The following is a 57,256-nucleotide window of genomic DNA, read 5'->3' as shown; positions in this document are numbered from 1 at the left end:
GCCGTAGCTCTCCCCCGCCACCCGGACGGTCGCGCGGAAGGTCTTCTGGTGGTCGGGGCCGCTCTCGTCCACGTGGTACTCGGGCACACCGAGCATCTCGGCGGCGGTGAGTTCCTGGAGGGAGGTCTTCCAGTCCAGACCGGCGCCCAGGCCGGAGGCGGTGGCGATCAGCGGGTCGAACAGCCGGTGCACGAACTCCGAGGCCACGTCCAGGCCGCGGTCCAGGTACACGGCGCCGATGATCGCCTCCAGGGTGTCCGCGAGGATCGACGACTTGTCGCGACCCCCGGTGCCCTCCTCGCCCCGGCCGAGGCGGATGTACTCGCCGATGCCCAGCCCCCGGGCGACGTCGGCCAGGGCCCGCATGTTGACGACGGCGGCACGCAGCTTGGCGAGCTGCCCCTCCGGAAGGTCGGGGTGCTTGCGGAAGAGGGTGTCGGTGACCACCAGGCCGAGCACGGAGTCGCCGAGGAACTCCAGGCGCTCGTTGGTGGGCAGCCCGCCCTTCTCGTAGGCGTAGGAGCGGTGGGTCAGGGCCCGGAGCAGGATCTTGGCGTCCACCTCGACCCCGATCGCGCGCTGGAAGGACCTGGTCTCGGAGACGGAGAGTTGACTGGCCACGCGGGTTCGCTTCCCGGTTGGGCGCGCCGACGGACGGCGCGCGAAGGTGGAGGTGATCCCCGACCCGACCAGGACGCTCGAAAACGAGGTGATCGTCGCGGGAGCGTGCTCCCCCGGCGGCCACCACGATCTCGGGAGCCCCTGTGGGACCGGGACCACCGGTGTCGGACACCACGGGCCGCGGTGTCTCCGGGGCCCGTGGGGTTCACTCTACAAAGCCCTGGGGACACAGGCCCACGGTACGGCCGTTCCCGGACAGCACTTCGGGGCGGAGCCCTCTGAGGGTTCCGCCCCGATGATGTCCGGGTGTACGGGATCGGGCACGGGGCCCGAAGCCTGGCACGTCCGGGTTAGGCCGGGTTGGTGACCTGGCGGTTGTTGTAGGTGCCGCAGGTCGGGCACGCGATGTGGGGCTGCTTCGGGTCACGGCAGCGCGGGCAGTTGACCAGCACCGGGCGCGACGCCTTCCACTGGGAACGGCGGGTCCGGGTGTTGCTCCGCGACATCTTCCGCTTCGGGACGGCCACTTCAATCCTCCTGGGTCACCCCCGCGTGCGCGGGAGGTCGCTTATCTGGTCACCCCGCGCGCTGTGGCGGGGAGGGTGTGTCCCGGTCGTCGGCGGCCCCTGCGGGTACCGCGCGCGATCGGATCACTGACTCACTGCTGGTCGGGCTTCTCCGCGATGTCGCGGAGCGCTTCCCAACGCGGGTCGACACCGTCGCCGTGACCGTGATCGGGTCCGGCGTCGGCGAGTTTGACACCGCACTCGGCGCACAGGCCGGGGCAGTCCGGGCCGCACAGCGGTGAGAGTGGGAGCGCGAGCACGACGGCGTCTCGGACCACCGGTTCGAGGTCGAGCAGATCGCCCTCTAGATAGTAGTCCTCATCGTCGTCGCCCGCGTCCTCGTCGCTTCCGACGCTCACTTCGTCGTCGGCGGCGTAGCGGTACATCTCCTGGAAGTTCGCCTCCAGCTCCTCGGAGAGGGGGTCGAGGCAGCGGGAGCACTCCGCCGTGAGGCCGCCGGTGACGGTCCCGGTGACGAGAACGCCCTCCATCACCGCCTCCAGGCGAAGGTCCAGCTCGATCTCCTGGCCCTTGGGCACGCTGGCCATCGCCGTCTCGAGCGCCTCGGGGACGGTCACGATTCGGTTGACGGTACGCATCGAACCCGGCTGGCGGCCCAGCTGGCGGGTGTCGACCACGTACGGGTCGCGGGCATCTAGACGAGACAGGGTGATCGCGCTTTCAGGAGAGTTCCGGGTGCCGGGCACACAGCCGCCGACATGGTGGGCGTCGGGCTGACGCGGTGGTGCTGACCGGCCAGAGCGCACGCCGAGGACCGGCGACGCCCATGGTCGAACCCAGATTCTACCTACCATGTCCCCGACCACCCAAATCAGGCCCCCGAAGCCGCCCCCGGGGCGGGGTGCGGGGGCTATTCGCGCTCGCGCTCGGCGTACTTCTCGCGGAGGCGCCCCTGGACGTACGGGGTGACCAGGCTGGAGACGTCTCCCCTGTGCTGGGCGATCTCGCGGACCAGGCTGGACGACAGGAAGGAGTACTGCGGGTTGGCCGTCATGAAGACGGTCTCCACACCGGAGAGCCGGTAGTTCATCTGCGCGATCTGGAGTTCGTAGTCGAAGTCGCTGACCGAGCGCAGGCTGCGCACGATGGTCTCGACCCCGTTCTCCCGGCAGAAGTCGACGAGGAGCCCGTCGAACTCGGTGACCCGGACGTTGTCGAACTCGGCGGTGCCCTCGGTGAGCATGTCGAGCTTCTCGGGGACGGTGAAGAGCCCACGCTTGTTGACGTTGTTGAGTACGGCGGCGATGACCTCGTCGTACTGCTTGGCTGCTCGCCCGATGATGTCGATGTGTCCGTAGGTGACCGGGTCGAAGGAGCCCGGACAGACGACTCGGCGCACGGTGGATCGCCCCTCTCAGGTACTACTCACGGGTACAGCGATCGTAGGGGCTCCTATCCGCCCGATTTCGGGCAACTCCCACTTAGTGGTCCCCCGTGTCCGCTTTCACACGACCCGGCAACGGACCTCTCCTCCGCCGGGTCGTGTGAACCTTCCCCCGGAAAGCGCCGAAAAACGTCCCTTTCACCCGGTATCTACCCGGTGACGCGGGCGTACCAGAGGATCGCCTCGCCGTACTTGCGGCTGCGGTCCCGCTCGACGCCCTCGGGCCAGAGGGGTTCGGGACCGCGCTTGGACCGCTCCACCACGAGCACCGCGTCCTCGGCCAACCACCCCTGCTCGACCAGGGCCGACAACACCGAGGCCACCTCCTCGTCGGTGACCGCGTACGGGGGGTCGGCCACCACCAGGTCGTAGGGGGCATCGGTGTTGCCGCGCGCCAGCACCCGTTCCACCCGGTCGGCCGCGAGCCGCGCCCCGGGGAGCCGGAGTGTGGCGATGTTCTCCCTCACCACCCGGGCCGCCCTGGCGTCCGCCTCGACGAGCAGCGCGTGCGCGGCGCCGCGCGACAGGGCCTCCAGGCCGATCGCCCCGGACCCCGCGTAGAGGTCCATCACACGGAGTCCGTCAAGCGAGCCGAGGTCGGACTGGACGGAGGCGAACAGGGCCTCGCGGGCGCGGTCGCTGGTGGGTCGGGTGGTGCGGCCGTCGGGGGCGCAGATGCGCCGTCCGCCCGCCGCCCCGGCGATGATGCGGGTCATGGCCCCACGGTAGTGCGCTCCGGGGCACGCCGGCGCGGGGCGTCAGGTCTTGTCGAGGTACTCGGCGCGCTCCTCCGGCAGCAGGGCCTCCAGGGCCCGCGCCAGCGGCGGGTGCCCGGTCAGACCGGGGTCCCGCTCCACCAGGCGGGTGGCCTCCTCACGCGCCTCACCGATGAGTTCCTCGTCCTTGACCAGCGTGAGCATCCGCAGACTCGAACGGGAGCCGGACTGGGCGTCGCCGAGCACGTCGCCCTCCCGGCGCATCTCCAGGTCGGCGCGGGACAGCTCGAACCCGTCCGTGGTCGAGGCCACGGCGGCCAGGCGCTCGCGAGCGGGGCTGCCCTCCTCGGCCTCGGTGACCAGCAGGCACAGCCCCGGCAGGGTCCCCCGACCGACCCGTCCGCGCAGCTGGTGCAACTGCGAGATCCCGAACCGGTCGGCGTCCATGATCGCCATGACCGTGGCGTTGGGCACGTCCACACCGACCTCGATGACGGTCGTGGAGACGACCACGTCGGTCTGGCCGGAGGTCAGGCGGCGCATCACGGCGTCCTTGTCGTCCGGGGCCATCCGCCCGTGCAGCGCCTCCACCCGCACGTCCGCCAGCGGCCCCTCCCGGAGGCGGGTCAGCACGTCCAGCACCGCCAGCGGGGGCCGGGCGCCCGCAGGCGCGTCCTCGGGCGGGGTGTCGACCTCGTCACCGGCCTCCGTGCCGCCGGAACCGTCCCCGATCCGGGGGCAGACCACGAAGGCCTGCCGCCCCCGGCCCACCTCCTCACGGACGCGTTCCCAGGCACGGGTGAGGAAGTGCGGCTTCTCGTGGGCGGGGACCACGTGGGTGGAGATCGGCGCGCGCCCCTGGGGCAGCTGAGTGAGGGCCACCACGTCCAGGTCGCCGTAGACGGTCATCGCGACGGTCCTCGGGATGGGTGTGGCGGTCATCACCAGCACGTGGGGGCGACCGTCCCTGGCCTTCTCCCGCAGGGCGTCGCGCTGCTCCACACCGAAGCGGTGCTGCTCGTCCACGACGACCAGGCCCAGGTCGGCGAAGGAGACGTGTTCCTGGAGCAGGGCGTGGGTGCCGACGACGATCCCCGCCTGGCCCGACGCGGCCTCCAGCAGGGCCTCGCGCCGGGCGGCGGTGTTCATGGACCCGGTGAGCAGGGCGACACGGGTGGCGGTGTCGGCGCCGTCGATCTGCCCGGCCCGGCCGAGCGCCCCGAGCATCGCGCCGATGGACCGGTGGTGCTGCTGGGCCAGGACCTCGGTGGGAGCGAGCATGACCGCCTGGCCACCGGAGTCGACCACCCGCAGCATGGCGCGCAGTGCCACCAGGGTCTTGCCCGCGCCGACGTCGCCCTGGAGCAGGCAGTGCATGGGGTGGGTGGCGTCGAGTCGCTCGGCCAGCCGTTCGCCCACCTCCCGCTGGCCGTCGGTGAGTGTGAACGGCAGCTGGGCGTCGAAGGCGTCCAGGAGACCTCCGTCCGCGCCTGGCCGGGGACGGGCGGGCAGCTCCTGCGCCTGCTGGCGCCGCTGGGCCAGGGCGAGCTGGAGCACGAAGGCCTCGTCCCACTTCAGACGGCGCCGTGCGGCCGCGACCTCGGACCACTCGGCGGGCCGGTGCACGCGCACCAGGGCCTCGTGGACACCCAGCAGCCCCCTGCTCTCGCGCAGTTCCGGGGGGAGGGGGTCGGGGAGGTCCACCGCGTAGTCGAGGGCCACCCCGACCGACCGGGCGATGGTGGCGGAGTCCAGCCCCTTGACCGCCGGGTAGACGGGGATGAGCTCGTTGGCGTAGGCGCGGGCCGCCTCGCCCTCCAGGCCCTCGTCGTCCAACAGCACGTACTCGGGGTGGTCGAGCTGGCGGCGACCCTTGAAGGTGGAGACCCGGCCGGAGAACATGGCCAGCCGCCCGGGGACGAGGGTGTTCTGGTGGTGGGAGCCCCGGTTGAAGAAGGTCAGGTGGAGGCGGCCGGTGCCGTCCGTGACGGTGGCCTCCAACATGTCCATGCGGCGCCGCCCCTGGCGGGCGGGGATGGTGCGCCGCCGGGCGTCCAGGACCTTGGCCTGCACGGTGACGTCCTCGCCCTCCCGCAACAGCGCGAGGTCGGTGAGTTCGCCCCGGCGGTCATAGCGGCGCGGATAGTAGCGCAGCAGGTCGCCGAGGGTGTGCAGGTCGAGTTTGTCGGCGAGTGCCTTCGCCGTCCTGCCGCCGAGCGGTCCTTTGCGCAGCGGCTCGTCCCAGGTGCTCACTGTGGTTCCCGTCCCGGTTGCGTGGGGTCGACCGTCACTGTCACCGTAGACCTCCGGTGCGACGACCGGCGTCAGGCTGAGCATGGGCAACGGAACGTTGCACCCGGGGTATACTCGTCAGAGTTCATCGCGTTTTCGCCATGCCCGCGTGGCTGATCTCGATGCTCCGGTGGGTGTGTGCGGCCTCGGCCGCGCCTCTTCTCGCCGTTGCGCGTACGGACGCCCGCCAGTGGTCTGATTCCACCTTCGGGCATGTCCCTCGTGTACTCTTCCACGGTTGGTGTCCTCGCCAACCTGCCCACCCGGCCTCCTCCGGCCGGATGACCTCTCGCGTGCGGCGACGTGCGCGATCCCGAGCACTTGAATGGAGTTACCGTGGCTTCCGTCTGCGACGTCTGCGGCAAGGGACCAGGGTTCGGTAACAGTGTTTCCCACTCGCACCGTCGCACCCGCCGCCGCTGGAACCCCAACATCCAGACCGTTCGCACCCGCGTGGGCGGCACGCCCAAGCGCGTGAACGCGTGCACCTCGTGCATCAAGGCTGGCAAGGTGACCCGCTAGGGTCCCTCCCACCCGTAGTCCTCGAAGGGCCCTCCGACTCCGTCGGGGGGCCTTCGTGCTGCTCGGGGCGGGGTGTGCGGAGCGAGCGGCGGGCTGAAGGAAAGCTCCCGGGCCGCCGGTCTACAGGTCGCACACGTGCCCGTTCAGGGAGCACCGGACCGGGCTCTGGGAGGCACCGATCGCGTCGAAGGTGAGCGTGGCCGACTCCCCGGGCTCCAGGTGGCCCTCGGTCCCGGACTGGCGGGCGAGGATGCCGTCCTCCAGCGGTTCCCAGTCGGCGTCGTGCACCTCGGTGACGTCGGCGCTGCGGAAGGCGAGCGCCAGCTCCCACGCGTCCAGTCGGGTCCGGGAGGTGTTGGTGACGGTCACCCTCCCGGTGAAACCGACCGACGTCACGTCCATGACCTGGTAGGAGACGGCGGTGGGCTCCGACCCGCCCTGGGTCTGCGGGCCGCCCGCGCCCTCCCCCGACGAGGCTCCGCCGTGATCCGGCCGCGGGGAGGCGTCCTGGGTGGGGGCGGCGTCGTCGGGCCCGGGGGCCTGCGTCGCGCCGGGCGGTCCGCCGAACTGGAGGTAGATCTGGGTGGTGCTGTAGCCGAACAGGAGCAGCCCCAGGATCACCCCGGAGACGACGAGGACGTTGAGCAGCCTCGGCGGTTCGACCCGTTTGGGGACCGTGCTCTCCAGGAGTCCACCGATCCTCCGCAGCGCGCCGGCGTTCTCCGGTTCGCTGCGGTGTGCTCCACGACGATGGCCGTGCCGCCTAGCCATGCCGCCCCATGTGCCGCCTTCCGACGTTGTTCCGCTGGCCGTGCCCGCCCCGGGCCGACGGCCGTGCCGACCGGGGGTCTCGCCTCGGGTGGACCGCCACGGGTCCGCGCCCCGCGTGGGCGGGTTCTCGCCCGGAGGCCGACGCTGACCGCGATGGCAAAGCCTAGCGTGATCACCAAACAGGACAAATCCAAAACGGGGTCAGTCCCGCCGGAAATGATCCCACCCACCGTGTTCGACCGCGTTCCCGTCGACCGTGACGGCGGAGCGCGTGCCGGTCTCCGGGGTCTCGCCCACGGTCCCCACGCGATGCCAGTGCTCCGGGAGCACGGCCTCGGGCGGGAAGACCGCCGCGAGCGCGTGGTCCTCACCGCCGCCCACCATCAGGCGGCGGGCGGCGTCCACAGCCTTCCCCGTGGGAGCCCCGAGTACACGGACGGCTTCGAGGAGTTCCGGCTCGGGGCGCAGCGCCTCGGCCTCCAGCCGGACGCTCACGCCGCTGGCCCGGCAGACGTGCCCCAGGTCCTGGGCCAGTCCGTCACTGACGTCGAGCATGGCGGTCGCCCCGAGCCGGGCCGCCTCCGGCCCCGCGGCGTAGGGCGGGCTCGGGCGCCGGTGCTCGGACAGGCACAGCGCCGGCCCGTCCAACCCCCGCTCCAGCAGGGCGAGTCCGGCGGCGGACAGGCCCAGGTGTCCCGTGTAGGCGACGACGTCACCGGGCCGGGCCCCGTCGCGGCGGACCGGAGCCCGTCCTTCGAGGTCGCCCAGGGCCGTGACCGCGATCGTGAGGGTCCGCGACCCCACCGTGTCCCCGCCGACCACCGCGCCGCCGGCCAGCGCGCACTCGTCGCGCACACCGGCGGTGAACTCCTCGGCCCACGCCACCGGGAGTTCGGGGGGCGCGGCGAAACCGATGAGCAGTCCCGTGGGGCGAGCGCCCATGGCCGCCACGTCGGCGTAGTTCTGCGCCACCGCGCGGTGCCCGACGTCGCGGGCGCTGGACCAGTCCCTTCGGAAGTGGCGGCCCTCGACCAGGAGGTCCGTGGTCGCGACCGTACGCCCGTCGGGCGCGGCCACGACCGCGGCGTCGTCGCCGGGTCCGAGGATTACGTCGTCCGTCCTGGGGAATTGGCTCGTCACGCGCGTGATGAGAGCGAACTCGCCAAGACCCCCAATGGTGCTCAACACACAGATCAGGGTACGGTGACGCTCCGGCGCAGTGGTCTAGACCCCGTGGTCAGGCCCCCACGTTCGTCACCCGTCCGTCATCGGCTGTGCCCTCCGGCCGGGCCGCGTCCGTTCGGCGCCCCCGGCTCGGCACGAAGGAGAAGTCATCATGGTGCAGGCATACATCCTGATCCAGACCGAGGTGGGCCAGTCCGCCGAGGTCGCCGAGCGTGTGCGCGGGATCGCGGGGGTCGACCAGGCCAACGACGTCACGGGTCCCTACGATGTGATCGTGCAGGCGCGAGCCGAGGACATGGACTCCCTGGGGTCCCTGGTGGTCGCGCGCATCCAGCGCCTGGACGGTATCGCCCGTACCCTTACCTGTCCCATCGTCAACATCTGAGGTCGACCGAGTCGACGGAGCGAGGTTGCCCGTGCCCAAGCGCTACTTCGGAGCGGCCCTGGCCGTGGTCCTGGTGACGGCCGGATGCGGAGGGCAGACCGTGCAGATGCAGCCGCCCGAGACGGACGGCGTGACGACGGAGGCCTGTGCGGCCCTGGTCGCCGACCTGCCCGACACCCTGCTCGACGCGCGGCGCGCGACGGTCCAGCCCGAGTCGCAGGTGATGGCGGCCTGGGGCGACCCGCCCATCGGCCTGCGGTGCGGCGTGCCCCGCCCCTCCTCCCTGGAGATGGACTCGGTCCTGGAGGAGGTCAACGGTGTGGCGTGGCTCCCCCAGCCCGAGGACGCCCCCACCATGTACACGGCGGTCGAACGCGAGGCGTACGTCGAACTGACCGTGCCGCCCTCCTACGGAGCGCCCGCCCCGGCGCTCTCCACACTGAGCGACCTGATCGCCGAGCACCTGGAGGAGCGGGCCGACAGCCCGCGGTGACCGCGCGGGCGGCGTCCGCACTCGTACGGGGCCGGGGCGGTGTGCGCCTGCCGGCCCCGCTTCGGTGTGTCGGTGGGACGTCCGGACTCGTGTCGCCGGGACCCTACTCCCCGCCGTCCTCGTCCTCGCGGGCCTCGTCGGCACCCTCGGTGTCGGTGTCCTCGTTGTCGGTGTCGGAGCCGGACTCGTCGCTGTCCGCGCCCTGGAGGGACTCGGCGTCCGGCCCGTCCTCGGCCAGTTCGGCCTCGATCTCGGCCGCGGTGAACGAGATGGAGCCGGAGCAGGCGGCCCCGGGCTCGGGGACGTCCCCGCCGCGCTCGTAGAACTGGACGTAGCGGGCCAGGTTCTCGTCGTCGGCCCGGTCGGCGGTGATCTGGCGGCCCCAGCTGGAGGCCACGATCGGGGCGGGCATGTCACCCTCGTAGGGGCTGATGACCAGGTAGTCGCCGGGGTTGTAGAAGCCCTGGAGCGCCTCGATCTGGTCCTCGGCGAGGTCGGGCTCGTAGGTGATCCAGACCGCGCCGTGCTCCAGGGAGTGGACCGCGAACTCCGACATCAGCGGCTCGGTGTACACGCCGCAGTTCTGCCATCTGTTCCAGTGCTGGCCGCCGACCGGCGGGGACTGGGCGTAGTCCACGCGCTGCCCGTCCGGCACGTGGTTGTACTCGTCGATGGCGTACTCCTGTACGCCGTCGATGTTGCGGGAGCGGAACTCCATGAAGACCGCGGTTCCCAGGAGACCCAGGACCGCCGCGGAGGCTACGCTGATCCCGGCGATCTTGAGGATCTTGGCGCGGCGTTCCTTCTTGCGCTGCTCTTCCCGCAGGGCGGCGGCGCGAGCGCGACGCTCCTCCGCCTTCGTCTTCTTGGCCACTGGGTCTCCTGGGCTGGATGTGGTCGAATGGGACTTTCCTATCCTCTACTTTGGCATCAGAGTGGTGCGATTTGACCAGGGTGGTTCTGATGGGGCATGTGACCGGGGCAGACTCCGACCGTTCCGACGAGGGGTCGTACGAGGACGAGTCGGCCGCGCCCGACGCGGTTCCGGAGGACGGCGGCGGTGCCGAGGCGCCCTCCGCCCCCGGCCGCTCCGTGCCGCTCTGGTTGACCGTGACACTGGTCATCCTGGCCCTGGCCGGGGGTCTGCTCGTGGGGCGCCCGTCGTACCCGCTGGACACCAGCGCCGACGCCGGTTTCCTGCGCGACATGAGCACGCACCACGCCCAGGCCGTGGACATGTCGCTGGTCATCATGGAGAAGACCGACGACGTCGAGATGCTGACCATCTCCACGGACATGGCGCGGACCCAGCAGGCGCAGATCGGCATGATGCAGGGCTGGCTGAGCGCGTGGGGGCTCAACGCGCGCGCCTCCGAACCTCCGATGACCTGGATGGCCGACCACGACCACGGCGGCGGTGAGGGCGAGGTGCCCGAGACCATGCCGGGGTGGGCCTCCGAGGAGGAGCTCGTGCGGCTGGCCGACGCCGAGGGTCAGGAGGCGGAGGTCCTGTTCCTGGAGCTGATGATCGCCCACCACCTCGGCGGGATCGAGATGGCCGAGGCCGAGGTGGAGCTGGGCGACGAGGAGCTGGTCACCACCTTCGCCCAGGGAATGGTCGACGCCCAGCAGTCCGAGGTGGACAACATGGAGCGCATGCTGGAGTCGCGCCGGTAGTCCCCCTCCCCTGAACCAGCTCCGACCGGCCGGCACGTCGGAGCGGACCCACCAGCGACAGCACGGCGGCGCGCCCTCGTACCGGGGGCGCGCCGCCGTCGTTCGTCGGGGCGCGGCCCCGACGTGTCCGGTCTCTCAGGGGGGTACCCCGAAGTACGACAGCAAGTAGCACTACAGTTCGTAGTACTACCGGCGGTCGGTAACTGAGAGGCTGGCATGGAAGCTCTAGACCTGGCGAGGTGGCAGTTCGGTGTCACCACGATCTACCACTTCCTCTTCGTCCCCCTGACGATCGGGCTCTCGTTCATCGTGGCCGTGCTCCAGACCTTCTGGTACCGCACCGGAAGACACGAGTACCTCCAGGCCACCCAGTTCTTCGGCAAGCTGTTCCTGATCAACTTCGCCATGGGCGTGGTCACCGGGATCGTGCAGGAGTTCCAGTTCGGCATGAACTGGAGCGAGTACTCGCGCTTCGTCGGCGACGTCTTCGGAGCGCCCCTGGCCATGGAGGCCCTGCTCGCCTTCTTCCTGGAGTCCACCTTCATCGGGCTGTGGATCTTCGGCTGGCACCGACTGCCGCGCGGCGTCCACCTGGCCTGCATCTGGGTGGTCGCCGTCGGCACCAACCTGTCGGCGTACTTCATCCTGGCCGCCAACGCCTGGATGCGCCGCCCGGTCGGCTACGAGGTCAACCCGGAGAACGGCCGCGCCGAGCTCAACGACATCTGGGCCGTGCTCAGCAACGACCAGGCCTGGTCCACCTACCTGCACACCGTCTCGGCCGCCTTCGTCACGGCGGGTCTCTTCGTGGTGGCCGTCAGCGCGTTCAAGCTGTGGCGCAACACCCGGCACGGCGACACCGGCGAGGCCGGAGTCACCCCGCCCCGACGGGACCTCGCGCTCTTCCGCTCCACCCTCAGGGTCGGACTGGTCTTCACCCTGCTGGCCGGGGCGCTCACGTTCGTCTCCGGCGACCACCAGGCCAAGCTCGCCGCCGAGTACGAACCCATGAAGCTCGCCGCCGCCGAGGCCCTGTGGGAGACGGAGGAGGGCGCTCCCTTCTCCACCTTCGCGGTCGGCGACACCGAGGCCCGGTACAACCCGATCGACGTCGGCGTCCCCAACATCCTCAGCTTCCTGGCCACCGGGCACTTCGACGGCGAGGTGCACGGGATGAACAACCTCCAGGAGGCCTACGAGGAGTACTACGGACCGGGGGACTACATCCCCAACGTGTTCGTCGTCTACTGGGCCTTCCGCCTCATGATGGGCTTCGGGATCTTCGGGGTGGCCGTGGCCGCCCTGGGGCTGTGGCTCACCCGCGGGCGGAAGCGGCTGCCCAGGACCCGGTGGTTCTACTACGCCGCGATCGCCGCGCTGCCCGCCGCCCTGCTCGCCAACATCTTCGGATGGGTGCTCACCGAGATGGGGCGCCAGCCCTGGACCGTCCACGGCGAACTGCTCACCGCGAACAGCGTCTCCCCCGGAGTCAGCCTCGGGACGGTCGCCATGAGCCTGGGCGTCTTCACCGCCGTGTACGGGCTGCTGTTCGTCATCGAGGTCGGCCTGCTCTGGAAGTACGTCAAGAAGGGCCCCTCACACCTGGTCCCGGATCTGGAGAACGACGAGGACGAGTCCCAGATCCCCCACTTCAGCTACTAGGAGCCAACGACCATGGAACTGGCCGTCATCTGGTTCGTCGCCATCGCGGTCCTGTGGATCGGGTACTTCGTCCTGGAGGGATTCGACTTCGGGGTGGGCACCCTGCTGCCCTTCATGGGCAGGCGCAACTCCGTCGACCGGCGCGTCGCCATCAACTCCATCGGCCCGGTCTGGGACGCCAACGAGGTGTGGCTGCTCACCGCGGGCGGCGCCATGTTCGCCGCCTTCCCCGCCTGGTACGCGTCCCTGTTCAGCGGGTTCTACGTGCCCCTGTTCCTCATCCTCATCGCGCTCATCCTGCGCGGCGTGGCCTTCGAGTACCGGGGCAAGCGCGACGACCCGCGCTGGCAGGACTGGTGGGACCGGGCGATCTTCTTCGGCAGCTCCGTTCCCGCGTTCCTGTGGGGCGTGGCCTTCGCCAACATCGTGCGGGGGGTGGCGATGGACTCCGACCACATCGTCACCGCCTCCCTGCTGGACCTGCTCAACCCGTACGCCCTGCTAGGCGGGGTCACGACGCTGTCCCTGTTCACCCTGCACGGGGCCGTCTTCCTGACCCTGAAGACGGACGGCCCGGTCCGCGTCCGCGCCCACCGCGCCGCCCTGCTGACCGCGTGCGTCGCGGTCCCGGCCGGGGCGGGGTTCCTGCTGTGGACCCAGCTCGCGTACGGCAAGCCGTGGACGCTCCCGCTCGTACTGGTCGCCGTCCTGGCCCTGGCGGCGGGGGTCGCGGCGGCCTGGTTCCGCCGTGAGGGCTGGTCGTTCGCGGCCACCGCGGTGACCATCCTGGCCGCCGTGACCGCGCTGTTCGGGTCGTTGTTCCCGAACGTGCTCCCCTCCACCACCGACCCGGCGTTCAGCCTCACCGTCCACAACGCCTCCTCCGCCGACTACACGCTCACCGTGATGTCGTGGGTCGCCCTGGTGTTCCTCCCGCTGGTGATCGGCTACCAGGCCTGGAGCTACTGGGTGTTCCGCAAGCGGGTGACCGGCGACCAGGTCAGCCTGTCGACACCCCCGGCCGAGCGGAAACCGGAACGGGTCTCCTGAATCGGCCACCCCCGCCTCCCGCACCACCCGGGGAGGCGGGGGGTGCCGCGCCACCCGGAACCGGCGCTGGATACTGGGACGCGGACCGCACCGTGCCCCGTGTCCGCCCCGACACATCCGCCGCACCGGCCGGTCCGCCCGGCCGGGCTCCGACGCCACGAGGTTCACGCACATGAAACCGCTCGATCCGCGCCTGGTCCGCACCGCGGGCGCGGTCCGAACCCACCTGGCCGTCACCGTCGCCAGCGGCGTGCTGATCACCGGCCTCATCCTCACGCAGGCCTGGCTGCTTTCCCGGGTCATCACCGGAGCGTGGGCCGGTCAGGGCATGGACGTCCTCGGCTGGATGATCGCCGCCGTGGCCGGGGTCGCGATCGCCCGCGCCCTGCTCTCCTACCTCGCCGAGGCCTCCGCCCTGCACAGCGCCGCCCGCACCAAGTCGCAGCTGCGCCGCAGGCTCGTCGCCCACGTGACCGGCCGGGGCCGCGTGTGGCTCGCCGAGGGAGGCGACCGCGAGGACGGGTCGCCGAGGGCCGGTGAGCTGGTGACCCTGGCCACCCGCGGTCTGGACGCCCTCGACGAGTACTTTTCCCGCTACCTGCCCCAGCTGGTGCTGGCCTGCATCGTGCCGGTCGCGGTGCTGGCCGTGGTCTTCTGGGCGGACTGGATCTCCGGGATCGTCATCCTGGTGACCCTGCCGCTCATCCCGGTCTTCATGGCCCTGATCGGCATGCACACGCAGCAGCGGACCGAACGCCAGTGGCGGCTCCTGAGCAGGTTGGGCGGGCACTTCCTCGACGTGGTGGAGGGGCTGCCCACCCTGGCGGTGTTCCGCCGGGCCAAGGCGCAGGCCGCCATCATCCGCAAGGTCGGCGAGGACCACCGGGCCGCCACCATGGGGACCCTGCGGATCGCGTTCCTGTCCGCGTTCGCCCTGGAACTCCTGGCGACCCTCGCGGTCGCGCTGGTCGCCGTCGAGGTCGGGCTGCGTCTGTTGGGCGGGCACATGGACTACCAGACCGCCCTTCTGGTGCTGATCCTGGCGCCCGAGGCCTATCTTCCGCTGCGTGAGGTGGGCGCCCGGTTCCACGCGAGCATGGAGGGCGTGGCCGCCGCCGACCAGGTGTTCACCGAACTCGACCGCCGACGAGGGTCGCCGCCTCCGGACGGGGACGGTGAGGAGCGGCCGACCCCCACCCCGACCGGCTCGCCCGCGCCCGCCGCCTCGGGCGACATCCGCTTCGAGGGGGTGGGGCTGCTCTACCCCGGCCGGGACGTCCCCGCCCTGTCCGGGCTGGACCTGACCGTCCGCTCCGGTGAACACCTGCTGCTCACCGGCCCGAGCGGTAGCGGCAAGACCACCCTGCTCTCGCTCCTGCTACGGCTCACCGAACCCACCTCGGGACGGATCAGCGTCCGGGCCCCCGGCGGCGGGTGGACCCCGATGGACCGGGTCCCCGCCGACGACTGGCGGCTGGGCCTCGCCTGGGTCCCTCAGCACCCGTACCTGTTCGACGTGTCCGTCGCCGACAACATCCGGCTGGGCGCCCCCGACGCCGACATGGAACGCGTGCGGGAGGCCGCCCGCATGGCCGAGGCCGACGCGTTCGTGTCCGCGCTCCCCGAGGGGTACGGGACCCGGCTGGGCGAGCGGGGCGCGCGCCTGTCCGCCGGACAGCGCCAGCGGATCGCCCTGGCCCGGGCGCTGTGCCGGGACGCGCCGCTGGTCCTGCTGGACGAGCCCACCGCGCACCTCGACCCCGAGAACGCCAGGGCGGTACGCACCGCCATGGCCCGCCTGCTGGAGGGACGCACCGCCGTGATCGTCGCGCATGACACCGGATGGGCCGAGTCCGCGCTCGGCGCGCACCTTCGGACCGCCGCGCTTCCCCTGCTCACCGGGGAGGCCCGCCGATGAGCACCGGGACGGCCCCGCCGGAGGTCAGTGAGCGGGAACGGCGCCGGGACCCGCTGCGCCGGATGATCGGTCTGGCCCGGCCCCGGAGCGCGCGGTTCGCCCTGGGCGTGCTGCTCGGCGCCGCCGCCACCGGTTCGGGCGTGGCGCTGCTGGGAGTGGCCGCGTGGATGCTGGCCACCGCCGCGAACCACCCCTCCATCACCGCCCTCAGCGTGGCCGTGGTCGCCACCCGGGCGCTCGGAGTGAGTAAGGGGGTGACGCGCTACCTGGAGCGGCTGGTCACGCACGACGCCGCGTTCCGCACCCTCGCCGAGGTGCGGGTCCGGGTGTACGAGCGGCTGGCGCGGACCGAACCGTTCGGTCGGTTCCGCTCTGGCGACCTGGTCTCGCGCCTGGTCAACGACACCGAGGCCACCCTCGACCTGCTGGTGCGCGGCCTCACCCCGCCGTTGGTGTCGGTGGTCACCGGTGGGGCCACGGTGCTGTTCCTGACCGTGGTGTACGTCCCCGGGGGCCTGCTGCTCGCCGGGGGCCTGCTGCTGGCCGGACTCGCGGTGCCGCTCGCCGCCGCAGCGCTGGGGCGCGGCCCCGGACGGCGGGAGGCCCGCGCCCGGGGCCGACTCTCCACGACCCTGGTGGACACCCTCCAGGGTGCTCCGGACCTGGTCGCCTACGGGGCCATGGAGCGTCAGGTGGCCCGGGTGAACGCGGCGGACGCCGAACTCACCCGGGTGGCCCGGCGCGACGCGGCCACGCTGGGGCTGAGTGCCGGGGCCACCACCCTCATCACCGGGCTGACCGTGTGGGGCGCGCTGTTCTTGGGCGTGCTCGCCGTGGAGGAGGGGACGATCGGCCCGACCGCGCTGGCGGTGCTGGTGCTGACGACGCTGGCCGCCTTCGAGATCGTCGCCCCGCTGCCCGCCGTCGCGGCCCGGCTGGGTGCGATCCGGGCCAGTGGCGAGCGGCTGTTCGGGGTTCTGGACACACCTCCCGGCGTGGCCCCTCCCGCTCGGGAGGGGCTGGAGATCGACCCGGACGACGACGCGACCGTGCGCGTTCGCGGACTGCGCGTGCGCTACGGTCCCGACGAACCGTGGGCGCTGGACGGTGTGGACCTGGAGATTCCCGCAGGGGCGACGGTGGCGGTGGTGGGGCCGAGCGGCGCGGGCAAGAGCACGCTCGCGTCGGTGCTGCTGCGCTTCCGGGACCCGGACGGCGGCCGCGTGGAGATCGGCGGGGTGGACGTGACCGACTACCCGGCCGACGAGGTCCGCCGGTTGGTGAGCGGGGTCCCGCAGGACCCGCACGTGTTCGCTTCCACGCTCCGGGAGAACCTGCGCCTGGCGAGCCCGGGAGCCGGGGACGAGGAGCTGTGGGCGGCGCTGCGCAGGGTGCGGCTGGCCGGTGAGGTCGAGGCGATGCCCAAGGGCCTGGACACCCAGGTGGGGTCGCACGGCATGGGCCTGAGCGGCGGGATGCGGCAGCGGCTGGCGCTCGCCCGCGCGGTGCTGGCCGCGCCGCGCGTGCTGGTGTTGGACGAGCCGACGGCGCACCTGGACCCGGACACCCGCGACGCGGTGGTGGACGACCTGCTCGACGCGGCAGAGGGGTTCTCGACCCTGCTCATCACCCACGACCTCACCGGGCTGGACCGGGTGGACCGCGTCCACGTGGTCCGCGACGGCCGGGTGATCCAGTCCGGAACGCACGCGGAGCTGATGGAGCAGCCGGGATGGTACCGCGCCGTAGGCGTCCGTTGAGGGCGGTGGCGGGCAACGGGTGGAACCGGTCCTTCCGGAGCGCTAGTGTTCGCCCGTGAATCCCGTACGTGAGGTCTTCGGTGGTTTCGGCGTTCTGCTGCGCGGTCTGGCGATCGTGCTGCGCAAACCACGCCTGTTCCTGTTGGGCGCGCTGCCCGCGCTCGTGACGTCCCTGCTGTTCCTGGCGGCGCTGATCACGCTCGCGGTGAACCTGACGGACCTGGTCGCGTGGGCGACGCCGTTCGCCCGGGAGTGGGACACCGTCTGGCAGGGGCTGCTGCGCGGCGCCCTGTCCGTGGGTCTGCTCGCCGGGGCGGTCCTGGTCATGGTGGTGGCGTTCACGACCGTCACCCTGACCCTGGGCGCGCCCGTCTACGACCGGATCGCGGAGCTGGTCGAACAGGAGCTGGGCGGGGCGCCCGAGGCGCAGGACGAGTCCCTGGCCGCCGGGGTGGCCCGGGCGATCCGGCAGTCCCTGGGGATCGTGCTGGTCTCCCTCGTGGTGACCGTCTGCGCGTTCCTGCTGGGCCTGATCCCGCTGGTCGGCTGGCTGATCGGACCGGTCCTGACCGCCGTGATGGGCGGCTGGCTCCTGTGCATCGAACTGACTGCCAGCGCCTTCGACCGCCGTGGCCTGCTGCTCGTCCGCGACCGGCGCCGCTTCATGGGGACCCGGCGCTGGCGCGCCCTGGGCTTCGCGGTCCCCACCTACTTCCTGCTCGCGATCCCGTTCGTCGCCGTGGCGGTGTTCCCGGCGGCGACCGCCGGCGGCACCATCCTCGCGCGCGAGCTGCTGCCCGAGACGCCCCAGGAGCCGAGCACGTCGCCGGACTCCGACCCGAACCTGCCCGAGACACCGCAGAAGCCCCAGTAGCCACCTCAGGCCTCCGTGGGACCTCGACACACGAGGGGGCGGACGACTCCGGGTCGTCCGCCCCCTCCTCTCGTTCCCGTGCGGTCAGCGCAGGCCGGGGTCACGGCGCAGCGCCGTGGTGATCATGCGCTCGACGAGGGCTGCGTAGTCCAGGCCGGTGGCCCCCCACATCTGCGGGAAGGCCGACGACGGCGTGAACCCGGGCATCGTGTTGAGCTCGTTGACGAGGATTCGGCCGTCCTCGGTGTAGAAGAAGTCCACCCGGGCCAGCCCCTCGCAGCCCATGGCCTCGAAGACGTCGGCGGCCATCGCGCGCAGGCGGGCGGTGGCCTCCTCGGGGATCTCGGCGGGGATGGTGAGGCCGCTCGTAGACAGGTACTTGGCCTCGAAGTCGTAGAAGTCGAAGCCCTCGGCCACGTGCACCTCGGCGGGGAACGAGACGTCGGGGGTGCCGCCGTCCTCGGACTCCAGCACCCCGCACTCGATCTCGCGGCCGATGACCTGCGCCTCGACCAGCACCTTGGGGTCGTGCTCGCGGGCGGCCTCGACGGCGGCGACCACGGCGTCGGTGTCCGAGGAGTCCCTCACCTTGCTGATGCCGACGCTGCTCCCGGCGCGGGCGGGCTTGACGAACACCGTCCGGCCCAGCTCCGCGACGTCGTCCAGGACCTTCTTGCGCTCGGTGCGCCAGCTGCGGTCGGTGATGGCGACGTAGTCGCTGGTGGGAATGGAGTTGCCGACCAGCAGGGCCTTCATGAAGACCTTGTCCATGGCGGCGGCGCTGGAGAACACCCCGGCGCCCGCGTAGCGCACGCCCATCATCTCGAAGAGGCCCTGAATGGTGCCGTCCTCGCCGAAGGGGCCGTGGAGCAGCGGCAGGACCACGTCGACCTCCGCCAGCCGCCGCGTGCCCTGGTCGGGGCTGACGGTCATGAGCTGGCCCGCCGTGTCGAAGGGCAGGGCGATGTCCGTGCCCTCCTCCGAGACGGTCGGCAGGGTCTTGGTCGCCGCGTCGATGCGCAGGCTCTCGGGATCGCCCGAGGCCAGGACCCAGTTTCCGGTGGGCGTGATGCCCACGGGAACGACCTCGTAACGGTCCTGGTCGATCACGGACAGGACGCTGCCCGCCGTGACGCAGGAGATCTCGTGCTCGGAACTACGACCGCCGAAGACGACGGCGACCCGAATCTTGCGCTGCTCGGACGACATGCTGCCTGACCCTATCTCGCCTGCTGATGAATCCGGTACGGGTGGATTGCACCCGTGTGTCACGTTGTCCCGTCGAGCGCCGCGAGGGCGTCCTCGACGAGGTCGTGGGGGTCCTCCAGACCGATGGAGAACCGGACGGCGCCCGGGGTGACGCCGGCGGCGGCCAGTTCGTCCGCGCTCATGTTCCGGTGCGAGGTGGAGGCCACGTGTCCGGCCAGTGTGTGCGTGCCGCCCAGTGAGGCGGCGATGGTGGCCACCCTCAGCCGGTCGGCGAAGGCCATGCCCTCGTCGCGGCCGCCGCGCGGGTGGACGGTGACGACCGCGCCGTGGCGCCCGGCGTCGAACAGTTCCCGTGCCAGCGCGTGCCCGGGGTGCGAGGCCAGCGAGGGGTGGTCGACCCGCTCCACCAGCGGGTGCCCCTCCAGGGCCTCGGCGAAGACCGCGGCGGTCGCGCACTGGCGCTCGACCCGCAGCGGAAGGGTCTCCAGGCCCCGGTGCAGCAGGTAGGCCTCGTCCGGTGCCAGGCACGGACCGAGGTCAATCCGCGCCGAACGGACGCGGTCGATCAGCTCCGGCGCGGCCACAGCGACACCGCCGGTGGTGTCGCTGTGCCCGCCCAGGTACTTGGTGGCCGAGTGCACGACCACGTCCGCGCCGTGCTCCAGGGGACGGCAGACCGCAGGGGAGGCGAACGTGGAGTCCACCACCAGCGCGGCCCCCGCCTCACGGGCGACGCGCGCCAGGCCGGGCAGGTCGGAGACGGTCATGGACGGGTTGGAGAGCGTCTCGGTGAACACCACCCGGGTCTCGGGGGTGACCGCCGCGCGCACGGCGTCCAGGTCGGTGACGTCCACGAAGTCGGTCCGCACGCCGAACCGGCGCAGCAGCCGGTCCAGCAGCGAGTACGTGTTGCCGTAGATCGAGCGGGAGGCCACCACGTGCGCGCCGGCCTCCGTGAGGGCCATCAGCACGGTGCTGATGGCCGCCATGCCGGAGGAGAAGGCCTGGCCGCGCACCCGGCCCGGGAGTCCCGCGCCCTCCAGCGCCGCGACCGCGTCGGCGAAGGCGTCCACGGTGGGGCTGTCGATGCGGGCGTAGGAGTAGCCGTCACGCGTACCGGCCAGCACGTCCGCGAACCCCTGCGAGGTCTCGAACGCGTAGGTGGTGGCGCGGTGGACGGGCATCCGCATGGGGCGTTCGGTGGGGACCGGGGCCTCCGGGGCCCGTACCGCCCGCGTGTGCTCCCCCGCGCTCCCGGGACCGGGTGTGTGTGTCATCGTGCTCGCTCTCAGACGCCGTAGCGCTCGGGCTTGGTGCTGCGTGACATGAACGCCAGCAGCGCCTGCGCCGGGCTCATGTCGTGGTGCATCATCTTGACGACGGCCTCGGTGATCGGCATGTCGACCCCGTGGGTCCACCCGAGTTCGAGGATCGACTCGGAGGACTTGACCCCCTCCGCCGTCTGCCTGGTCTCCGCGACGACCTGTTCGAGGGTCTTGCCCGCGCCCAGTTTCTCACCGAAGGTCCGGTTCCGCGACAGCGGGGACGAGCACGTCGCCACCAGGTCGCCCATCCCGGCCAGTCCGGACAGGGTGTGCTCGTCCGCGCCGAGGGTGACCGCCAGACGCGTGGTCTCGGCCAGGCCCCGGGTGATCAGCGAGGCCTTGGTGTTGTCGCCGAAGCCCATGCCCTCGGCGACGCCGACCGCCAGGCCGATCACGTTCTTCATGGCGCCGCCGATCTCCACGCCCACCAGGTCCGTGCTGGTGTAGGGGCGGAAGTAGGCGGACCGGCACAGCCCCTGGAGGAGCACGGCCGTCTCCTCGTGCGGGCAGGCGACCACGGCGGTGGCGGGCTGGCGCTCCATGATCTCCCGGGCCAGGTTGGGCCCGGACACCACGGCGATCCGCTCACGGGGCAGGTCCAGCACCTCACCGACGACCTGGCTCATCCGCATGAGGGTGCCGAGCTCGACACCCTTCATGAGGCTGACGACCACGGCGTCCTCCGCGATGTGCTCGCGCCAGGAGGCGAGGTTCCCCCGCAGGGTCTGCGAGGGGACGGCCAGCACCACGACCCGGGCGCCGCTCAGCGCCTCCGCCGGGTCGGTGGTGGCCCGCAGCCCCCCGTTGAGCGTGATCCCCGGGAAGTAGTCGGGGTTCTCCGAGGACTCGTTGATCGTGTCGACCACCTCGGCCCGGCGGCCCCACAGGACCACGTCGGCCACGGGTCCCTCACCGTTCTTGCGCGCGAGGTCCGCGGCGTCGGCGACGATGTTCGCGAACGCGGTCCCCCAGGACCCGCTGCCCAGAACCGCGACCTTCACGTTGTCAGCGCCCATCTGGTCGGTCATGCCCCCGTGCTGTTCTTGCCGTTGTCGCTGTCGGCGGTGCCCCCAGGGCTCTCGTCGCCCCCGGTCTCCGCCTCTCCGGTGCCCTCGCCGCGCTCCGCGCGCCTGGCCTCGGCCTGCTCCTGGCGGGCCTTGCGGTAGTCGAAGGGCTCGGCCGGCGGGCGCTCGCCCCGGATCTGCGCCTGGAGCGCGGTGATGTCGGCCATGATCGCGCGGGTGGCGCCGTCGAGGACGGTCGCGGTGAGCGGCTGCCCCTGGAAGGCGGACAGGTCCACCGGCGGACCGGCGTTGAACTGGATTCGCTTGCGCGGGGGCAGCAGCCGCGGCTTCTTCTCGCCGTAGGGGAGGATGTCCTGCTCTCCCCAGTGCGCGACCGGGACGACGGGGACACCGGTGGTCAGGGCCAGCCGGGCCACGCCGTTCTTGGCGGTCATCGGCCACAGCTGCGGGTCGCGGGTGCAGGTGCCCTCGGGGTAGAAGATCACCGACGATCCGTCCTGGACCAGCGCCTTCTCGGCCTCGCCCAGGGCCTTGACCGCGTCGGCGCTGCCGCGCTTGATCGGGATCTGGCCGGTGCTCCGGGCCACCGAGCGGACCACGGGGATCTTCATAACCCCGTCCTTCATGGTGAAGGTCGGCCAGCGGCGGGCACCGATGTAGAGGAAGTGCGCGACGGTGAGGGGGTCGGTCACGGACAGGTGGTTGGCCGCGATGATCACCCCGCCCTGGGCGGGCACGTTCTCGGTGCCCCTCCATTCGGGCTTGGTCACGAACCACAGGACGAACCGGACGATGCGGGACACGACCCACTTGACCCATCGCGATTCTCGTTGCTTGGCCACGGGGGACTCCTCACTTCTCGCTCCCGGCCCGGTCCGGACCACGGAAGCACAACCGACTCAGTCTAGGACGTGTACCGAGGTTCCGGGTGACGCCGTTTCCGGTCCCGTCGGACACGGCCAGGGTTCCCGCGCCGCGCCGTACCCCGAACGCCTACCCTCGTCACTGTCGTGGCCGCATCTACGTCCCGGGGGAACCGTGACCGGCTCAGGAGAGCGTGACGGGGGCATGCGCGCCGGGTCGCGCTGGTCCCTGATCGTCCCAGTCAAGCACCTCGGCGCCGCCAAGACACGACTGACCCGGGCCGCTGGGGATCGGCGGGAGGAACTGGCGCTGGCCATCGCCTGCGACACGGTGGCCGCAGCGCGGTCGTGCGCGGCCGCGGCGGCCGTGTTCGTGGTGACCGAGGACCCCCGAGCGCGGGCCGAGCTGGCGCCCCTGGGCGCGGTGGTGGTCGGCGGCGAACCGGGCGGCGGCCTCAACCCCGCCCTGGAGCACGGGGCCCGGGTGGCGGCGGAGCGGACGCCGGGTCTGGGAGTGTGCGCCCTCTCGGCCGACCTGCCCGCGCTGCGCCCCGAGGAGCTGGAGCGCGTCCTGGCGGCCGCCTCGGCCCACGGGCGGTCGTTCCTGCCGGACACGCCCGGCGTGGGCACCACGCTCCTGGCCGCGGCGCCCGGGAGGCGGCTGGCCCCCGCGTTCGAGGGGGCCTCGCGCGCCCGCCACCTGGCGGGTGGGGCGCGGGAGCTCGTCGTCCCCGGCTCCGACACGGTGCGGCGGGACGTGGACACCCCCGAGGACCTGGCGGCCGCGCGGGCGCTGGGGGTGGGACCCCGCACGCACGCGCTGCTGGAGCGGACAGCACTCCGCCCGGACCCCCTCTGGGGAGCCCGGGCGGGTACGGCCTGTCCGCCTGACGGCGGCGAGGCTACTTCTTGTCGCCGTTGACGAGAGCCTTGAAGTCAGCGCCAGCGCGGAACTTCGGAACGAAGCTCGCGGGGACGTTGATCGTGGCGCCAGTGGCGGGGTTGCGGGCGGTGCGAGCCGCACGCTCGGACTTCTCGAAAACGCCGAAGCCCGTGATGGCGACCTTGTCGCCCGACGCCACGGTGGCCTGAATGGTCTCAAGCACAGCGTTGACCGCTTCGGTCGCGGTCTTCTTGTCTCCGAGACGGTCGGAGATCGCGTCGATCAGGTCACGCTTGTTCATAAGGTTCCTCCGGTTCCCCCTTGCTCGCACGAAATTAGGGGAAGCAGAGGCCCTTACACAAATACAAACGCCCACGGGCAAGGCGTGTCGGGCCCCTTCCTACCTGCGAGGTCACCCTCCGCGACGAACGGTACGCAAGGGACGGGGGTGGCGAACCGGCCCCTTTTGCCCCCTTCTGCGGCCCTCAAAAGCCTACGTATAACCGGATTCCGGGCTTCGGACGCGCCGAGCTTAAGGGCACAAAGCCGGTAAGCGAGCGCTCACGTCAAGTAAAGGTAAAATTATTCGGGACCGTGGGTGCGCTGAGTCACAGCGACCCCCGATCCCGTGTCGGAGCGGCGTTGCGGAGCTAGAGCGTGACCGGCTTCCAGGGCTCGCGGGTGGCCTCGAACGCACCGATCTCGTCCGTGTGACGGAGCGTCAGGGCGATGTCGTCCAGACCCTCCAACAACCTCCACCGGGTGTAGTCGTCGAGCTCGAACGGCTCCCGCACGTCGATAGCCGGAACCCGCACCTCGCGGGCCACCAGGTCCACGGTCACCTCGACCGAGGGGTCGGCCTCGACCGCCGCCCACACGCGGTCGATGACCTCCTGCGGCAGCAGGACCGTCAGCAGACCGCCCTTGAGCGAGTTGCCCCGGAAGATGTCGGCGAAGCGCGGGGACAGCACCGCCCTGAAGCCGTAGTCCTGGAGCGCCCACACCGCGTGCTCGCGGGAGGAGCCGGTACCGAAGTCGGGCCCGGCCACCAGGACGGACGCACCCTGGTACTCGGGGCGGTTGAGCACGAAGTCGGGGTCGTTCCTGCGCCACTCGGCGAACAGGCCGTCCTCGAACCCGGTGCGGCTGACCCGCTTGAGGTAGACAGCGGGGATGATCTGGTCGGTGTCGACGTTGCTGGCGCGCAGCGGGACGGCCCGACCGGTGTGGACGTCGAACTTCTCCATGGGAGGACTCTCCTGACGGGGTCGGGGACTACTGCGGGTCCAGGTCGGCGGGCGAGGACAGGGTGCCGCGCACGGCGGTGGCGGCGGCGACCTGCGGCGAGACCAGGTGCGTACGCCCGCCCCGGCCCTGACGGCCCTCGAAGTTGCGGTTGGAGGTGGAGGCGCTGCGCTCGCCCGGCTTGAGCTGGTCGGGGTTCATGCCCAGGCACATGGAACAGCCCGCCTCGCGCCACTCGGCGCCCGCGTCCAGGAAGACCTGTCCCAGGCCCTCCTCGTTGGCCTGCTCCTTGACCCGCATGGAACCGGGGACCACGAGCATCCGGACGCCGTCGGCGACCCTGCGGCCGCGCACGACCTCGGCGGCGGCGCGCAGGTCCTCGATCCGTCCGTTGGTGCAGGAGCCGAGGAAGACGGTGTCCACCCGCACCTCGCGCATGGGCGTGCCGGCGCGCAGGTCCATGTACGCGAGGGCCTTCTCGGCGGCGGCGCGCGCCGAGGGGTCCTCGTAGGACGCGGGGTCGGGCACGGAGGCGTCCAGCGGCACTCCCTGGCCCGGGTTGGTGCCCCAGGTGACGAACGGGCTGAGCTCGTCCGCGTCCAGGACCACCTCCGCGTCGAACTCGGCGCCCTCGTCGGTGCGCAGGCCCTTCCAGTGTTCGACCGCGGCGTCGAAGTCGGCACCCCGGGGTGCGTGCGGGCGGCCCTGGACGTAGTCGAAGGTGGTCTGGTCCGGGGCGATCATCCCGGCTCGGGCGCCCGCCTCGATCGACATGTTGCACACCGTCATACGCGCCTCCATGGACAGGGCCTCGATGGCCTCGCCCCGGTACTCGATGACGTAGCCCTGGCCCCCGCCGGTACCGATCTTCGCGATCACGGCGAGGATGATGTCCTTGGCGGACACCCCGGGCCGGAGCGTTCCGTTGACGGTGACGGCCATGGTCTTGAACGGCTGCATCGGCAGGGTCTGGGTGGCCAGGACGTGCTCGACCTGGCTGGTGCCGATACCGAAGGCCAGCGCGCCGAACGCGCCGTGGGTGCTCGTGTGGCTGTCCCCGCAGACCACGGTCATACCGGGCTGGGTGAGGCCGAGCTGCGGGCCGACCACGTGCACGACGCCCTGGTCGATGTCGCCCATGGGGTGCAGGCGCACGCCGAAGTCGGAGCAGTTCTTGCGCAGGGTCTCGACCTGCTTGCGGGACACCGGGTCGGCGATCGGGGCCAGGAGGTCCGTGGTGGGGACGTTGTGGTCCTCGGTGGCGATGGTCAGGTCCGGACGGCGCACGCCGCGACCCGCCAGGCGCAGGCCCTCGAAGGCCTGCGGGCTGGTCACCTCGTGGACGAGGTGGAGGTCGATGTAGAGCAGGTCCGGCTCGCCGTCGGCACGCCTGACGACGTGCTCCTCCCAGACCTTCTCGGCCATCGTGCGTGCCATGGGCGATCGCCCCTCTCGTGTGTCGCGTCTCGTGCTCGCCTCGTCACGGGGTGCTTCGCCTGGGCCGCGGGCCTCGCGCACGGATGTGCGGCCGACTTGCATTCCATATTTCGAGACGGCAATATCAAGCCATGGACAACTCTAGCTCATCCAGCGGTGTCGGTGTCCTGGACAAGACGATGTCCGTCCTCGACGCCCTGGAGTCGGGGCCCGCGTCGCTGGCCCAGCTGGTCCAGATCACCGGTCTGGCCCGCCCCACCGCCCACCGTCTCGCCGTCGCCCTGGAACGGCACCGCATGGTCACCAGGGACAGCCAGGGCAGGTTCGTACTCGGACCGCGCCTGGGAGAGCTGTCGATCGCCACGGGCGAGGACCGCCTGCTGGCCGTGGCCGCTCCGGTCCTGGTGCAGCTGCGCGACCTCACCGGCGAGAGCGCCCAGCTCTACCGCCGCCAGGGCGATCTCCGGGTGTGCGTGGCCGCCTCCGAACGCAGCAGCGGCCTGCGCGACACCGTCCCCGTGGGCAGCGAACTCCCGATGAACGCCGGATCGGCCGCCCAGGTCCTGCTGGCCTGGGAGGACTCCGACCGCATCCGGCGCTCTCTCGTGGGCGCGCGTTTCACGGCCGCCAGCCTCGCGCAGGTGCGCCGCCGCCGCTGGGCCCAGAGCGTCGCCGAGCGCGAACAGGGGGTGGCCTCGGTGTCGGCCCCGGTGTCCGGACCCGGCGGCCGCGTGATCGCCGCCGTGTCCGTCTCCGGACCGATAGAACGCCTCACCCGCTCCCCGGGCCGCATGCACTCCCAGGCCGTGGTGTCCGCCGCCGAGAAGATCAGCGAGTCGCTCCACACCTACGAGGGCGCGCACTAGGTGTACTGACCATCGAGGTTGAGTACACCTAGGCAGCCCGCCGCCCCACCCACCCGTCCCGCCGCCGTCGGGGGTCCGACCCCGGCACCACCCGCCCTTTCCACCCCCGCCCAGCTCCTGGCACCCACTCCTCGGCCGCGCCCGCCGACTCCGGCGGACGCGGCCTCCGTCGTCTCCGGGGGCCTAGACGACACACCCCGGCAGGACACCTCTGGACTCTTATTGACACTTTGTCTAACATGACGGAATGTCTCACAAGAATGTGACCGGGGACACTACCGCCCGGGCCGAGCTCGACGCCTTCCGTGAGCTGCAACAACTCGCCTACCAGGCCGCCAGCGACGTGGCGGCCGCCCTCGAACCCGGCGTGACCGAAAGAGAGGCCGCCCGGCGCGTCCGCGAACTCCTGGAGGCGCGCGGGGTCCAGGACTGGTTCCACACCCCCTTCGCCTGGTTCGGCGACCGCACCGCCTTCCGGAACTTCCGCGTCCCGTTCCAGTTCTTCCCGACCGGTCGCCGTCTGGAGGAGGGCATGGCCTTCATCCTCGACTGCGCCCCCGTCCGGGACGGCTACGTCGCCGACATCGGCTATTCCGGCTACCTGGGCGAGAACCCCCTGCACGACCTGCTCATGGACGACCTGCGCGCGCACCGGTCCCTGATCGTCGAACGGGTCCGGGCGGGCGACACCCTCCAGGACGTCTACCGCGCCGTGGACGCCCTCATCCGCGAGCAGGGCTACGACAACCGGCACCGCGTCTACCCCGGCCGCGTCATCGCCCACCAGCTCGGGAAGGTCACATCGCGGCTGCCCCGCGCGATCGTCGCGGGCTTCGGCGTGCGCTCCCTCCAGACGCTGGTCGGCGACCTCGTCGTCGAACGCCTGCACCACCGCTCCCCCCTGTGGGCGGACGGCGACGTCTCCGCTCACCCGGCCACGCCCGGTCTGTGGGCGGTCGAGCCCCACATCGGCTTCCGCGACCTCGGGGTGAAGTTCGAGGAGATCCTCGTCGTCACCGAGGACGACGCCCACTGGCTCGACGACGACCTCCCGCACGTCCGCCGCTGGGCCCGGACGTCACCCGCACCCGCCGCCGCCAGCGAGGAGACCGCGACCGCATGAGCACCCGACCCTCCCTCCGCGTCACCGCCACCGACGGGCAGAGCCTGGCCGTCTACACCGCCGGAGACCCCGGCCGACCCACCCTGGTACTGGTCCACGGCTACCCCGACAACGCCGCCGTCTGGGACGCCCTCGCGGCGGACCTGGCCGTCGACCACCACGTCGTCACCTACGACGTCCGGGGCGCAGGGCACTCCACCGCCCCCGACGAGCGCTCCGGCTACCTCCTGGACCAGCTCGCCGACGACCTGCGCTCCGTCACCGACGCCGTCAGTCCGGACCGCCCCGTCCACCTCGTCGGCCACGACTGGGGCTCCATCCAGACCTGGCACGCCGTCACCGAGCCCGCGCACGCTAACCGCTTCGCGTCCTTCACCTCGATCTCCGGCCCCGGCCTCGACCACGCGGGCCACTGGCTCAGGAGGGCCCCCGACGGCGTCCGCAACGTCCTGCGCCAGGCCGTGCGCTCCAGCTACATCGGGTTCTTCGGCACTCCGGGGCTCCCCGAGGCCGCCTGGCTGAGCGGGGTCGGCGGCCTCGCCCTCGCCGGACTGGAGCGCCTCGGCGGCGGCCACCGCGTCCCCGCCCGCAGGGCCACCCGCGACTACCTCAACGGACTGGAGCTCTACCGCGCCAACATGCTCCGCCGCTTCACCCGGCCCGCCGAACGACGCACCGGCGTCCCGGTCCAGGCCCTGGCCCCCACCCACGACGCGTTCATGGTCGACCAGGTCCAGTCCAACGCCGGGCGCTGGGCCGACGACTTCCGCTTCCACCGCTTCCAGGGCGGACACTGGGCGGTCCGCTCCCGGCCCGCCCCCGTCGCCCGCCGCGTCCGCGCGTTCGTGGCCGAGATCGAGTCCGGGGAGCCGCGCCCGGTCCGCAACCTCACCGCCGGACGGGCCCGTCGGCACGGCGGCGCGTTCGCCGGCCAGGTGGCCGTGATCACCGGGGCGGGCAGCGGTATCGGACGCTGTCTCGCCTTCGAGCTGGCCGAGCGCGGGGCTCGGATCGTCGCGGTGGACCTCAACGGGCCCGCCGCCGAGCGGACCGCCGCGCTCTGCTCCCTGGTCACACCCGGCTCCGCCGCCCAGCGCGTGGACGTCACCGACGCCGCCGCCATGGAGAAGCTCGCCGCCTGGGTGTGCGACGCGTACGGGGTTCCGGACATGGTCGTGAACAACGCCGGAATCGGTGTGGCCGGACCCTTCCTGGAGGCCAGCACGGAGGACCTCGAACGGGTCGTGGACACCAACCTGTGGGGCGTGGTCAACGGCGTCCGGGCCTTCGCGCCGATGATGGTGGAGAGCGGCGGCGGAGGCCGGATCGTCAACACGGCCTCGGCCGCCTCGTACCTGCCCTCACGCCTGTACGGCGCCTACTCGGCGACCAAGGCGGCGGTCCTCGGACTGAGCCGCTCCCTGCGCGGTGAACTCGCGGGCCGGGGGGTGTCCGTCACGGCGGTCTGCCCCGGCCTGATCGACACCGGCATCATCTCCAACGCCCGCCTCTCCGGCATGGGCGAGGTCTCCAACGCCAAGGACCGGCTCAACCGGCTGTACCGGCTGCGCGGCTACACCCCGGAGAGGGCGGCGCGGCGGATCGCCGACGCCGTCGAGTCCGACCCGGAGATCGTCCCGGTGACCGCCGAGGCCCACATCGGACTGGCCCTGTCCCGGCTCTCCCCCGCCGCCGTGCGCGCGTACGCACGCCTGACCCCGCCGCTGTGACCCGTCCCGCACCGCTCGGACGCCCCGACCCGCCCAGGAGGCCGACCATGAGCCCCGACACCACCCCCGCGCCCGCCGTCCCCGACCCGACCGGTACGGACGAGCCCGACCGCCTCGCTCTGCACGCGCGCGACGTCCACTTCGACTGGAGCGCGCTCGACCTGCACTGGATTCCGGGAGAGCCCTTCGCCACGCACGTCATCAACGTCCTCCACCTGCTGCTGCCCGAGGGGGAGCGGTGGTTCGTCGAGGTGTTCAAACAGGCCGTGCCGTACATCACCGACGACGAGCTCCGCGAGCAGGTGCTCGGCTTCATCGGCCAGGAGGCCGTACACGCCGAGGCCCACGCCGGAGTCCTCGACCACATGGACGCCCACGGGCTGGACCCGCGCCCCTACGTGGAACAGATCGCCTGGATGTTCCGGGTGGTGCTCGGCGACCGCGACCTGTCCGGCGACCGCGAGTTCGCGTGGCTGCGAACGCGGCTGGCGGTGATCGCCGGGATCGAGCACTACACGGCCGTCCTCGGCCAGTGGGTGCTGGACGCCCGAGCGCTGGACGAGCACGGCACCGACCCCACCATGCTCGACCTGCTGCGCTGGCACGGCGCGGAGGAGGTCGAGCACCGGGCGGTGGCCCACGACCTGTACGCGCACCTGGACGGCGGGTACCCGCGCCGCGCCCTGGCGATGGGAGTGGCCGCCTTCGCCCTGGCCGCGCTGTGGGTGCGCGGGGTCCGGTTCCTGATCACCCACGACCCGTACCTGCGCGGACGGATCGACGGGCGCCGCCCCAGGGCCTCGTGGGCACTACGCGACGGGCGGCGCGGGCTGATCCCGCACCTGGGGCGCCTGGCCCGGGCCGTCCCCGAGTACCTGCGCCGCAGGTACCATCCCTCGCACCACGGCTCCACCAGCCAGGCCGTCGCCTACCTGGCGGTCTCCCCCGCCGCTCGGGCCGCCGACGCCGCCGAGCGGGAGGCCGCACGGCGGGAGGTCCGGCCATGACGGGCCCACCCCGCCAGAACGCGGACGGGCTCCGGACCGCGCACGGCTCCGAGTCCTACGCGAACCCCCGCCCTCCGGTGTCCCTGTTCGGCCGGGGCGGGCGCCCCGACCGGTTCATGCTGGCCCTGGAGCGCCTGGCCGCGCGGATCGAACCGGCCACGGCGCGGTGGCGTCCCTGCCACCCGCCGCGCGTCCCCGACGGCGACCTGCCGGTACGGATCGCCCGGGTGGAGCGACCCGCCCCGGACGTCGCCGCCCTCACCCTCGTGCCCGCCCGCCCCGGCACGACGCTGCCCCGATGGCAGCCGGGGCACCACGTGGACACGGTGCTCGGCGACGGCGTCGTGCGCCCGTACTCGCTGTGCGGCGATCCGCGGGACCGCTCCTCCTACCGGATCGCGGTCCGCCGCGTCCCGGGCGGCACCGGTTCCGCTCTGGCGCACGCGCTCGTCGCCGGGGACACGATCGCGCTGCGCGGGCCGCGCAACGCGTTCCCCTTCACCAGGGCCGAGCACTACCTGTTCGTGGCGGGCGGTATCGGGATCACCCCGATCCTGCCGATGGTCCGGGCCGCGCACGCCGCCGGACGCCCGTTCCGGTTCGTCTACACCGGCCGGAACCGGGAGAGCATGCCGTTCCTGGACGAACTGCCCGCCGCCTCCGACCACGCCGACGTCCTGGTGCGTCCCGACGACGAGTACGGGCGGCCCGACGCCGCCGAGCTGCTCGACGGGATCGCGCCGGGCACCGCCGTGTACGTGTGCGGACCGGCCCCGCTGATCGCGGCCCTGCGCGGGCGGGTCCCTCCGGCCTCACCGTTCTTCTCCGAGCGCTTCTCGCCACCGACCGTCTCGGACGGCCGCCGGTTCGAGGTGCGCCTGGGCCCCGACGGCCCGGTCGTCACCGTCCCCGAGGACGAGTCGGCTCTGGACGCGGTGCTCCGGGTCCGCCCCGAGACGGCCTACTCCTGCCGCCAGGGGTTCTGCGGCACCTGCCGGGTGGGGTTGTTGTCCGGGACTCCCGACGACCGGGACCGGCCGACCGGCGGCTCCCCGCGCGGCACGGGGTTCGCGCTCTGCGTCTCGCGGGCCGACGAGGGCGAACGGCTCGTGCTGGATCTGTGAGCGGACCCGGGGAGCGGTAGTTTCGGAGCGGGGCCCCGGATCGGAGCGGGGCGGCAAGGGCTCGGGAGGTTGCGACAGCGGTGGTGTCCCACAGGACCGGCCGTCACCAGGCGCGGGTGACGGGTACGGCGGTCCCGGTCGGCGGACCGGGCTCCGGACGGCGCCCGCGCCGCATGGCGCCGCACGAACGCAGGGACGACCTGATCCGCACGGCGCTGCGCGTCTTCGCGCGGCGCCCGCCCGGCGACGTCACCCCGGAGGAGATCGCCGAGGAGGCCGACGTCTCCCGGGCCCTGGTCTACCGCTACTTTCCCAACATGGCGGAGTTGCGCCGGGCGGCACTGGAACAGGCCATGTCGGAGCTGATGTCGCGGCTCTCCCCGCCCGACCACCTGTCGCCCACCGAGCAGCTGAGGGCGGCCCTGCGCACCTTCGTCGACTTCGCGGACTCCTACGCCCCCTCCTACGCGGCCCTGCTCAACGGGGGTTCGGTGATCTCCACGGAGGAGACCGAGGCGCAGATCGACCGGGTCCGCGACGGTGTACGGGCGCTGATCCTGGAGCGGGTGGGTGTGACCGACCCCTCGCCCCGGCTGTTGCTGGCCCTACGCTGCTGGGTGGCGGCGGTGGAGACGGCGGTGATGTCGTGGCTGCGGGAACGGCAGATGGCACGCGACGAACTCGCCGACTGGCTCCTGGAGCAGCTCGCGGCGATGCTGACCGCCGCCGGGGGCCCTCAGGAGGAACTGGAGCTCCTGACCGCCCGGGCGGGCTGAAGCGGCCCCGCCACGGGTGGTCACCCGGCGTACACCCGGGCCTCGCCCCCGGGCCACGACCGGGATTCACGGAGCGGAGCGTCCGCCTCCCGCCGTAGAAGGGCCCGCCCATGCCCGGCTCCCGGCCGGTAGGGCCCGGGGCCGGAGACGACGGAAGGCCCCATCCGATGGATGAGGCCTTCGTGCCGTTGGTACCCCCGAGCGGATTCGAACCGCCGTTACCGCCTTGAGAGGGCGGCGTCCTAGGCCACTAGACGACGGGGGCCTACGCGATCCGGTGGACCGCTGGTCCGTGCGGCCGTCGAAGACGAACCAACGCGAACCGGACACCGGTGACAAGCACCGGCCAACAGGAAGGCCTCCACCAGGTGGAAGCTTCCTGCCGTTGGTACCCCCGAGCGGATTCGAACCGCCGTTACCGCCTTGAGAGGGCGGCGTCCTAGGCCACTAGACGACGGGGGCGCACCGTGGATCGTGAGATCCGTGCCGACCATGGAACCATGGTCGTGCGCTGGCCTACCAGGACTCGAACCTAGACTAACTGAACCAGAATCAGTCGTGCTGCCGATTACACCATAGGCCAATGCTTTGGGAGGACCCGGTCGCTTTCGCTTCCCTGTCCCCCTCGGCGACGTGTTCAACTCTAGCGGACATTCGGAGTGCTCGCGAACGGGAATCGGGGTGGCCGACCTGTGTGCCCGGCCACCCCGCACCGATCAACCCGCGTCGGCCGCCTTCTCCTCGGCGCGCAGGCGCTCCAGGGCGGACTCCAGGCGCGCCTGGACCCGCTCGCGGCCCAGCAGCTCCAGGGACTCGAACAGCGGCAGGCCCACCGTCCGCCCCGTGACGGCCACGCGCACCGGGGCCTGGGCCTTGCCCAGCTTCAGGCCGAGCGTCGCGCCGGTCTCCTCGGTGGCGGTCTTGAGGGCGTCCGCCGTCCACTCCAGCTCCGGGTCGGCGTAGCGGGCCAGCGCGGCCTCCACCATCTCCTTGCCGACGCCGGGCTTCATCGCCTTCTTCCAGCTCTTCTCGTCCTCGGCGGGCTCCTTGAGGAACAGGAAGTCCACGTTGGGGACGATCTCGCTGAGCACCGCCACACGGCTCTGGGCCAGCGGGGCCACGGCCGCGAAGACCTCCGGGTCGTAGTCGGCGGCGTCCCACGGGGTACCCGCGCCGGTCAGCCAGGGCTGGCAGCGCTCGGCGAACTCCTCGACACTCAGCGCGCGGATGTACTCGCCGTTGAACGCGCGCAGCTTCTTCTCGTCGAAGAACGCGCTGGAGCTGTTGACGTCCTGGACGCGGAACAGCGGCATCATCTCCGACCACGGCATGATCTCGCGGTCGTCACCCGGCGCCCAGCCCAGCAGCATCAGGTAGTTGACCATCGCCTCCGCCAGGTAGCCCTCCTCCTGGTAGGACTCCAGGGCGACCTTGTCGCGGCGCTTGGACAGCTTCTTGCGCTGCTCGTTGACGATGACGGGCAGGTGCGCCCACACCGGCGGGGCCAGATCCAGGGCCTCCCACAGCAACTGCTGCTTGGGGGTGTTGGACAGGTGCTCCTCGCCCCGGACCACGTGCGTGATCCTCATCTCGACGTCGTCGAGCACGTTGGCCAACACGAACAGCGGCGAGCCGTCGGCGCGGGCGATCACGAAGTCCTCGATGGCGGCGTGGTCGAACTCCACGTCGCCGCGGATCTGGTCGCGTACGACGGTGGGGCCGCCCTCGGGCACACGGAAGCGCAGCGCCCGGCCCGGGCCCGGCTCCAGGCCCCGGTCGCGGCAGAAGCCGTCGTATCCCAGGTTCGGGTTGTCGCGGCGCTCCTGGACCTGCTCGCGGGTGCAGTCGCAGTAGTAGGCGCGACCGGAGCGGTACAGCTCCCGCGCGGTCTCACGGTGCTTCTCGACGTAGGCCGACTGGAAGTACGGGCCCTCGAAGTGCGGGTCGCTCGCGTCGATGCCGATCCAGGACATCGCGCGGATGATGCCGTCGGTCCACTCGGGACGGTTGCGGGCGGCGTCGGTGTCCTCGATGCGCAGGACCATGCGGCCCTCCGCCTGCTGCTGGGCCAGGGCCCAGTTGAAGAGGGCGGAGCGGGCGCCGCCGACGTGGAACATGCCCGTGGGGGACGGGGCGAAGCGGGTACGAATCGGAGTCTCAGTCACGCCCCCGAGGATATCGGTGGCCCGGGATGACCTGTGGGAAGTCCCGGAGGGCCGACGGACGGGCGCGACGGGGCGCCGCGCGCCGGGGTTCAGGGGCGGATCGGCAGGGGACGGGCGTGGGCCGGGCCCAGGCCGAACTCGCGGGAGAGGGCGTCGGCGAACCCCGCGGCGATCCTGACCTCGCCGTCGTCGTTGGGGTGGGTTCCGTCGTAGGTGTCGGCGTAGGGGTCCCACCCCTCGGCGGCGGACAGGTCGAAACTGGCCACCGGGGACTCCGCCGTGGACAGGTCGGCGGCCACGGCGCGGACCAGTTCGTTGTAGACGTACACGCGCAGGGCGAAGCCCTGGTCCTGGTCGGCCAGCGTGATGGGCAGCGCCTCGGCGAACAGAATCCTGATCCCGGGGTTGGCCTCCCGGGCCCCCTCCACGTACGCGCGCAGCCGCGACTCCATCTCCTCGGCGGTGATGGGGTGCAGCAGGTCGTTGATGCCGATCATCACGCACAGCACGTCGGGCTGGTGGGCGCTGACGTCGGCCTCGATGGTGACCAGGGCGTCGGCGAGGGTGCGCCCCCAGCGGGCGTTGTGGTCCTGGTCGAAGTCGGGGTCGCGGTAGGTGACGCCGTCGTGGGCCTCCGAGGGGTCGGGGAGCTCCGAGGGGTCGAGCGGCACTCCCGGGCGGTCGGCCCGGAGCTCGTCCCGCGTCGCACCGCCGGAGGGCGTCGCGTCCTCGTCGAGGTTCTCGAACAGCCCCTCGAGGCCGCCGTCCGAGGGATCGGTGCCCTCGCCCGTCTCCGGCCCGCCGGTCTCACCGCCGTCCCCACCGAAGAGTTCCGGCGGAATGATCTGCTCCGGAGTGGCGGGGGCCGAGTAGGGACCGACGAAGTCGAGTCCGTCCACGTGCGGTTCGAGGTGGTTCCACAGGTGGAAGCGCCAGGTGCGGTCCCCGCCGGCCCCGTGGGTCATGGAGTCGCCCGCGAGCATCACGCGCACCCGGTCACGGTTCTCCAGCCACGCCCCGGGATCGGGCTCGTCGGCGTGGTCGGATCGGCTCGGGTCGGGCCGGATGGCCGCCCACAGGCCCGCGCCCGCCAGGCACACGATCAGGGCGACGACCCCCGCGAGGAGCGCGGGGCGCCGGGTGCCGGTCAGGAGGGTTCGTGCTGCCACGGGGTGCGGTCCTTCCGCTCGGGGACGTGCGCGCCGTCGTCGGGGCCCGGCTGGCCGTGTGCGGGGCGCGCCCCGCACACGGTCAGCCGGGCCGCCCGGGATCAGTCGCGGGTGACCACGCGGTTGGTGATGGTGCCCAGGCGCTCCACGGTGACGGCGACCTCCTGGCCGACCTCCACCGGCCCCACCCCGGCGGGGGTGCCGGTGAGGATGACGTCGCCCGGGAGCAGGGTCATGAAGGAGCTGATGTAGGAGACCATGCCGGGGATGTCGTGGATGAACTGCGACGTGCGCCCGTCCTGGCGGACCTCGCCGTCCACGGTCGTGGTGACCGCGAGGTCCTGGGCCTCCTCGATGCTCAGGCCGGTGGTGATCCACGGCCCGATCGGGCAGAAGGAGTCGAAGCCCTTGGCCCGGGTCCACTGCTTGTCGGTCTTCTGGAGGTCGCGGGCGGTGACGTCGTTGGCCACGGTGTAGCCGAAGATGACGTCCTTGACGCGCTCGCGCGGGACCTCGCGGCAGGGGCGGGAGATGACGATGGCCATCTCGCCCTCGTAGCTCACCCACTCCGAGACGGACGGGTAGAAGACGGGGTCGTTCGGCCCGGTGACCGCCGTGGACGGCTTCAGGAAGACGACGGGCTCGGCGGTGCCCTCCCCGGTGAGGTCCTTCATCTCCTCGACGTGGTCGGCGTAGTTCTTGCCGATGCACACCACCTTGGTGGGCAGGACCGGCGACAGCAGGCGCACGTCGGAGAGCCTGGCCCGCTCTCCGGTCAGCTTGATGTCCCCCAGCAGAGGGTGCCCCGTCAACCGGGCCACGAACTCCTCTCCGCTGTCCGTGTCCCTCTCGACCAGGCCGAAACCGACCTCGTCACCGGCCGCGAACCGTGCGATACGCACCTGATGCCTCCCAGCAGCCCTCTTGCTCGCTCTTGCCGTTGAAGCGTAGCGGCGCCGGGTGGGACCCCGCCCGGCACGTCCGGGTGCGCGCCGGGGAGGCGAAGTGTCACATGAACCGAGAGTGACGACTTGGACACACAATGGCGGCGACAAACACCCGAAGAGATGACACACCCACCCTTCCCGGGGCTCAGCCTGGCCCGCTCCGGGGGCGTTCTCTGTCATGCTGGAGGTACTGTGCGAGGCCTCCGGGGACCTCCGTTCCCCCGGGCCCGCGATACCACCCTCCGGACAGCGAGGGTCCCGCACCCTCCCGTCGGAGTCCAGGCGGAACCACCGTCCACTGTCGAGAGGTTGAGCCTCGTGCCCGCTTCAGCTCCGCGACCCAAGCACCGCCGACGCCGCCGGTACCCCATGGGTCTGGCGCTCGGCCTGTGCCTGGTCTCGGGCGCGTCCGCCGTCCTGATGGTCAGCGTTCCCGAGCCCGGCTCCGAGCTCGACTCACGCGAGGAGACCTCCGCGACCGGTCCCGTGGGCGACGGCGTGCCCGACGACGGCACCCGGGCCCGCCCCGGCTCCGGCGACGCGTCGGACGAGTCCGCCTCCGGCCGGTCCGCCCCCTCCCCCGAGGCGTCGCCGACCGCCGAGGAGGACCTCCCCCCGCTGCTGCGCTCGGTGGTGGAGGAGGTCGACACCGCGGACGGCGACCTCAAGACCATGAAGGGCGAGGGCGACGTCATGGGCGAGGGACCGCTCACCACCTTCGCGGTGGAGGTCGAGAAGGGCCTGCCCGGCCGGGACGGCGACTTCGTCGACGCCGTCGAGGAGATCCTCGGCGACCCCCGCAGCTGGGGCAACGACGGCGACCGTTCACTCCAGCGAGTGGACGGTGACGACGCCGACATCCGGGTGCTGCTCGCCGCCCCGGACACGGTCGACCGCATGTGCGCGCCGCTGAACACCAACGGCTACGTGTCCTGCGCCAACGGCAACCGCGCCATCATCAACCAGAACCGCTGGGTGGCGGGCGTCGACCACTTCGACGACGACCTGGAGACCTACCGGATCTACCTGATCAACCACGAGGTCGGCCACACCCTGGGCCACGGCCACGTCGACTGCCCCGGGGAGGGGGAGCCCGCCCCGGTCATGCAGCAGCAGACCCTGGGCCTCCAGGACTGCGAGGCCAACGGCTGGGTGCACCCCTGATCCCCGGTGGACCGGGCGTCGACCCGCTGGCGTGAGCCGACGCCGGGCGCGGACGGGGCCGCGGTGGTGGCTCCACCGCGGCCCCGCCGCACCGTGTCGGCGCCGGTCGTCAGTCCTCGACCGAGGCGTTGTACTCACCGATGGTGCGGGACACGCCCGCGGCGGCGTCGGCCATGGCCTGCTCGGCGGGGGTGTCACTGGTCAGGGCGGTCTCCCAGCCCTCCTCGGCCGCGACGCGGGCCTCGGACATGACGCCCATCATGCAGCCCGCCGTGTTCTCGGTGATCTCGGAGTCCGCCAACTGGTTGGCTGCCATGGAGAACTGGGGGAACTCCTCGGCGCGCGCGGAGGCCTCCGGCCCGTCGTAGCCCTCGGTGTTGACCGCCAGGTATCCGGTTCCCGCGTGCCAGACCGACTGCGACTCCGGGGTCAGCAGGAACTGGACGAACTCCCAGGACCCGCGGATCTCCTCAGGGGTGTGGCCCTCGCCGTTGATCCACAGCGACGCGCCGCCGATGATCGAGCCGCCCGGGTCGTCCGAGCTGATCAGCGGGAAGTACCCGGCGCCGACCTCGAAGTCGGACTGCTCGATGAACCCGCCCAGGGAGCCGGTGGACTCCAGGGTCATCGCGGCCCGGCCGGAGGTGAAGGCGGCCTGGCCGTCGTCGGTGTTGCGACCGATCTGGACCGCCAGGTCGTCCTCGATCATCTGCTCCCACCACTCGACGAGCTCCACGATCTTCGGATCGTCGAAGAGCACCTCGGTGGCGCGGCCGTCACGGCCGTTGGAGTTGTCGCAGTACGGGACGGCGGCGCGCGCCATGAACTGCTCGATGAACCAGCCGTACACGGAGGCGCCGAAGCCGTACTGCACCACGGTGCCGTCGTCGTCCCTGACGGTGAGCTTCTCGGCGGCCTCGCGGATCTCGGCGAGGTCGGCGGGCGGCGCGTCCGGGTCGAGCCCGGCCTCCTCGAACGCGTCCCGGTTGATGTACATCAGCGGGGTCGAGTTGTTGAAGGGGAACGAGCGCAGCTCCCCGCCGACCGTGAAGTAGTTGAGGAGCGCGTCCTCGATCGAGGAGGTGTCGTAGTCGTCCTGGTCCAGGAAGGACTGCGCGGGGACGGTCTGCGCGGAGTCGATCATGAACTGCGTGCCGAGGTCGAAGATCATGATCATCTCGGCGGTGTCGCCCTGCTGGATCGCCGCGCGGTGGCTGGCCAGGGCCTCGTCGTACTGACCCTGGAAGGACCCGGTGACCTGCACCCGGCCCTCGTTCTGGGCGTTGAACTCGTCGATGAGCCCGTCCAGCACCTGGCCGTTGGTGGCGTCCATGCTGTGCCAGAACTCGACCTGGACCGCCTCGTCGAGGTCGTCCAGGACCTCCGGACCGGGAGCGGTGAGGTCGCTGCCGCCACCGCCGCCGCCACCGCCGGAACAGGCGCTGAGGGCCAGGCCGAGACCGGTGAGCAGGGCCGCGGCTCTCACGCCGCGGCGTCGGGGGATTCGTGTCATGGGTTCTTCTTCTCCAGTCGTGGTACGGGGCCTACTTGACCGCGCCCGCGGTGAGGCCCCGGACGATGAAGCGCTGTCCGAAGATCACGAGGGCGAGGGTGGGGATGACGGACAGCGCCGCGCCGGCCAGGACGAGGCCGGGGTTGGCCGCCTCGCCCGCCTTGAGGCTGTTCAGACCGATCTGCAGGGTCTGCATCTCGGTGCTGCGGGTGATGATCAGCGGCCAGAAATACATGTTCCAGCTGGTGATGAACACGTACATGCCGACGGCGGTCAGGGCCGGTTTGCTGAGCGGCATGAGGATGGTCCACAGGAACCTGAGGTGCCCCATGCCGTCCATGCGCGCCGCGTCGTACAGCTCGCGGGGGAACTGCTTGAAGCTCTGGCGCAGCAGGAAGGTGCCGAAGGCGTAGGCCAGGAAGGGCAGTACCAGGCCCGCGTAGGTGTTGCCCAGACCCCACCCGGTCAGGGTGAGGTAGTTGGGGATGAAGGTCGCCTCGGCGGGGACCATCAGCGTGGACAGGAACAGCGCGAAGACGACGGCGCTGCCCCGGAACCGCAGGAACACGAACGCGTAGGCGGCCATCGCGGACGTCAGCAGCTGGCAGACCGTGATGATCCCGGCCATGACCAGCGAGTTCGTGTACATGCGCAGGAGCGGGACGGCCCCGAGCGCGCCCTGGAGGTTCTCGAGGTGCACGCCGGTGGGCAGGAGGCGCGGCGGGAACGTGGACAGTTCCCGCGACTCCATGAGTGTTCCCACGAACACGTAGTAGACGGGGAACAGCACCGGCACCAGCAGCGCCGCGAGCAGGACGTACAGCAGGACGCGCCCGGCGACGTGCCCGGCCCCGTGCCGGTGGCGCGCGCGGGGGCGGGCCAGTGCGGTGCGGGCGGGCCCGTCGGCGGTGGCCGTCGCGGGGGTCCCGGTCATGAGTAGTGCACCTTCCGCTCGATGACTCCGAACTGGACGACGGTGCACACCAGGACCACGACGAGGAGCACGAGCGCCTGGGCGCTGGCCCTGCCGAAGTCGCTGGTTCCGTAGGCGAAGGCGTCCTGGTAGATGGAGTAGACGAGGGTGGTCGTGGAGCCGACCGGGCCGCCCGCCGTGAGGATGTGGATCTGTCCGAAGCTCTGCAGCGCGTTGATCGTCGAGATCACGATCAGGAAGAAGAGCTGGGGACCGAGCATCGGGATGGTGACGTCCCAGGCCAGGCGCGGACCGGTGGCGCCGTCGATGCGGGCGGCCTCGTTGACCTCCTTGGGGATGGAGCCGACCCCGGCGGCGAGCACGAGGACTCCGTACCCGAGGTTCATCCACACCGTGGTGATGGCCACCGACCACAGGGCCATCTCCTGGGAGGTGAGCCACGGGACCTGGTCGAGCCCCATGCGGTACAGGACGCCGTTGAGGACGCTGTTGCCCGGGCTGTAGAAGACCGCGAAGATCACCGAGGCGCTGGCCACGGAGAAGGCGAAGGGCAGCGCGAAGGCCCCGCGCAGGAACCGCTGGCCCCGGATCACCCCCTCCAGGAGGAGGACGACCGCCAGGGCGCCGATCACTCCGGGGACGACGACGCCGAGCGTGAACACGAGGGTCGTCAGGAGGATGCGACCGAACTCGGGCGAGACCATCTCGGCGAAGTGGCTCAGACCGACGAAGCGGTTGGGCTGGCCGATGATGTCGTTGCCGTGCATCGACAGGTAGACGGTACGGCCCAGCGGATAGACCAGGAAGAGCGCGAAGACCGCCACGGACGGGGCGAGGAAGCCCCAGGCGAGGATCGCTTCCCGGCCGGGGCGGGCGCGTTTGTTCGAGGACCGGGGAGAGGGTGGCGACGCGGCGCGGCGTTCTGTCACCGAACCGTGGGTCACACCGTTCCCCCCGTCCCGTCGGATGGTGGGTGAGGACACGCCCCGAAGTCTTCACGGGGCAGGTGACCTGTGGTTCGCGGGAGGACGAACTGTGCGCCAACGACAATGCGCACATGGGTTATGACCGGCATCTATCACCACTTGTACTACGCGAATGGGTTCAAACTCCGCAGTATCGAGTGGCCAGAGACACACTGGCTATGACCTGAAGGACAGGTCTGTCTTACCTTTGGGTAAGAAGCGACCGCCTGACCTCGGGTTCCGAGGTCAGGCGGTCGCGTGACACGGGGGTTCTCCACCGTGGAGATCACGTCACCGGCACGACACCGGGGCGGTGGTCAGCGCACATCGCGACGGGGACGCGGCGGTGACGCACCGCGCACGGCGCCACAACGGCCGGGCGCGGGTCGGGACGTCAGCCCCGCGGGTAGCCCTGGCGCAGCAGCCCGTACGTGATCGCCTGCTCCAGCGCCACCCAGGAGGCGTCGACGACGTTCGGACCCACGCCCACGGTGGTCCACTCCTCGGCGCCGTCGCTGAAGGTGACGAGGATGCGGGTGATCGCGTTCGTCCCGGAGGTGCCCTCCAGGATGCGGACCTTGTAGTCGGTCAGCTCCAGCCCGGCCAGCGCGGTGTACACGTTCTCCATCGAGCTGCGCAGCGCCCGGTCCAGGGCGTTGACCGGACCGTTGCCCTCGGCGGTGGCGATGACCCGTTCGCCCTTGACCCGGAGCTTGACCGTGGCCTCGCTCAGGCTCTCGTCCTCGCTGGAGAGCGGGCTCGCCCCGGCGGACGGCCGGCGCTCGGTGATGACCCTCCAGGACTCGGTCTCGAAGTAGCGGACCGGCGAGCCCAGCTCCTCGCGCAGCAACAGTTCCAGGGAGGCGTCGGCCGCCTCGAAGCTGTAGCCGGACAGTTCGAGTCCCTTGACCCGTTCCACCACGCGCCCGGACAGCTCACGGTCTCCGGACAGGTCCAGGCCCAGCTCCCGCGCTTTGAGCTCGATGGAGGCGCGCCCGGCCATGTCGGAGACCAGCATGCGCATGCGGTTGCCGACCAGGCCCGGGTCGGTGTGCTGGTAGAGGTCGGGGTCGACCTTGATCGCGGAGGCGTGCAGCCCGGCCTTGTGGGCGAAGGCCGACACCCCCACGTAGGGCTGGTGGGTGTCGGGGGCGAGGTTGACGATCTCGGCGATCGCGGTGGACACCCGGGTCATCTCGGCCAGGCATCCCTCGGGGAGCACGTCCATGCCGCGCTTGAGCGCGAGCGCGCCGACCACCGAGAAGAGGTTGGCGTTGCCCACGCGCTCGCCGTAGCCGTTCGCGGTGCACTGGACGTGCGTGGCTCCCGCGTCGACGGCGGCCAGGGTGTTGGCGACCGCGCAGCCGGTGTCGTCCTGGGCGTGGATGCCCAGGCGGGCGCCGGTGGCCTCCAGCACCTCGGTCACCACGCGGGTGACGTCGTCGGGGAGCATGCCCCCGTTGGTGTCGCACAGGACCACCACGTCGGCTCCGGCGTCGGAGGCGGCCCGGACCACGGAGAGCGCGTACCCGGGGTTGTGGTGGTAGCCGTCGAAGAAGTGCTCGCAGTCCACGAACACGCGCTGCCCGTGCTCGCGCAGGTGGGAGACGGTGTCGGCGACCATGGCGAGGTTCTCGTCCAGGGTCGTGCGCAGCGCCCGTTCGACGTGCCGGTCGTCACTCTTGGCGACAAGGGTGACGACCGACGCGCCGCTGTCGCGCAGTGCGGCCACCTGGGGGTCGTCGGCGGCCCTCACACCGGCCCGGCGGGTCGCGCCGAACGCGGTGAGTCGCGCGTGTTCCAGCGTCAGCTCTCGTGAAGCCCGCTGGAAGAACTCGGTGTCCTTGGGGTTGGCTCCCGGCCATCCGCCCTCGATGAACGCCACTCCGAGGTCGTCGAGCAGCTTCGCGATGGCCAGCTTGTCGGAGACCCGCAGGTTGATCCCCTCGCGCTGGGCTCCGTCGCGCAGCGTGGTGTCGAAGACGTGGAAACTGTCGTTCCTCATGGGTGGAACTCCCGGTCGGTGCTGTGTGTGGCGGCCCCGGCCAACAAAAAAGACCCCTCGTGGACACGAGAGGTCAGCGCGCTGGCGGGGTCCGGGTCCTTCCCCGCGTCACGCGGGGAAGTCGTCAGCCAGCGCGCCCCAAAATAATGCGTACCTGGGACAGCATGCGGCCAGTGTGCCACACGAACCCGGTGGAGTCGCAGCTCGGAGCCGAGATGTCTCACTTGGCGAGACGACACATCCTCATATCGGACACTTCGGGCGTCCTCGGCGCTGCCCGCGAGCGCGGCGGAACGCCACGGGGGCCGCCACCGGCGTCCGGTGGCGGCCCCCGTGGGCGCTCGTGTCGGATGGCCCTAGAAGCGGGTGATCCAGCCGTGCTTGTCGTCGCGCAGGCCGGTCTGGAGGCCCACCAGCTCCTCGCGCAGGCGCAGGGTGACCGGGCCGGGTCGGCCGTCACCGATGGTGAACTCGCCGTCGTCGCTCTTGACGTGGCCGACCGGGGTGACCACGGCGGCGGTCCCGCAGGCGAAGACCTCGGTCATCTCGCCGGACTCGGCGGCGGCCCGCCACTCCTCGATGGACAGCGGCTCCTCCTCGGCCGGGATACCCAGGTCCGGGGCGAGCGTGAGCAGCGACTCACGGGTGATGCCGGGCAGCAGGGTGCCGGTCAGCGGGGGCGTGCGCAGGCGGGCGTTCTCACCCTCGCCGAACACGAACCACAGGTTCATGCCGCCCATCTCCTCGACCCAGCGGTGCTCGCGGGCGTCGAGCCACACGACCTGGTCACAACCCTTCTCCACCGCCTGGGCCTGGGCCAGGAAACTCGCGGCGTAGTTGCCCGCGAACTTCGCGGCGCCGGTGCCGCCGGGAGCGGCCCGCGTGAAGTCCTTCGACAGCCACACCGTGACCGGCTTGACGCCGCCGGAGAAGTAGGAGCCCACCGGCGAGGCGATGAGCAGGTAGACGTAGCTGCGCGAGGGGTTGTTCACACCCAGGCCGACGTCCGTGGCCACCATGAACGGGCGCAGGTAGAGGCTGAAGTACTCCTTGGACGGAACCCACTCGCCGTCGTGTTCGAGCAGCAGCCCGATGGACTTGAGGAACAGCTCCTCGGGCAGCTCCGGCATGGCCATCCGCGCCGCGCTGCGGTTGAAGCGGGCGGCGTTGGCCTCGGGGCGGAAGGAGGCCAGCGAACCGTCCGGGTGGCGGTAGGCCTTGAGCCCCTCGAAGATCTCCTGGGCGTAGTGCAGGGCCGCCGTGGCGGGGTCCAGGCTCAGCGGGCCGTAGGGCTCCAGTCTGGCGTCGTGCCAGCCCTTGCCCTCCGTGTACCGGATGCTCACCATGTGGTCGGTGAACACCTGACCGAAGCCGGGGTTCTCCAGCAGTGCCTCGCGCTCCTGCGGGGTCTTCCGCTGGTCGGAGAGCTGGATGTCGAACGTCAACCCAGTGGTGGTGGTGTCGTTGTTCATGTCGTCGGTGGTCCTCTCGGATGCAACGGGTCGGCAGCGCCGCCGACCTGGGATCTAGTGTGTCGGAAGAGCGCACCCGGTGCCAGGGCGGGGCACACGGACAGCGGGCGCGCGGAGGTACTCCGGCGCGCCCGCTGTCGGTCACGTTGACTCGTACGTCGGCCGCGCCTCGGAAAAGGGGGCAGGGCCGACGCCGACGGGGGTCAGCCCTGCTCGGCTACTCGCGCGGCGAGGTCGTCACCGATCCGGGAGGTGGAGCGGACGGCGTCCCCCTGGGCCCGGGTCTTGAGGTCGGCGGAGACGGCGGCCTCGATCCGGCGGGCGGCCTCGGGCAGGCCCAGGTGCTCCAGCATGGTCGCGGCGGAGAGCACGGTGGCCGTCGGGTCGGCCAGGCCCTGACCGGCGATGTCGGGCGCGGAGCCGTGGACCGGCTCGAACATGCTGGGGGAGGTGCGGTCCGGGTTGATGTTGCCGCTCGCGGCCAGGCCGATGCCGCCGGTGATGGCGGCGCCGATGTCGGTGATGATGTCGCCGAAGAGGTTGTCGGTGACGACCACGTCGAAGCGCCCGGGCTGGTTGACGAAGTACATCGCGGCGGCGTCGACGTGGCAGTAGTCCACGGTGACCTGCGGGTACTCGGCACCGACCTCCCTGACCGTGCGCTGCCACAGCTCACCGGCGAAGGTGAGGACGTTGTCCTTGTGCACGAGGGTCAGCTTGCGGCGGGGGCGGCTCGCGGCCTTCTCGAAGGCGTAGCGGACCAGGCGCTCGACACCGAACCGCGTGTTGACGCTGTCCTGGGTGGCGACCTCGTGGGGGGTGCCCTTGCGCAGTACTCCCCCGGCGCCCGCGTAGGGGCCCTCGGTGCCCTCGCGCACGACCAGCATGTCGATGTCCTCGGGACCGACGCCCGCGAGGGGGCTCTCCACACCGGGGTAGAGGCGCACGGGGCGCAGGTTGACGTAGTGGTCGAACTCGAAGCGCAGGCGCAGCAGCAGGCCGCGCTCCAGGACTCCGCTGGGAACGGACGGGTCACCGACCGCGCCCAGGTAGATGGCCTCGTGTTCGCGCAGCTCGGCGGCGACGGAGTCGGGCAGCGTCTCACCGGTGCGGTGCCAGAGCCTGGCGCCCAGCTCGTACTCGGTGGTCTCGACGGCCAGGTCGTACTGGGAGGCCGCGACCTCCAGCACCTTGAGACCCTCCGCGACGACCTCGGAGCCGATCCCGTCACCCGGGATGACGGCCAGTTTCACGGTGCGAGCTGCCATTGGACTGCCTCTAACTCGGACGAGACCCCGCCACGGTCGTCTCACCTGGCGAGATCAATGGAACAGTAGGTGAGACAACTGTACCGGCCCGGGTGACCGGTGCAGTCGCTCGACCTCGGACGCCGCTCAGTCGCGGCGGTTGATCGCGTCCTGGAGGGCGCGGTGGACCTCGTCCTCGGTGTCGGGAGTGGACGGGTACTCGACCATGTCGTACATGTGATCCTCCGGAAGGCTCTGCGTGACGGCGGGAGCGCGCGGCCCGGCCGCTGGCGTTCGACGGTGGTGCGCGCCGGGGACGGACGGCTACGGGCCGGACCGGTCCGCTCGGGCGCGGTGTGGGCGACGTTGTCCACGACGAAAGGGACAGGAGCTCGCCCCGGCGGGATCGACTGCCGGAGGCACCGACACGGCCTGCGCGGAACACCGCGTCAGGGACGCCCGGACAAGGGTGGCGCCGGGCGGCGCGTGGGCGCTGGACCGTGGTGTGCGGCGGTGGAGCCGACACCACTGACTCCTAGGTCGTCAGAATATCGGAGGTCCAACTATATGACCAGGAATTCTCACATGCCGAGACAAAACCGTGTCGGCGCTGGTCAGGGCGGTGGAGAATCGGTGCGAAATGCGCGCCGACCCGCCCCCGACCGGTAGGACGGGACCGACACCGGACCCCACCACACCGGCAACGCTCACCTCCGCAGGCCGCAGAGCAGAAGCCACGCGTGGCGTCCCTGGGTCAGCGCGCGCAGCCGTCGCTCCCACCGCTCGCACTCCGTCCGCCAGCGTTCCTCCTCCTTCTCGGCCTTGCGCATCTTCCTGTGCCAGTCCCTCGGAGGCCCGTCCCCGTCCGGTCCGGCCCGCGCCACCAGCCCGTCCGGCTCCATGATGTGGACACCCCACAGTCCGGCCACCACCGCGTCCCGGTCCGCCGCCCCCGCCCCCAGGTGCCGCGCACGGGCGAAGGCCGCGGTGCGCTCCAGGCGCAGGCGATGGGTCCACCCGCCGTTCCCCCGCACGCTGACCAGCCCCGCGCCCTCCCGGTCCGCGATCCCGGTGAGGGTCCGCACCATGCTCCGCCCCGGCACGACGCCGGGCGACAACAGCAGCCTGAAGGGGACGTCCGGGTCCGGAACCGGCTCGGACTCGGCGAGGACCACCCTCGGCTCGCACCGGTAGTGCTCGTGCGCCAACCTCAGGTCCAGCGACGGGTCGTCGACCGTGGCGTGCCTCCCCGGCGTCACCCGCCACCACTCCCCCACCAGCGTGACCCGGACGTCGGCCACCTCACCCGCGAGCAGCCCGTCCACCGTCGCGACCACGTCGTCGGCCCCCCGGCCCACCGTGTCGACCACCACGTCGACGAACGGCACCTGCCAGGTCCGCACCGGAGCCGTGCGCCGGGAGTTCAGCCGGGGCACGCGGTTCTCCACGAACGGACGCCGGAAGCGCGCCGCCTCAGCCCCGCGCCGTTCGGTCGTCGGCGTCCCCAGGTGGAGCCCGACGGCGACGGGCTCGGGAACGAAGACCGCTCCCCGCTGCGAGAGCCGGTACCCGAGCTCGCTGTCCTCGCCCATCACCAGGTCGGCCGCCGAACCCCCGGCCTCCGTGTACAGGGCCCGCGGCACCGACGCGGTGGCCCCGGTGAACACCTGCCACGCCCGGTGCCCCGCGTCGCGCAGCCCGTCGGTCCGCTCCAGGACCTCGGTGATCCACCGCATGGACTCGGCTCCCGCACCGACGAGGTCCGCGAACCTCCCGTCCCGCACGTGTTCGTACACCTCGCCGGGGGTCGGTACGGGGTCCGGATCGTCGCCGAACTCCACCTTCCCCATCACGACGAGGTAGTCGGCCAGGTGGTGCCAGCGCATCTGCGCCTCCACGTGCTCCCGCCCGACGACCACGTCCGCGTCCAACCGCATCAGAACGGTCGCCCGGGTGGCCAGCGCCCCCGCGCGGACCGCGTGCCCCGGCCCCCACCCGTCGGCGGGGGCGGTGACCAGCCGGGTGTGCCTCGGCCGGATCTCCGGAAGCCGCAGCGCGGGCGCGCTGCCGTCGTCCACCACCACGACCTCGGTCAGGTCGGACGGGTAGCTCTGGGCCGCGAGCGAGGCCAGGACCAGGTCGAGCCGGTCCTGCCCGCCGTGCGCCGGAACGACCACGCCCACCGACAGCTCCGGCTCCCACCCGCCCAGAGGAGGCGGTTCCAGCACCGAGTAGTCGTTGCGGACGATCCCGGGTCGCCCCGGGAGAGCGCCCCTCGGTCGCGCGCCGAGATCCGGCCCCGCACCGCGTTCCTCGTCGTTCGTCATGACGCTCCCCGCCCTCAACCGATGAACCGGAACAGGAACCGGCCGGCACGGCTCCCCGTCAGCCAGGTGAAACGGCGTTCCAGCCGCTCGGACCGGGCCCGTTGCGCCTCCACCCGGGCCCGGGCCCGCGCGAGCCGCTCCCTCCAGTCCCCCGGCGGCTCCGCCACCCCCTTCACCGGGGGCGCCTGCGCCGGTTCCTCCGTCGCGGCCAGCACCGAGGCGCCGTCGATCCAGTGCACCCCGGCCACCCGGTCCACCACGTCGTCCAGGTCCTCCTCCACGGCCCCCAACCGCCGTGCGCGGGCGAAGGCCGCCGAGCGTTCGAACCGGGGGCCGCCCAGGTCGTCGTCGGGCCCCGTGGCGCGCACCAGGCCCGCCTGGGTCTGGTCGGCCACCCCGATCAGGTGGTCCAGGGCCCGCGGCGCCAGGGGCTGCCCGGGCGGGGTCCGCAGCACGAAGGGCACGTCCGGGTCCGGGTCGGGCGCGACGGCGGCCAGGACGACCCTCGGCTCGCACCGGTAGTGCTCGTGGAGGAGACGCAGGTCCAGCGCCGGATCGTCCAGCACGCGGTGCCGACCGGGGGCCACCCGGTCCCACTCGCCCACCAGCGTGATCCGGACGTCGGCCACGTCCCCGGCCAGGAGCGCGTCCACGGTCCGCGCCACCTCGTCGAAGCCCGACCCCCCGGCGTCGACCACCGCGTCGACGCGGGGCACCTCCCACTGGCGTCCGCGCTGGTCGCTCCGCTCGTCGACGAGCGGGAGCCGGGTGCCGACGAAGGGTCGGCGGAAGCGGTCCCCGTCCTCCCTGCGGGTCTCCATCTGCGGAAGCCCCAGGTGCCAGCTGCCGGCCTCCGGTTCGGGAACGAAGACCGCCCCGTTCTGGCCGAGCCGGTAGCCGAGGTGCGTGTCCTCCCCCAGGACGAGCGCGGACGCGGCCCCGCCCGACTCCTCGTAGAAGGCGCGGCGCACCGATCCGGTCCCCCCGATGAAGTAGCGGAATCCCCGGTGGCCGACCGCGCGCAGGCCGTCCGTGCGCTTGTAGGCGCGTTGAAGCCACGTCAACTCCTCCCCCGGACCGGCCACCAGGGCCTCCGGCTCGCCCCGGCGCACGGCGTCGAGGACCGCCGCCGGGAACAGGGTCCCCGGCGCGTCGTCGACGCAGCGCAGGTGGCCGGTGACCGCGAGGTAGTCGGCCAGGTGGTGCCAGCGCATCTGGGCTTCGACGTGCTCGCGGAAGGCGATCATGTCCGCGTCGAAGAACAGCAGCACGTCGGCGCCGGTGGCCGCGGCTCCGGTGGTCAGCGCGTGGCCCCGCGCCCACCCCCCGGGTGCGTTGGGCACGATCCGGGTGTGCTCGGGGCGGATCGGCGGCAACCGCAGCGCGGGTTCGCTGCCGTCGTCCACCACCACGACCTCCGTGAGCGCGGCCGGATAGCTCTGCGCGGCCATCGACGCCAGGGTCAGGTCGAGCCGGTCCTGCCCCCCGTACGCCGGGATGACCACGCACACCGACAGGGCGGGCTCCCACTCACCCAGCGGTGGCGGCTCCAGCACCGAGTAGTCGTTGCGGCGGACGAACGGACGGGGTCTCGACGGCGCGTCCGCCGGGCCGCCCTGTACAAGCGTCATCGGTCGCTCCCAGCTGTCGGAGAGTCGGGTGTGGTCTCGGGTACCGGGCCCGGCGCGTCCTCGGGGCGGGACTCCAGCAGTGCGCTGGGCCGCCAACCCCGCCACTGGCGCAGGGGTTCCCGCAGGAAGTAACCGGGGGCCTCGCTCCAGGTGTGACCGCCGCTCCTGCGGCGGACGACGCACCCCAGGCCATGGGTCCGGTAGGTCGAACCGCCGGCGTCGCGGACGTCGTCGAGGAGCCCGGCGTCCACGCTCGCCCGCCAGGGACGGAAGCCGCCCACCTCCTCCAGGGTCGTCCGGTCGGTCAGGATCGCGGCGCCGGTGACGTGCTGGGCGAAGCGTTCGGACGGGACCAGGCGCCGCACGGTCAGGCCCAGGTGTTCCAGGTGGTGGTACTCGGTCGCGCCGCCGACCAGTTCGGCCCCCGAATAGCGGCGGGCCAGCAGCAGGTCGGAGAGGTGGTCGGGGCCGTACCAGTCGTCGTCGTCCATCTTGGCGAGCAGGGTGCCGCTGGCCCGCTCGATCGCGCCGTTCAGCACCGAACCGAAGACCAGGTCGCCGGGTGGTTCCCACACCACGAGCGCACGCCCGCCCCGCCGGTACTCCGCGACCGCCGCCGCGACCCCCGGGGCGTCCGGACCGAACCCGTGCAGCGCCAGGACGACCTCCACCCGCACGCCCCGCTGACGGGCCACCTGGCGCAACGCGAAGCCCACCATCTCCGGCCTCCGCGTGCACAGCACCACCGACACCGAGGGCTCCGGCGCGACCACCGCACCACCCGCCCCCGCGCGGAGCCAGGCCCGCCCACCCGCACCGTGAACGCGCAGAGCCGCGCGACGCAACCGGACGCTGTGCTCCTCACGGATCAGTTCGTCGTCGAGTTCCTCCTCCAGAGACCACGCGAGCAGGTCGTGGAGCTCCTCCCCCAGGGGCCGCGCCCAGAGCGGAGGGCGGGCGCCCACGAGCGGTATCCCCGAGGCCGCCAGCGACGCCACGGCGCGCACCGCCGCCACCGGACCGCTGTGCCGACCCCACTCCACCCGCACCGCACGCAGATCCCGCAAGGCCGCGACATCCACGTCCGACACCGAACCGTCCTCCGGCACCCGCCACCACACCCGGCCACCAGCCACCAACACCCACCGGCCACCCCGCGAGACCAAACGACCCACACGAGACGACGACGTCCGCGTGAACCCCATCGGATTCACCACCCGCTCATCCACCACCGGAACGTCCTCCACCGACAGGCGCGAGACCCGCGCCGCCCGGGTCACCGCGCCCCGGCCGCCCAGACGCGCCCAGGTCGGGACGGTCACCGGCCGGTCACCGGCACCGGACGGGGCGTGCCCCGGGCCCCGGCGGCCGCCCACCAGTCCGCGCGCCACGGAGCTCAGGACCACCCACGCCTCGACCGGGTCGGAGAAGGAGAACTCCCACAGCCAGCCCCCGCCCGGCAGCCGACGCGTCCGCGCGTACAGCAGGTCGGACCACTCGCCCAGCCCGGGTGGGGCGACCAGCGGCGGGATCGGGCTCGGCGCGGTGGACCGGACCACGACCGCGAACCCGGTGGCCGAGGGCAACCGCTCCGCACGCGGCACGGCGGCGCGCAGGTCTCCCGAGGCGGCGGCGACGACCGCCAGGAGGTCGACCGGCCCCTTCCCCCTCCAGCCCGTACCGCCACCGGCACCGCCACGGCCCAGGTCCAGGACACGGACCCCGGGCTCGCGGGCCAGCGCTCCGGCCGTCTGCGCGCTCCCGGGACCCGTGTGTCCCACCAGCGCCGTCCGCGCCCCGTGCGCTCGCAGCGCACGGGTCAGCAGTGCCTCGATCACCGCGTGGTCTCCGAGGCGCGGACCCGCTCGTCCTCCGACTCGGCCAGGTCCGTCCACGTCCCGGCCAGGGCGGTGGGCGGCAGGTCCCTCGGGTCCGGCTCCAGGAGGGCGCTGGGCCGCCACCCCGGGAGCTGCCGTTCCCCGCACAGACGCAGGAAGTAGCCCGCGCCGACCCCCCAGGTGTGACCGCCCGCCTTGCGCCGCAGCACGTAGTTACAGCCGTGCCCTCGGTGGATACGGCCGCCCATCCGCTCGATCGCCGCCAGCAGGTGCGTGTCCTCGGAGGTGGACACGAGTGGGAACCCGCCCGCTTCCTCCAGGGTCCTGCGGTCGGTCATGAGGGTGCCGCCCGCGGCCCTGTGCCAGAGGGCCTCCGTCTTCCCGGCCAGGCGCACCGTGCGGTCGAGGGATTCCAGGTAGGCGAAGGAGACGATGCTCCCGACCAGGTCCGCGCCGGAGTAGCGGCGGGCCAGCAGCAGGTCGGAGAGGTGGTCGGGTCCGTACCAGTCGTCGTCGTCCATCTTGGCGAGCAGGGTGCCGCTGGCCCGCTCGATCGCGCCGTTCAGCACGGAGCCGAAGACGAGGTCGGGTCCGGCCTCCCACACCACGAGCGCACGCCCGCCCCGCCGGTACTCCGCGATCGCGTCCGCGACCCCGGGGGCGTCGGGGCCGAACCCGTGCAGCGCGAGCACCACCTGCGTCTCGACACGGCGCTGGCGGGCCACCTGGCGCAACGCGAAGCCCACCATCTCCGGCCTCCGCGTGCACAGCACCACCGACACCGAGGGCTCCGACGCGACCACCGCACCGCCCGCCTCGGCCAGGAGCCGGGCCCGCCCACCCGCACCGTGAACGCGCAGAGCCGCGCGCCGCAACCGGACGCTGTGCTCCTCACGTGCCTGCGGGTCCGCCAGCGACCGCTCCTCGACCTCGGCGAGGAGGGCCGACAACTCCCCACCCAGACACCCGGCCCATCCGGGGACCGGCCCGCTCACCAGCGGAATCCCGGAGGCGGCCAGTCCGACCACGGCGCGCACCGCCGCCACCGGGCCACTGTGCCGACCCCACTCCACCCGCACCGCACGCAGATCCCGCAGAGCCGCGACATCCACGTCCGACACCGAACCGTCCTCCGGCACCCGCCACCACACCCGGCCACCAGCCACCAACACCCACCGGCCACCCCGCGAGACCAAACGACCCACACGAGACGACGACGTCCGCGTGAACCCCATCGGATTCACCACCCGCTCATCCACCACCGGAACGTCCTCCACCGACAGCTCCCGCAGCGCGGGGCGCTCGGACAGCGCGCCGGGGCGGCCCAGCCCCTCCCAGGTGGGGGCCGGGACCGAGACGGCGTCAGCGGCCGCACGCGGCGGCTGGGCCGGTCCGCGCCGACCCCCCACCATGCCCTGGGCCACCGAGCGCAGGACCGTCCGCGCGTCGACCGGATCGGTGAAGGCGAAGGAGCACGTCCACCCCCGGTCCGGCAGACGGCCGACATGGAAGTCGAGCAGGCCCTGCCACTGCCCCAGACCGGGCGGTGAGGGGAAGGGCGGTCCGGTGTGCCGCGCCGTGGCCTCGACCACCACCCTGAACTCGGCCGCCGGGGGCAGCCCGTCGCTCAGGGGGACCGCCTCCCGAAGGTCGGCCGTGTTCGCCGCAAGCAGCACCACGCGCCCAACCGGGCCGTCGAACTCCCGGTCGCGCGTCTCGCGCAGGTCGACGGTCTCCACTCCGCTCCCGGCACCGGGACCCGGATCGGTCCCCGCGCCGACGTGGCACAGCAGCAGTCGCCCCGGACCGCGGCCCCTCAGTGCCTCCGCCAGGAGCCCCTCCCTCACAGCACCGCTCGGGTGTGCACGGTGGAACTCTTGATGACCTGGACCTCGGACAGCCGACCGCTCATCTCCGTGCGCAGCTCGGCCACCGATGCGGCCACCACGTCCATCCGGTCGGTCAGGTCGTCGGCGCGGCCGAACATCTCGGCCCGGTTCTCGCCCGCGATCTCCGCGACCTCGCGCACCTGGCGGTCGAGGCCCCGGCGCAGGTGTCTGATCTGGGCGGCGGTACGCCGCGTCTGGACGACGAGCAGGGCGACCAGTCCGGAGAGCCCCGCGAGGGCGGTGATCTGCACGGCCGACCACAGATCGACCCGCCCCGCGAGGAACAGAGATCCGAAGGTCCCGGTGACCACCGCCATCGAACCCAATGCCAAGAGAACACGTCGCTGCCGCAGAAAACGCAATTCGAACCCCATTCACACGGAACGCCGGATGGTCGGGAACCGACTCCTGAGGATGCAACGCCCGGTCGGTTCTGGAACAGAGTTCCACCACGTCAGCGGAGTCGAAAAACCACGCAGTCGCGTGTCTCTGGTTGTTTACCCACCCCTGACTCACACTTTAAAGGAGATCCCGGATCAGAGAATCGAATATCAAAGATCCATTTATGATAAATTCTCGACGCACAGAAAAGGGACCGCCCCGACCGGATGTCGAATTTTCGATATCCGGGCGGGGCGGTCCCGATGTGACCGGCTCGGGCCGTCAGTCCTCCAGGTCGATCTGGCGGGTGATGTCGGCGTCGATCTCGGCGGAGATCGAACCGAGGAGCTCGTCCGGCACCGCGGAGTCGACGGTCAGGGCGATCAGCGCCTTGCCGCCCTCCTGGTCCCGGATCACCTGCATGCCCGCGATGTTGACCGCGCCGTCACCGAGGAGCGCGCCGACCTTGCCGACGACACCCGGACGGTCCTCGTACGAGAGGAACACCATGTGCTCGTCGAGGCCGATCTCCATCGTGTAGTTGTTGATCTCCACCAGCTTCTCGGACTGGCGGGGGCCGGTCAGCGTGCCCGAGACCGACACCCGGGTTCCGTCGGCCAGGACACCGCGCACGGAGATGAGGTTGCGCCAGTCGCTGCTGTCGTCACTGGTGACCAGGTTGACCTCCACACCGCGCTCCTTCGCGAGCAGCGGCGCGTTCACGAAGGTCACGGTGTCCTCGACCACGTCGGTGAACACACCCTTGAGCGCGGCCAGCTCCAGGACCTTGACGTCGTGGGCGGCGATCTCGCCCCGCACCTCGACGTCGATCCGCGCGGCCAGCGCCCCCGCCAGCGAGGTGAACACCCGGCCGAGCTTCTCGGTGAGCGGAAGACCCGGCTTGATCTCCTCCGCGACCCCGGTGCCCTGCACGTTCACCGCGTCCGGGACGAACTCGCCGGACAGGGCCAGCTTGACCGAGCGGGCGACCTGCGTGCCCGCCTTCTCCTGCGCCTCGGCCGTGCTCGCTCCCAGGTGCGGGGCGACCACGACGTTCTCGAACTCGAACAGCGGACTGTCCGTGGTGGGCTCCTTGGCGAACACGTCGATGCCCGCCCCGGCCACCCTGCCGTCCTTGAGCGCCCGGTACAGGGCGTCCTCGTCGAGGATGCCGCCCCGAGCGGCGTTGATGATCCGGACCGAGGGCTTGACCCGGCCCAGCGCCTCGTCGCCGATGAGGCCGAGGGTGTCCTTGTTCTTGGGCAGGTGGATCGTGATGAAGTCGGAGCGCTCGAGCAACTCGTCCAGGGTCACCATCTCCACGCCGATCTGGGCGGCGCGGGCGGGCTGCACGAAGGGGTCGTAGGCGATGACGCGGGTACCGAACGCCAGCAGGCGCTGGGCCACCAGGGCGCCGATCCGACCCAGGCCGACCACACCGACGACCTTCTCGTAGAGCTCCACACCCGTGTACTTGGAACGCTTCCACTCGCCGTTGATGAGGGCGTTGTGAGCGGGGGCGGTGTTGCGGGCGCTGGCCAGCAGGAGGTTGATGGCCTGTTCGGCGGCGCTGATGATGTTGGAGGTCGGGGCGTTGACCACCAGGACACCGGCCTTGGTGGCGGCGTCGACGTCGACGTTGTCCAGGCCCACGCCCGCGCGGGCGACGACCTGGAGCCGGTTGGCCGCGGCGACGGCCTCGGCGTCGACCTGCGTGGCGCTGCGCACGATGAGGGCCTCGACGTCGGCGAGGGCGGGAAGCAGCTGGGACCGGTCGGCGCCGTCCACATGGCGTACTTCGAAGTCCTCCTCGAGTAGCGCGATTCCGGCGGGCGAGAGCTTTTCCGCGACGAGTACGACGGGTTTGGTCACAACTGTTCCTTTTCGGGTGGTGCGACCCGATCGCGCAGGTGGAGGCGCTGCCCAGATCGGGGGTGACGGCCGGTCCAAAGTCTACTAGCGGGGTAGGGAAGCCCGTCAGGCGGAGGGAGGGCCTCCGGCGAAAGAAGAGTCACCCTGCCCGCACACGCCACCGGGGCGGGGCCCACGCCCCGCCCCGGTGGAGGATTCGAGTGAAGAGCGCGGGTACTACGCCTTGAGCCAGCTCATCAGCGGACGCAGCTCGGCACCCACCTTCTCGATCTGCTCGTTCTGCTCGGCCTCGCGACGCTTGGAGAAGGTCGGCTGGCCGGCGTCGAACTCGTCCATGAGCTCCTTGGCGTACGTGCCGTCCTGGATCTCGCCCAGGATCTTGCGCATCTCCTCGCGGGTCTGCTCGGTGATCAGGCGCGGGCCGCGGGTGTAGCCGCCGTACTCGGCGTTGTCCGAGACCGACCAGTTCATCTTGGAGATGCCGCCCTCGTACATGAGGTCGACGATCAGCTTGAGCTCGTGCAGGCACTCGAAGTAGGCGATCTCCGGCTGGTAGCCCGCCTCGACGAGGGTGGCGAAACCGGCCTTGACCAGCTCCTCGGTACCGCCGCACAGCACGGCCTGCTCACCGAAGAGGTCGGTCTCGGTCTCCTCGGTGAAGGTGGTCCTGATGACGCCCGCGCGGGTGCCGCCGATGCCCTTGGCCCACGACAGCGCGAGGTCCCAGGCCTGCCCGCTGGCGTCCTTCTCGACCGCGACGAGGCAGGGCACGCCGCGCCCGGCCTCGTACTGGCGGCGGACCAGGTGGCCCGGGCCCTTGGGGGCGACCATGGCGACGTCGACGCCCTCGGGGGCCTGGACCAGGCCGTAACGGATGCTGAAACCGTGCCCGAAGAAGAGGGCGTTGCCGGGCTCCAGGTGGGGGGCGATCTCCTGGGCGTACAGGTCGCGGTGGATGTGGTCCGGGACGAGGATCATGATCACGTCGGCCTCGCGGGTGGCCTCGGCGGGGGTGAGGACCCGCAGGCCCTCCTCCTCGGCCTTGGCGCGGCTCTTGGAGCCCTCGGCCAGGCCGATCCGGACGTCCACGCCCGAGTCCCGCAGCGACAGCGCGTGCGCGTGGCCCTGGCTGCCGTAACCGATCACGGCGACCTTCTTGCTCTGGATGAGCGCGAGGTCCGCGGCGTCGTCGTAGTACATCTGTGCTGCCACTTGGGGTTACTCCTT

General features: G+C 71.7%; 49 protein-coding genes and 3 tRNA genes (1 of these 52 only partly in view). 17 read left to right on the top strand and 35 right to left on the bottom strand.

Annotation, left to right across the window (positions count from 1 at the left end):
* The 6 genes from rnc to recG all read right to left on the bottom strand — a co-directional run.
* Nucleotides 1-621 carry the 5' portion of a ribonuclease III gene (gene rnc, locus ACFYL4_RS17225; protein WP_357767288.1) on the bottom strand. 132 nt of this gene lie to the left of the window's left edge, so only the first 621 of its 753 coding nucleotides appear in the window; its start codon is at nt 619-621; the stop codon falls past the left edge of the window.
* A 350-nt stretch (nt 622-971) separates the two neighbouring features.
* Entirely contained in the window at nt 972-1,148 is a 177-nt protein-coding gene (rpmF, locus tag ACFYL4_RS17220) for a 50S ribosomal protein L32 (RefSeq protein ID WP_013151268.1), read from the bottom strand.
* A gap of 131 nt (nt 1,149-1,279) precedes the next feature.
* The gene (locus ACFYL4_RS17215) at nt 1,280-1,825 is read right to left on the bottom strand and encodes a DUF177 domain-containing protein (protein WP_357767341.1); all 546 of its coding nucleotides are present in this window, start codon (nt 1,823-1,825) and stop codon (nt 1,280-1,282) included.
* A 233-nt stretch (nt 1,826-2,058) separates the two neighbouring features.
* Nucleotides 2,059-2,547: a pantetheine-phosphate adenylyltransferase gene (gene coaD, locus ACFYL4_RS17210; protein WP_387519190.1), complete on the bottom strand. Its 489-nt coding sequence runs from the start codon at nt 2,545-2,547 to the stop codon at nt 2,059-2,061.
* Between the two features lie 194 nt (nt 2,548-2,741).
* Nucleotides 2,742-3,308, bottom strand: a complete 567-nt coding sequence (gene rsmD / locus ACFYL4_RS17205) for a 16S rRNA (guanine(966)-N(2))-methyltransferase RsmD (protein WP_387519188.1) — start codon at nt 3,306-3,308, stop codon at nt 2,742-2,744.
* A gap of 42 nt (nt 3,309-3,350) precedes the next feature.
* Nucleotides 3,351-5,561: an ATP-dependent DNA helicase RecG gene (recG, locus tag ACFYL4_RS17200; RefSeq protein ID WP_387519186.1), complete on the bottom strand. Its 2,211-nt coding sequence runs from the start codon at nt 5,559-5,561 to the stop codon at nt 3,351-3,353.
* 375 nt (nt 5,562-5,936) lie between these two features.
* Here recG and rpmB point away from each other — a divergent pair, with 375 nt between their 5' ends.
* Nucleotides 5,937-6,122, top strand: coding sequence for a 50S ribosomal protein L28 (rpmB, locus tag ACFYL4_RS17195; protein WP_013151263.1), 186 nt, complete (start codon nt 5,937-5,939; stop codon nt 6,120-6,122).
* Nucleotides 6,123-6,242: 120 nt separating this feature from the next.
* Here rpmB and ACFYL4_RS17190 read toward each other — a convergent pair whose 3' ends face one another.
* Nucleotides 6,243-6,893: a cellulose binding domain-containing protein gene (locus ACFYL4_RS17190; protein ID WP_387519183.1), complete on the bottom strand. Its 651-nt coding sequence runs from the start codon at nt 6,891-6,893 to the stop codon at nt 6,243-6,245.
* Nucleotides 6,894-7,094: 201 nt separating this feature from the next.
* A complete protein-coding gene (locus ACFYL4_RS17185; protein WP_387519181.1) occupies nt 7,095-8,081 on the bottom strand; it encodes a thiamine-phosphate kinase in 987 nt (328 codons plus the stop codon).
* A gap of 148 nt (nt 8,082-8,229) precedes the next feature.
* Here ACFYL4_RS17185 and ACFYL4_RS17180 point away from each other — a divergent pair, with 148 nt between their 5' ends.
* Both ACFYL4_RS17180 and ACFYL4_RS17175 read left to right on the top strand, forming a co-directional pair.
* Nucleotides 8,230-8,463, top strand: coding sequence for an Lrp/AsnC ligand binding domain-containing protein (locus tag ACFYL4_RS17180; RefSeq protein WP_357767271.1), 234 nt, complete (start codon nt 8,230-8,232; stop codon nt 8,461-8,463).
* Nucleotides 8,464-8,494: 31 nt separating this feature from the next.
* Nucleotides 8,495-8,956, top strand: a complete 462-nt coding sequence (locus tag ACFYL4_RS17175) for a DUF3515 domain-containing protein (protein WP_357767338.1) — start codon at nt 8,495-8,497, stop codon at nt 8,954-8,956.
* 103 nt (nt 8,957-9,059) lie between these two features.
* Here ACFYL4_RS17175 and ACFYL4_RS17170 read toward each other — a convergent pair whose 3' ends face one another.
* Nucleotides 9,060-9,830, bottom strand: coding sequence for a DUF3105 domain-containing protein (locus ACFYL4_RS17170; protein WP_357767268.1), 771 nt, complete (start codon nt 9,828-9,830; stop codon nt 9,060-9,062).
* 89 nt (nt 9,831-9,919) lie between these two features.
* Between ACFYL4_RS17170 and ACFYL4_RS17165 the strand changes: the two genes are divergently transcribed.
* From ACFYL4_RS17165 to ACFYL4_RS17140, 6 genes are all read left to right on the top strand, one after another.
* A complete protein-coding gene (locus ACFYL4_RS17165) occupies nt 9,920-10,633 on the top strand; it encodes a DUF305 domain-containing protein (protein WP_357767265.1) in 714 nt (237 codons plus the stop codon).
* Between the two features lie 216 nt (nt 10,634-10,849).
* A complete protein-coding gene (locus ACFYL4_RS17160; RefSeq protein ID WP_357767262.1) occupies nt 10,850-12,295 on the top strand; it encodes a cytochrome ubiquinol oxidase subunit I in 1,446 nt (481 codons plus the stop codon).
* Between the two features lie 12 nt (nt 12,296-12,307).
* Nucleotides 12,308-13,345: a cytochrome d ubiquinol oxidase subunit II gene (gene cydB, locus ACFYL4_RS17155; protein ID WP_387519179.1), complete on the top strand. Its 1,038-nt coding sequence runs from the start codon at nt 12,308-12,310 to the stop codon at nt 13,343-13,345.
* Nucleotides 13,346-13,517: 172 nt separating this feature from the next.
* Nucleotides 13,518-15,263 carry a thiol reductant ABC exporter subunit CydD gene (gene cydD / locus ACFYL4_RS17150; protein WP_387519177.1) on the top strand — a complete coding sequence of 582 codons (1,746 nt, stop codon included), beginning with the start codon at nt 13,518-13,520 and terminating at the stop codon, nt 15,261-15,263.
* Nucleotides 15,260-17,023, top strand: coding sequence for a thiol reductant ABC exporter subunit CydC (cydC, locus tag ACFYL4_RS17145; protein WP_387519175.1), 1,764 nt, complete (start codon nt 15,260-15,262; stop codon nt 17,021-17,023). Before cydD ends, cydC begins: the two co-directional genes overlap by 4 nt.
* 55 nt (nt 17,024-17,078) lie before the next feature.
* Nucleotides 17,079-17,897: an EI24 domain-containing protein gene (locus tag ACFYL4_RS17140; RefSeq protein ID WP_357767251.1), complete on the top strand. Its 819-nt coding sequence runs from the start codon at nt 17,079-17,081 to the stop codon at nt 17,895-17,897.
* Nucleotides 17,898-17,981: 84 nt separating this feature from the next.
* Here ACFYL4_RS17140 and ACFYL4_RS17135 read toward each other — a convergent pair whose 3' ends face one another.
* From ACFYL4_RS17135 to ACFYL4_RS17120, 4 genes are read right to left on the bottom strand one after another with little or no spacing between them, the layout of a single operon-like run.
* A complete protein-coding gene (locus tag ACFYL4_RS17135) occupies nt 17,982-19,106 on the bottom strand; it encodes a D-alanine--D-alanine ligase family protein (protein ID WP_357767248.1) in 1,125 nt (374 codons plus the stop codon).
* A 59-nt stretch (nt 19,107-19,165) separates the two neighbouring features.
* Nucleotides 19,166-20,383, bottom strand: coding sequence for a trans-sulfuration enzyme family protein (locus tag ACFYL4_RS17130; RefSeq protein WP_387519172.1), 1,218 nt, complete (start codon nt 20,381-20,383; stop codon nt 19,166-19,168).
* An 11-nt stretch (nt 20,384-20,394) separates the two neighbouring features.
* Entirely contained in the window at nt 20,395-21,459 is a 1,065-nt protein-coding gene (locus tag ACFYL4_RS17125) for an NAD(P)H-dependent glycerol-3-phosphate dehydrogenase (protein WP_357767242.1), read from the bottom strand.
* On the bottom strand, nt 21,456-22,298 hold the full coding sequence (locus tag ACFYL4_RS17120; RefSeq protein ID WP_357767239.1) for a lysophospholipid acyltransferase family protein: 843 nt from the start codon (nt 22,296-22,298) through the stop codon (nt 21,456-21,458). The genes ACFYL4_RS17125 and ACFYL4_RS17120 overlap by 4 nt, the downstream gene beginning before the upstream one ends.
* A 226-nt stretch (nt 22,299-22,524) precedes the next feature.
* On the opposite strand from ACFYL4_RS17120, the gene cofC reads away from it, so the two are divergent.
* A complete protein-coding gene (cofC, locus tag ACFYL4_RS17115; RefSeq protein ID WP_387519170.1) occupies nt 22,525-23,241 on the top strand; it encodes a 2-phospho-L-lactate guanylyltransferase in 717 nt (238 codons plus the stop codon).
* Here cofC and ACFYL4_RS17110 read toward each other — a convergent pair.
* The 3 genes from ACFYL4_RS17110 to leuC all read right to left on the bottom strand — a co-directional run bounded on the left by ACFYL4_RS17110 (nt 23,222) and on the right by leuC (nt 25,884).
* The gene (locus tag ACFYL4_RS17110; RefSeq protein WP_014910144.1) at nt 23,222-23,503 is read right to left on the bottom strand and encodes an HU family DNA-binding protein; all 282 of its coding nucleotides are present in this window, start codon (nt 23,501-23,503) and stop codon (nt 23,222-23,224) included. The two genes, cofC and ACFYL4_RS17110, sit on opposite strands and share 20 nt — an antisense overlap.
* Nucleotides 23,504-23,852: 349 nt before the next feature.
* Nucleotides 23,853-24,449 carry a 3-isopropylmalate dehydratase small subunit gene (gene leuD / locus ACFYL4_RS17105; RefSeq protein ID WP_357767236.1) on the bottom strand — a complete coding sequence of 199 codons (597 nt, stop codon included), beginning with the start codon at nt 24,447-24,449 and terminating at the stop codon, nt 23,853-23,855.
* A gap of 28 nt (nt 24,450-24,477) precedes the next feature.
* On the bottom strand, nt 24,478-25,884 hold the full coding sequence (gene leuC / locus ACFYL4_RS17100) for a 3-isopropylmalate dehydratase large subunit (protein WP_357767233.1): 1,407 nt from the start codon (nt 25,882-25,884) through the stop codon (nt 24,478-24,480).
* Nucleotides 25,885-26,063: 179 nt separating this feature from the next.
* Here leuC and ACFYL4_RS17095 point away from each other — a divergent pair, with 179 nt between their 5' ends.
* The 6 genes from ACFYL4_RS17095 (at nt 26,064) to ACFYL4_RS17070 (ending at nt 32,510) form a co-directional block, all read left to right on the top strand.
* Nucleotides 26,064-26,750 (top strand): IclR family transcriptional regulator, encoded by a 687-nt coding sequence (locus ACFYL4_RS17095; RefSeq protein ID WP_387519207.1) that lies wholly within the window; start codon nt 26,064-26,066, stop codon nt 26,748-26,750.
* A 247-nt stretch (nt 26,751-26,997) separates the two neighbouring features.
* On the top strand, nt 26,998-27,873 hold the full coding sequence (locus ACFYL4_RS17090) for a M24 family metallopeptidase (protein ID WP_387519165.1): 876 nt from the start codon (nt 26,998-27,000) through the stop codon (nt 27,871-27,873).
* A complete protein-coding gene (locus tag ACFYL4_RS17085; protein ID WP_387519163.1) occupies nt 27,870-29,603 on the top strand; it encodes an SDR family oxidoreductase in 1,734 nt (577 codons plus the stop codon). The genes ACFYL4_RS17090 and ACFYL4_RS17085 overlap by 4 nt, the downstream gene beginning before the upstream one ends.
* A gap of 47 nt (nt 29,604-29,650) precedes the next feature.
* On the top strand, nt 29,651-30,610 hold the full coding sequence (locus ACFYL4_RS17080) for a metal-dependent hydrolase (RefSeq protein WP_387519161.1): 960 nt from the start codon (nt 29,651-29,653) through the stop codon (nt 30,608-30,610).
* Nucleotides 30,607-31,734: a PDR/VanB family oxidoreductase gene (locus tag ACFYL4_RS17075; RefSeq protein WP_387519159.1), complete on the top strand. Its 1,128-nt coding sequence runs from the start codon at nt 30,607-30,609 to the stop codon at nt 31,732-31,734. Before ACFYL4_RS17080 ends, ACFYL4_RS17075 begins: the two co-directional genes overlap by 4 nt.
* A gap of 173 nt (nt 31,735-31,907) precedes the next feature.
* A complete protein-coding gene (locus ACFYL4_RS17070) occupies nt 31,908-32,510 on the top strand; it encodes a TetR/AcrR family transcriptional regulator (RefSeq protein ID WP_387519205.1) in 603 nt (200 codons plus the stop codon).
* Between the two features lie 189 nt (nt 32,511-32,699).
* On the opposite strand, the gene ACFYL4_RS17065 is transcribed toward ACFYL4_RS17070, so the two are convergent.
* From ACFYL4_RS17065 to ACFYL4_RS17040, 6 genes are all read right to left on the bottom strand, one after another.
* Nucleotides 32,700-32,775, bottom strand: a tRNA-Glu gene (locus ACFYL4_RS17065).
* 121 nt (nt 32,776-32,896) lie between these two features.
* Nucleotides 32,897-32,972, bottom strand: a tRNA-Glu gene (locus tag ACFYL4_RS17060).
* Between the two features lie 49 nt (nt 32,973-33,021).
* Nucleotides 33,022-33,093 (bottom strand) — tRNA-Gln (locus tag ACFYL4_RS17055).
* A 133-nt stretch (nt 33,094-33,226) separates the two neighbouring features.
* The gene (gene gltX / locus ACFYL4_RS17050; RefSeq protein ID WP_387519157.1) at nt 33,227-34,675 is read right to left on the bottom strand and encodes a glutamate--tRNA ligase; all 1,449 of its coding nucleotides are present in this window, start codon (nt 34,673-34,675) and stop codon (nt 33,227-33,229) included.
* Nucleotides 34,676-34,764: 89 nt separating this feature from the next.
* Nucleotides 34,765-35,844 (bottom strand): SGNH/GDSL hydrolase family protein, encoded by a 1,080-nt coding sequence (locus ACFYL4_RS17045; RefSeq protein WP_387519155.1) that lies wholly within the window; start codon nt 35,842-35,844, stop codon nt 34,765-34,767.
* A 101-nt stretch (nt 35,845-35,945) separates the two neighbouring features.
* Complete coding sequence (locus tag ACFYL4_RS17040; RefSeq protein WP_357768557.1) at nt 35,946-36,746, bottom strand: fumarylacetoacetate hydrolase family protein; 801 nt, start codon at nt 36,744-36,746, stop codon at nt 35,946-35,948.
* 414 nt (nt 36,747-37,160) lie between these two features.
* Here ACFYL4_RS17040 and ACFYL4_RS17035 point away from each other — a divergent pair, with 414 nt between their 5' ends.
* Nucleotides 37,161-37,955, top strand: coding sequence for a DUF3152 domain-containing protein (locus ACFYL4_RS17035; protein ID WP_387519204.1), 795 nt, complete (start codon nt 37,161-37,163; stop codon nt 37,953-37,955).
* Nucleotides 37,956-38,064: 109 nt separating this feature from the next.
* Here ACFYL4_RS17035 and ACFYL4_RS17030 read toward each other — a convergent pair whose 3' ends face one another.
* The 13 genes from ACFYL4_RS17030 to ilvC all read right to left on the bottom strand — a co-directional run bounded on the left by ACFYL4_RS17030 (nt 38,065) and on the right by ilvC (nt 57,241).
* Nucleotides 38,065-39,468, bottom strand: coding sequence for an ABC transporter substrate-binding protein (locus tag ACFYL4_RS17030; RefSeq protein ID WP_357768555.1), 1,404 nt, complete (start codon nt 39,466-39,468; stop codon nt 38,065-38,067).
* Between the two features lie 31 nt (nt 39,469-39,499).
* Nucleotides 39,500-40,402: a carbohydrate ABC transporter permease gene (locus tag ACFYL4_RS17025; RefSeq protein ID WP_387519153.1), complete on the bottom strand. Its 903-nt coding sequence runs from the start codon at nt 40,400-40,402 to the stop codon at nt 39,500-39,502.
* Nucleotides 40,399-41,346 carry a sugar ABC transporter permease gene (locus ACFYL4_RS17020; protein WP_357768569.1) on the bottom strand — a complete coding sequence of 316 codons (948 nt, stop codon included), beginning with the start codon at nt 41,344-41,346 and terminating at the stop codon, nt 40,399-40,401. The genes ACFYL4_RS17025 and ACFYL4_RS17020 overlap by 4 nt, the downstream gene beginning before the upstream one ends.
* Nucleotides 41,347-41,761: 415 nt before the next feature.
* Nucleotides 41,762-43,372: a citramalate synthase gene (cimA, locus tag ACFYL4_RS17015; protein WP_387519151.1), complete on the bottom strand. Its 1,611-nt coding sequence runs from the start codon at nt 43,370-43,372 to the stop codon at nt 41,762-41,764.
* A 356-nt stretch (nt 43,373-43,728) separates the two neighbouring features.
* Nucleotides 43,729-44,844, bottom strand: coding sequence for a branched-chain amino acid aminotransferase (locus ACFYL4_RS17010; RefSeq protein ID WP_387519149.1), 1,116 nt, complete (start codon nt 44,842-44,844; stop codon nt 43,729-43,731).
* A 203-nt stretch (nt 44,845-45,047) separates the two neighbouring features.
* Nucleotides 45,048-46,112, bottom strand: coding sequence for a 3-isopropylmalate dehydrogenase (locus ACFYL4_RS17005; protein WP_387519147.1), 1,065 nt, complete (start codon nt 46,110-46,112; stop codon nt 45,048-45,050).
* A gap of 686 nt (nt 46,113-46,798) precedes the next feature.
* On the bottom strand, nt 46,799-48,418 hold the full coding sequence (locus ACFYL4_RS17000; RefSeq protein WP_387519145.1) for a glycosyltransferase: 1,620 nt from the start codon (nt 48,416-48,418) through the stop codon (nt 46,799-46,801).
* A 14-nt stretch (nt 48,419-48,432) separates the two neighbouring features.
* Nucleotides 48,433-50,049 carry a glycosyltransferase family A protein gene (locus ACFYL4_RS16995; protein WP_387519143.1) on the bottom strand — a complete coding sequence of 539 codons (1,617 nt, stop codon included), beginning with the start codon at nt 50,047-50,049 and terminating at the stop codon, nt 48,433-48,435.
* Entirely contained in the window at nt 50,046-51,887 is a 1,842-nt protein-coding gene (locus ACFYL4_RS16990; RefSeq protein WP_387519141.1) for a glycosyltransferase, read from the bottom strand. Before ACFYL4_RS16990 ends, ACFYL4_RS16995 begins: the two co-directional genes overlap by 4 nt.
* Complete coding sequence (locus ACFYL4_RS16985) at nt 51,884-53,734, bottom strand: glycosyltransferase (protein ID WP_387519140.1); 1,851 nt, start codon at nt 53,732-53,734, stop codon at nt 51,884-51,886. Before ACFYL4_RS16985 ends, ACFYL4_RS16990 begins: the two co-directional genes overlap by 4 nt.
* Nucleotides 53,731-54,093: a hypothetical protein gene (locus ACFYL4_RS16980; protein ID WP_357768537.1), complete on the bottom strand. Its 363-nt coding sequence runs from the start codon at nt 54,091-54,093 to the stop codon at nt 53,731-53,733. The genes ACFYL4_RS16985 and ACFYL4_RS16980 overlap by 4 nt, the downstream gene beginning before the upstream one ends.
* A gap of 346 nt (nt 54,094-54,439) precedes the next feature.
* Nucleotides 54,440-56,029, bottom strand: coding sequence for a phosphoglycerate dehydrogenase (gene serA, locus ACFYL4_RS16975; protein WP_387519139.1), 1,590 nt, complete (start codon nt 56,027-56,029; stop codon nt 54,440-54,442).
* A 216-nt stretch (nt 56,030-56,245) separates the two neighbouring features.
* A complete protein-coding gene (ilvC, locus tag ACFYL4_RS16970; protein WP_357768533.1) occupies nt 56,246-57,241 on the bottom strand; it encodes a ketol-acid reductoisomerase in 996 nt (331 codons plus the stop codon).
* Nucleotides 57,242-57,256: the final 15 nt, after the last annotated feature.

It is taken from the genome of Nocardiopsis sp. NPDC006938 (assembly GCF_042869555.1).
Lineage (GTDB): Bacteria > Actinomycetota > Actinomycetes > Streptosporangiales > Streptosporangiaceae > Nocardiopsis.
The sequence above is the reverse complement of the archived record's forward strand: the minus strand, read 5'-3'. Positions and strand labels throughout refer to the sequence as shown.

Excerpts from the sequence above, each read along its gene's own strand:
- ACFYL4_RS17165 (WP_357767265.1), top strand. The coding sequence starts at position 9,920 with ATGGGGCATGTGACCGGGGCAGACTCCGACCGTTCCGACGAGGGGTCG.
- ACFYL4_RS17130 (WP_387519172.1), bottom strand. The coding sequence starts at position 20,383 with ATGACACACACACCCGGTCCCGGGAGCGCGGGGGAGCACACGCGGGCG.
- ACFYL4_RS16995 (WP_387519143.1), bottom strand. The coding sequence starts at position 50,049 with ATGACGCTTGTACAGGGCGGCCCGGCGGACGCGCCGTCGAGACCCCGT.
- cofC (WP_387519170.1), top strand. The coding sequence starts at position 22,525 with ATGCGCGCCGGGTCGCGCTGGTCCCTGATCGTCCCAGTCAAGCACCTC.
- ACFYL4_RS17000 (WP_387519145.1), bottom strand. The coding sequence starts at position 48,418 with ATGACGAACGACGAGGAACGCGGTGCGGGGCCGGATCTCGGCGCGCGA.
- ACFYL4_RS17110 (WP_014910144.1), bottom strand. The coding sequence starts at position 23,503 with ATGAACAAGCGTGACCTGATCGACGCGATCTCCGACCGTCTCGGAGAC.
- ACFYL4_RS17190 (WP_387519183.1), bottom strand. The coding sequence starts at position 6,893 with ATGGCTAGGCGGCACGGCCATCGTCGTGGAGCACACCGCAGCGAACCG.
- leuD (WP_357767236.1), bottom strand. The coding sequence starts at position 24,449 with ATGGAGAAGTTCGACGTCCACACCGGTCGGGCCGTCCCGCTGCGCGCC.
- ACFYL4_RS17085 (WP_387519163.1), top strand. The coding sequence starts at position 27,870 with ATGAGCACCCGACCCTCCCTCCGCGTCACCGCCACCGACGGGCAGAGC.
- rsmD (WP_387519188.1), bottom strand. The coding sequence starts at position 3,308 with ATGACCCGCATCATCGCCGGGGCGGCGGGCGGACGGCGCATCTGCGCC.
- cydD (WP_387519177.1), top strand. The coding sequence starts at position 13,518 with ATGAAACCGCTCGATCCGCGCCTGGTCCGCACCGCGGGCGCGGTCCGA.
- cydB (WP_387519179.1), top strand. The coding sequence starts at position 12,308 with ATGGAACTGGCCGTCATCTGGTTCGTCGCCATCGCGGTCCTGTGGATC.
- ACFYL4_RS17160 (WP_357767262.1), top strand. The coding sequence starts at position 10,850 with ATGGAAGCTCTAGACCTGGCGAGGTGGCAGTTCGGTGTCACCACGATC.
- ACFYL4_RS17035 (WP_387519204.1), top strand. The coding sequence starts at position 37,161 with ATGGGTCTGGCGCTCGGCCTGTGCCTGGTCTCGGGCGCGTCCGCCGTC.
- ACFYL4_RS17030 (WP_357768555.1), bottom strand. The coding sequence starts at position 39,468 with ATGACACGAATCCCCCGACGCCGCGGCGTGAGAGCCGCGGCCCTGCTC.
- ACFYL4_RS17010 (WP_387519149.1), bottom strand. The coding sequence starts at position 44,844 with ATGAACAACGACACCACCACCACTGGGTTGACGTTCGACATCCAGCTC.
- ACFYL4_RS17075 (WP_387519159.1), top strand. The coding sequence starts at position 30,607 with ATGACGGGCCCACCCCGCCAGAACGCGGACGGGCTCCGGACCGCGCAC.
- cydC (WP_387519175.1), top strand. The coding sequence starts at position 15,260 with ATGAGCACCGGGACGGCCCCGCCGGAGGTCAGTGAGCGGGAACGGCGC.
- leuC (WP_357767233.1), bottom strand. The coding sequence starts at position 25,884 with ATGGCACGCACGATGGCCGAGAAGGTCTGGGAGGAGCACGTCGTCAGG.
- ACFYL4_RS17180 (WP_357767271.1), top strand. The coding sequence starts at position 8,230 with ATGGTGCAGGCATACATCCTGATCCAGACCGAGGTGGGCCAGTCCGCC.
- ACFYL4_RS17135 (WP_357767248.1), bottom strand. The coding sequence starts at position 19,106 with ATGTCGTCCGAGCAGCGCAAGATTCGGGTCGCCGTCGTCTTCGGCGGT.
- ACFYL4_RS17080 (WP_387519161.1), top strand. The coding sequence starts at position 29,651 with ATGAGCCCCGACACCACCCCCGCGCCCGCCGTCCCCGACCCGACCGGT.
- ACFYL4_RS17125 (WP_357767242.1), bottom strand. The coding sequence starts at position 21,459 with ATGACCGACCAGATGGGCGCTGACAACGTGAAGGTCGCGGTTCTGGGC.
- ACFYL4_RS17070 (WP_387519205.1), top strand. The coding sequence starts at position 31,908 with ATGGCGCCGCACGAACGCAGGGACGACCTGATCCGCACGGCGCTGCGC.
- ACFYL4_RS17090 (WP_387519165.1), top strand. The coding sequence starts at position 26,998 with ATGTCTCACAAGAATGTGACCGGGGACACTACCGCCCGGGCCGAGCTC.
- ACFYL4_RS17005 (WP_387519147.1), bottom strand. The coding sequence starts at position 46,112 with ATGGCAGCTCGCACCGTGAAACTGGCCGTCATCCCGGGTGACGGGATC.
- ACFYL4_RS17095 (WP_387519207.1), top strand. The coding sequence starts at position 26,064 with ATGTCCGTCCTCGACGCCCTGGAGTCGGGGCCCGCGTCGCTGGCCCAG.
- ACFYL4_RS17025 (WP_387519153.1), bottom strand. The coding sequence starts at position 40,402 with ATGACCGGGACCCCCGCGACGGCCACCGCCGACGGGCCCGCCCGCACC.
- cimA (WP_387519151.1), bottom strand. The coding sequence starts at position 43,372 with ATGAGGAACGACAGTTTCCACGTCTTCGACACCACGCTGCGCGACGGA.
- ACFYL4_RS16980 (WP_357768537.1), bottom strand. The coding sequence starts at position 54,093 with ATGGCGGTGGTCACCGGGACCTTCGGATCTCTGTTCCTCGCGGGGCGG.